General features: G+C 46.1%; 54 protein-coding genes (1 of these 54 running past the window's edge). 22 read left to right on the forward strand and 32 right to left on the reverse strand.

What is annotated here, in order from left to right:
* The 5 genes from KCO92_RS02555 to KCO92_RS02575 form a co-directional block, all read left to right on the forward strand.
* Nucleotides 1-387, forward strand: a 387-nt coding sequence (locus KCO92_RS02555) for a hypothetical protein (RefSeq protein ID WP_210647446.1), incomplete at its 5' end; no start/stop codon positions are given.
* Nucleotides 380-610: a tail protein X gene (locus KCO92_RS02560; RefSeq protein ID WP_210647447.1), complete on the forward strand. Its 231-nt coding sequence runs from the start codon at nt 380-382 to the stop codon at nt 608-610. The genes KCO92_RS02555 and KCO92_RS02560, both read left to right, overlap by 8 nt.
* Nucleotides 610-1,539: a phage late control D family protein gene (locus KCO92_RS02565; RefSeq protein ID WP_210647448.1), complete on the forward strand. Its 930-nt coding sequence runs from the start codon at nt 610-612 to the stop codon at nt 1,537-1,539. Before KCO92_RS02560 ends, KCO92_RS02565 begins: the two co-directional genes overlap by 1 nt.
* Nucleotides 1,540-1,725: 186 nt before the next feature.
* A complete protein-coding gene (locus tag KCO92_RS02570; RefSeq protein WP_104695372.1) occupies nt 1,726-2,109 on the forward strand; it encodes a hypothetical protein in 384 nt (127 codons plus the stop codon).
* Between the two features lie 112 nt (nt 2,110-2,221).
* Entirely contained in the window at nt 2,222-2,983 is a 762-nt protein-coding gene (locus tag KCO92_RS02575; RefSeq protein ID WP_104695371.1) for a VirB8 family type IV secretion system protein, read from the forward strand.
* 48 nt (nt 2,984-3,031) lie between these two features.
* On the opposite strand, the gene flgG is transcribed toward KCO92_RS02575, so the two are convergent.
* The 12 genes from flgG to KCO92_RS02635 form a co-directional block, all read right to left on the reverse strand.
* On the reverse strand, nt 3,032-3,820 hold the full coding sequence (flgG, locus tag KCO92_RS02580) for a flagellar basal-body rod protein FlgG (RefSeq protein ID WP_104695370.1): 789 nt from the start codon (nt 3,818-3,820) through the stop codon (nt 3,032-3,034).
* 167 nt (nt 3,821-3,987) lie between these two features.
* Nucleotides 3,988-5,397, reverse strand: coding sequence for an outer membrane family protein (locus tag KCO92_RS02585; protein ID WP_104695385.1), 1,410 nt, complete (start codon nt 5,395-5,397; stop codon nt 3,988-3,990).
* 381 nt (nt 5,398-5,778) lie between these two features.
* Nucleotides 5,779-6,840, reverse strand: a complete 1,062-nt coding sequence (locus tag KCO92_RS02590; protein ID WP_104695369.1) for an NAD(P)-dependent alcohol dehydrogenase — start codon at nt 6,838-6,840, stop codon at nt 5,779-5,781.
* A 12-nt stretch (nt 6,841-6,852) separates the two neighbouring features.
* Nucleotides 6,853-7,542: an outer membrane protein gene (locus KCO92_RS02595; RefSeq protein WP_104695368.1), complete on the reverse strand. Its 690-nt coding sequence runs from the start codon at nt 7,540-7,542 to the stop codon at nt 6,853-6,855.
* A 59-nt stretch (nt 7,543-7,601) separates the two neighbouring features.
* Nucleotides 7,602-8,954: a (Fe-S)-binding protein gene (locus KCO92_RS02600; protein WP_104695367.1), complete on the reverse strand. Its 1,353-nt coding sequence runs from the start codon at nt 8,952-8,954 to the stop codon at nt 7,602-7,604.
* Entirely contained in the window at nt 8,923-10,290 is a 1,368-nt protein-coding gene (gene hemN, locus KCO92_RS02605) for an oxygen-independent coproporphyrinogen III oxidase (protein ID WP_104695366.1), read from the reverse strand. Before hemN ends, KCO92_RS02600 begins: the two co-directional genes overlap by 32 nt.
* Nucleotides 10,291-10,292: 2 nt before the next feature.
* Complete coding sequence (locus KCO92_RS02610) at nt 10,293-10,799, reverse strand: DUF2603 domain-containing protein (RefSeq protein WP_233709682.1); 507 nt, start codon at nt 10,797-10,799, stop codon at nt 10,293-10,295.
* Nucleotides 10,800-10,836: 37 nt separating this feature from the next.
* Nucleotides 10,837-11,892 (reverse strand): chorismate synthase, encoded by a 1,056-nt coding sequence (aroC, locus tag KCO92_RS02615; RefSeq protein ID WP_104695364.1) that lies wholly within the window; start codon nt 11,890-11,892, stop codon nt 10,837-10,839.
* Complete coding sequence (gene rnc, locus KCO92_RS02620; protein ID WP_104695363.1) at nt 11,889-12,566, reverse strand: ribonuclease III; 678 nt, start codon at nt 12,564-12,566, stop codon at nt 11,889-11,891. The genes aroC and rnc overlap by 4 nt, the downstream gene beginning before the upstream one ends.
* Nucleotides 12,560-12,991 (reverse strand): ribonuclease HI, encoded by a 432-nt coding sequence (rnhA, locus tag KCO92_RS02625; protein ID WP_104695362.1) that lies wholly within the window; start codon nt 12,989-12,991, stop codon nt 12,560-12,562. Before rnhA ends, rnc begins: the two co-directional genes overlap by 7 nt.
* 8 nt (nt 12,992-12,999) lie before the next feature.
* Nucleotides 13,000-14,052: a tetratricopeptide repeat protein gene (locus KCO92_RS02630; RefSeq protein ID WP_104695361.1), complete on the reverse strand. Its 1,053-nt coding sequence runs from the start codon at nt 14,050-14,052 to the stop codon at nt 13,000-13,002.
* A 5-nt stretch (nt 14,053-14,057) separates the two neighbouring features.
* The gene (locus KCO92_RS02635) at nt 14,058-15,104 is read right to left on the reverse strand and encodes a SurA N-terminal domain-containing protein (protein WP_233710448.1); all 1,047 of its coding nucleotides are present in this window, start codon (nt 15,102-15,104) and stop codon (nt 14,058-14,060) included.
* 215 nt (nt 15,105-15,319) lie between these two features.
* Between KCO92_RS02635 and KCO92_RS02640 the strand changes: the two genes are divergently transcribed.
* The 3 genes from KCO92_RS02640 to KCO92_RS02650 all read left to right on the forward strand — a co-directional run bounded on the left by KCO92_RS02640 (nt 15,320) and on the right by KCO92_RS02650 (nt 20,148).
* The gene (locus KCO92_RS02640) at nt 15,320-17,983 is read left to right on the forward strand and encodes an ATP-dependent Clp protease ATP-binding subunit (protein WP_104695360.1); all 2,664 of its coding nucleotides are present in this window, start codon (nt 15,320-15,322) and stop codon (nt 17,981-17,983) included.
* Nucleotides 17,984-18,146: 163 nt separating this feature from the next.
* On the forward strand, nt 18,147-19,898 hold the full coding sequence (locus KCO92_RS02645) for a methyl-accepting chemotaxis protein (RefSeq protein ID WP_104695359.1): 1,752 nt from the start codon (nt 18,147-18,149) through the stop codon (nt 19,896-19,898).
* A gap of 13 nt (nt 19,899-19,911) precedes the next feature.
* Nucleotides 19,912-20,148 carry a hypothetical protein gene (locus KCO92_RS02650; RefSeq protein WP_158653026.1) on the forward strand — a complete coding sequence of 79 codons (237 nt, stop codon included), beginning with the start codon at nt 19,912-19,914 and terminating at the stop codon, nt 20,146-20,148.
* A 40-nt stretch (nt 20,149-20,188) separates the two neighbouring features.
* On the opposite strand, the gene metK is transcribed toward KCO92_RS02650, so the two are convergent.
* The 5 genes from metK to KCO92_RS02675 all read right to left on the reverse strand — a co-directional run bounded on the left by metK (nt 20,189) and on the right by KCO92_RS02675 (nt 25,796).
* Nucleotides 20,189-21,352, reverse strand: a complete 1,164-nt coding sequence (gene metK, locus KCO92_RS02655; protein ID WP_104695357.1) for a methionine adenosyltransferase — start codon at nt 21,350-21,352, stop codon at nt 20,189-20,191.
* Nucleotides 21,352-22,413, reverse strand: coding sequence for a translation elongation factor Ts (gene tsf, locus KCO92_RS02660; protein ID WP_104695356.1), 1,062 nt, complete (start codon nt 22,411-22,413; stop codon nt 21,352-21,354). The genes metK and tsf overlap by 1 nt, the downstream gene beginning before the upstream one ends.
* A complete protein-coding gene (gene rpsB, locus KCO92_RS02665; protein WP_199766087.1) occupies nt 22,400-23,185 on the reverse strand; it encodes a 30S ribosomal protein S2 in 786 nt (261 codons plus the stop codon). Before rpsB ends, tsf begins: the two co-directional genes overlap by 14 nt.
* A gap of 132 nt (nt 23,186-23,317) precedes the next feature.
* On the reverse strand, nt 23,318-24,901 hold the full coding sequence (locus KCO92_RS02670) for a CitMHS family transporter (RefSeq protein WP_233710447.1): 1,584 nt from the start codon (nt 24,899-24,901) through the stop codon (nt 23,318-23,320).
* Nucleotides 24,902-24,962: 61 nt separating this feature from the next.
* Nucleotides 24,963-25,796, reverse strand: coding sequence for a HugZ family heme oxygenase (locus KCO92_RS02675; protein WP_104695355.1), 834 nt, complete (start codon nt 25,794-25,796; stop codon nt 24,963-24,965).
* 125 nt (nt 25,797-25,921) lie between these two features.
* On the opposite strand from KCO92_RS02675, the gene KCO92_RS02680 reads away from it, so the two are divergent.
* Together KCO92_RS02680 and gmd are read left to right on the forward strand one after the other, a co-directional pair.
* The gene (locus KCO92_RS02680; protein WP_104695354.1) at nt 25,922-27,298 is read left to right on the forward strand and encodes a sugar phosphate nucleotidyltransferase; all 1,377 of its coding nucleotides are present in this window, start codon (nt 25,922-25,924) and stop codon (nt 27,296-27,298) included.
* 9 nt (nt 27,299-27,307) lie between these two features.
* Nucleotides 27,308-28,402, forward strand: a complete 1,095-nt coding sequence (gene gmd, locus KCO92_RS02685) for a GDP-mannose 4,6-dehydratase (RefSeq protein ID WP_104695353.1) — start codon at nt 27,308-27,310, stop codon at nt 28,400-28,402.
* Here the strand turns inward: gmd and KCO92_RS02690 are convergent.
* Nucleotides 28,399-29,718: an MATE family efflux transporter gene (locus tag KCO92_RS02690; RefSeq protein WP_104695352.1), complete on the reverse strand. Its 1,320-nt coding sequence runs from the start codon at nt 29,716-29,718 to the stop codon at nt 28,399-28,401. The genes gmd and KCO92_RS02690 overlap by 4 nt on opposite strands.
* 82 nt (nt 29,719-29,800) lie before the next feature.
* On the opposite strand from KCO92_RS02690, the gene KCO92_RS02695 reads away from it, so the two are divergent.
* Genes KCO92_RS02695 through KCO92_RS02715 form a run of 5 tightly spaced genes read left to right on the forward strand, consistent with a single transcriptional unit; the run spans nt 29,801 to nt 34,291 of the window.
* Nucleotides 29,801-30,841, forward strand: coding sequence for a ribonucleotide-diphosphate reductase subunit beta (locus tag KCO92_RS02695; RefSeq protein WP_104695351.1), 1,041 nt, complete (start codon nt 29,801-29,803; stop codon nt 30,839-30,841).
* On the forward strand, nt 30,841-31,470 hold the full coding sequence (locus KCO92_RS02700) for a protein-L-isoaspartate(D-aspartate) O-methyltransferase (RefSeq protein ID WP_104695350.1): 630 nt from the start codon (nt 30,841-30,843) through the stop codon (nt 31,468-31,470). The genes KCO92_RS02695 and KCO92_RS02700 overlap by 1 nt, the downstream gene beginning before the upstream one ends.
* 14 nt (nt 31,471-31,484) lie before the next feature.
* Nucleotides 31,485-32,525 carry an LptF/LptG family permease gene (locus KCO92_RS02705; protein WP_104695381.1) on the forward strand — a complete coding sequence of 347 codons (1,041 nt, stop codon included), beginning with the start codon at nt 31,485-31,487 and terminating at the stop codon, nt 32,523-32,525.
* Nucleotides 32,526-32,539: 14 nt separating this feature from the next.
* A complete protein-coding gene (gene truA, locus KCO92_RS02710) occupies nt 32,540-33,253 on the forward strand; it encodes a tRNA pseudouridine(38-40) synthase TruA (RefSeq protein ID WP_233710446.1) in 714 nt (237 codons plus the stop codon).
* 51 nt (nt 33,254-33,304) lie between these two features.
* Nucleotides 33,305-34,291: a lipid A deacylase LpxR family protein gene (locus KCO92_RS02715; protein ID WP_199766163.1), complete on the forward strand. Its 987-nt coding sequence runs from the start codon at nt 33,305-33,307 to the stop codon at nt 34,289-34,291.
* A 21-nt stretch (nt 34,292-34,312) separates the two neighbouring features.
* Here the strand turns inward: KCO92_RS02715 and KCO92_RS02720 are convergent, their stop codons facing one another.
* The 3 genes from KCO92_RS02720 to secA all read right to left on the reverse strand — a co-directional run bounded on the left by KCO92_RS02720 (nt 34,313) and on the right by secA (nt 38,505).
* Complete coding sequence (locus tag KCO92_RS02720) at nt 34,313-34,558, reverse strand: RNA-binding regulator (protein WP_104695348.1); 246 nt, start codon at nt 34,556-34,558, stop codon at nt 34,313-34,315.
* A 78-nt stretch (nt 34,559-34,636) separates the two neighbouring features.
* The gene (locus KCO92_RS02725; protein ID WP_104695347.1) at nt 34,637-35,875 is read right to left on the reverse strand and encodes an ABC transporter permease; all 1,239 of its coding nucleotides are present in this window, start codon (nt 35,873-35,875) and stop codon (nt 34,637-34,639) included.
* Complete coding sequence (gene secA / locus KCO92_RS02730; protein ID WP_104695346.1) at nt 35,872-38,505, reverse strand: preprotein translocase subunit SecA; 2,634 nt, start codon at nt 38,503-38,505, stop codon at nt 35,872-35,874. Before secA ends, KCO92_RS02725 begins: the two co-directional genes overlap by 4 nt.
* A gap of 77 nt (nt 38,506-38,582) precedes the next feature.
* Here secA and lolA point away from each other — a divergent pair, with 77 nt between their 5' ends.
* Entirely contained in the window at nt 38,583-39,095 is a 513-nt protein-coding gene (lolA, locus tag KCO92_RS02735; RefSeq protein ID WP_104695345.1) for a LolA-like outer membrane lipoprotein chaperone, read from the forward strand.
* Here lolA and KCO92_RS02740 read toward each other — a convergent pair.
* The 5 genes from KCO92_RS02740 to metG are packed head-to-tail and all read right to left on the reverse strand — an operon-like array spanning nt 39,092 to nt 44,228.
* On the reverse strand, nt 39,092-40,219 hold the full coding sequence (locus tag KCO92_RS02740) for a glycosyltransferase (protein WP_104695344.1): 1,128 nt from the start codon (nt 40,217-40,219) through the stop codon (nt 39,092-39,094). The two genes, lolA and KCO92_RS02740, sit on opposite strands and share 4 nt — an antisense overlap.
* Entirely contained in the window at nt 40,219-40,638 is a 420-nt protein-coding gene (locus KCO92_RS02745) for a hotdog domain-containing protein (protein ID WP_104695343.1), read from the reverse strand. Before KCO92_RS02745 ends, KCO92_RS02740 begins: the two co-directional genes overlap by 1 nt.
* Before the next feature lie 2 nt (nt 40,639-40,640).
* Nucleotides 40,641-41,411 (reverse strand): tRNA 5-methoxyuridine(34)/uridine 5-oxyacetic acid(34) synthase CmoB, encoded by a 771-nt coding sequence (cmoB, locus tag KCO92_RS02750; RefSeq protein WP_411710046.1) that lies wholly within the window; start codon nt 41,409-41,411, stop codon nt 40,641-40,643.
* A gap of 25 nt (nt 41,412-41,436) precedes the next feature.
* Entirely contained in the window at nt 41,437-42,381 is a 945-nt protein-coding gene (locus tag KCO92_RS02755; RefSeq protein ID WP_104695341.1) for a hypothetical protein, read from the reverse strand.
* Entirely contained in the window at nt 42,381-44,228 is a 1,848-nt protein-coding gene (gene metG, locus KCO92_RS02760) for a methionine--tRNA ligase (protein WP_104695340.1), read from the reverse strand. The genes KCO92_RS02755 and metG overlap by 1 nt, the downstream gene beginning before the upstream one ends.
* A gap of 48 nt (nt 44,229-44,276) precedes the next feature.
* Here metG and KCO92_RS02765 point away from each other — a divergent pair, with 48 nt between their 5' ends.
* On the forward strand, nt 44,277-45,452 hold the full coding sequence (locus KCO92_RS02765) for a class I SAM-dependent methyltransferase (RefSeq protein WP_104695339.1): 1,176 nt from the start codon (nt 44,277-44,279) through the stop codon (nt 45,450-45,452).
* Nucleotides 45,453-45,489: 37 nt separating this feature from the next.
* On the opposite strand, the gene cysS is transcribed toward KCO92_RS02765, so the two are convergent.
* Nucleotides 45,490-46,923: a cysteine--tRNA ligase gene (gene cysS, locus KCO92_RS02770; protein ID WP_104695338.1), complete on the reverse strand. Its 1,434-nt coding sequence runs from the start codon at nt 46,921-46,923 to the stop codon at nt 45,490-45,492.
* Nucleotides 46,924-46,931: 8 nt separating this feature from the next.
* Entirely contained in the window at nt 46,932-48,374 is a 1,443-nt protein-coding gene (gene murJ, locus KCO92_RS02775; protein WP_104695337.1) for a murein biosynthesis integral membrane protein MurJ, read from the reverse strand.
* A gap of 106 nt (nt 48,375-48,480) precedes the next feature.
* On the opposite strand from murJ, the gene KCO92_RS02780 reads away from it, so the two are divergent.
* The 4 genes from KCO92_RS02780 to KCO92_RS07575 are packed head-to-tail and all read left to right on the forward strand — an operon-like array spanning nt 48,481 to nt 52,410.
* Nucleotides 48,481-50,325: a DUF342 domain-containing protein gene (locus tag KCO92_RS02780; RefSeq protein WP_104695336.1), complete on the forward strand. Its 1,845-nt coding sequence runs from the start codon at nt 48,481-48,483 to the stop codon at nt 50,323-50,325.
* The gene (ruvA, locus tag KCO92_RS02785; protein WP_104695335.1) at nt 50,322-50,873 is read left to right on the forward strand and encodes a Holliday junction branch migration protein RuvA; all 552 of its coding nucleotides are present in this window, start codon (nt 50,322-50,324) and stop codon (nt 50,871-50,873) included. The genes KCO92_RS02780 and ruvA overlap by 4 nt, the downstream gene beginning before the upstream one ends.
* Nucleotides 50,874-50,875: 2 nt before the next feature.
* Nucleotides 50,876-52,225, forward strand: a complete 1,350-nt coding sequence (locus tag KCO92_RS02790) for a class II 3-deoxy-7-phosphoheptulonate synthase (RefSeq protein WP_199766086.1) — start codon at nt 50,876-50,878, stop codon at nt 52,223-52,225.
* Nucleotides 52,226-52,275: 50 nt separating this feature from the next.
* Entirely contained in the window at nt 52,276-52,410 is a 135-nt protein-coding gene (locus tag KCO92_RS07575; RefSeq protein ID WP_267892223.1) for an HP0135 family lipoprotein, read from the forward strand.
* A 4-nt stretch (nt 52,411-52,414) separates the two neighbouring features.
* On the opposite strand, the gene KCO92_RS02795 is transcribed toward KCO92_RS07575, so the two are convergent.
* From KCO92_RS02795 to KCO92_RS02810, 4 genes are read right to left on the reverse strand one after another with little or no spacing between them, the layout of a single operon-like run.
* Nucleotides 52,415-52,714, reverse strand: a complete 300-nt coding sequence (locus tag KCO92_RS02795; protein WP_104695333.1) for an EexN family lipoprotein — start codon at nt 52,712-52,714, stop codon at nt 52,415-52,417.
* An 11-nt stretch (nt 52,715-52,725) separates the two neighbouring features.
* On the reverse strand, nt 52,726-53,472 hold the full coding sequence (locus tag KCO92_RS02800; protein WP_104695332.1) for a hypothetical protein: 747 nt from the start codon (nt 53,470-53,472) through the stop codon (nt 52,726-52,728).
* The gene (locus KCO92_RS02805; protein WP_104695331.1) at nt 53,469-54,137 is read right to left on the reverse strand and encodes an ABC transporter ATP-binding protein; all 669 of its coding nucleotides are present in this window, start codon (nt 54,135-54,137) and stop codon (nt 53,469-53,471) included. Before KCO92_RS02805 ends, KCO92_RS02800 begins: the two co-directional genes overlap by 4 nt.
* On the reverse strand, nt 54,134-55,363 hold the full coding sequence (locus KCO92_RS02810) for a hypothetical protein (RefSeq protein ID WP_247598908.1): 1,230 nt from the start codon (nt 55,361-55,363) through the stop codon (nt 54,134-54,136). Before KCO92_RS02810 ends, KCO92_RS02805 begins: the two co-directional genes overlap by 4 nt.
* Before the next feature lie 495 nt (nt 55,364-55,858).
* Here KCO92_RS02810 and KCO92_RS02815 point away from each other — a divergent pair, with 495 nt between their 5' ends.
* Nucleotides 55,859-57,671, forward strand: partial view of a methyl-accepting chemotaxis protein gene (locus KCO92_RS02815; RefSeq protein WP_104695330.1) — the 5' portion only. It continues 83 nt past the right edge of the window; 1,813 of the gene's 1,896 nt are visible here — the first part of the coding sequence; the start codon lies at nt 55,859-55,861; its stop codon lies beyond the right edge, outside the window.

Consider the following 57,671-nt stretch of genomic DNA (forward strand, 5'->3'; position numbering starts at 1 on the left):
AGCACAGATGTCTTGGAGGCCACCATTAGAAATGCCACCTATGGGTTGAGCTTGAACAACTTCAAGCGCTTGGAGAGAAGGGGCGGGGTGTTGGTCAAGCTATCGCGCAATCGGCACATCTTCATCCAAGGGGGCTTTTTAGCTGCCAAACAAGGCTCTTCCAAACAGCGCAATAAGGGCTTTTTATACACCCGCCAACCTCAAAACTTTACAGGTCTGAATATCAAAGCAGGCACTCTGCGCTCCTATGTCCACCAACGCGCACCCAAGAGCGCACAGGTCTATCGTTACTCCACACAACCCTATAGCCAAATTGCTAGAAGTCTCAACCATGTCCTCTTGCCTGAAACACATGCCATCTTTGTCCAGGAGCTAGCCCGTGAATGAGAGAGTGGTCCTAGCCATACAAGGGGAGAGATGGGACACTCTGTATTTCAAGCACTATGGGGGTATTGTGCAAAATGGTTACACCAGTGGGTATAATGCCTTTTTGCTAGCTAACATCGATTTGCTAGACATTGATGTCTTTGAGGGGGGAGAAAAGATAGTCTTGCCCGTATTTGAGCTAGAGGATGTGGGTGATGATATCATACCTCCGTGGGATTTTTGATGAGTTATCTAGTGCCTAAGTGGCGGCTTAATCGCACAGATTTGCTGGTGGAGAGTTTGAGTTATACCGATTATGAAAAAGACCAATCCGATACGCTCAATCTCAAACTCGCGCCCAGTTCTAAACTGCCTAAGTTTGGGGATAGGTTAGAGCTCTTCATGGGCTGGGACAAACTCTACTTCTTTGGAGCCTTCTATGTGAGTGCGCTCAAAGAAAACTACAGACATGGCTTTAGTGTGGATGCCACCAGCATTAACCATAACAAAGAACTCAAAGAGAAGAAGAATCGCACCTTTAAAAACAAGAGTGTGGCTGATATTTTAAAATCCATTGCCAGAGAGCATGGGCTCAAACACAAGATACATTTTGAGCATGCCAGCTCTGTGTGGAATGCTTTAGAGCAGGTGGATGAGAGTGATGCTGCGCTGTGCGATCGTCTATCCAAGATGTATGGGTGTAGTTATGCCACCAAGAATGATACATTACTTTTCTTAGACAGAGATATTAAGAACTTTGAGCGACCCCGCTATAAGATGAATGCTGATGAGTGTATCAGCCTAGAGATTGAATACCTTGTAACCAAGCACTTCAAAAGTGCGGAGGTGGTGTTTATGGACAAGAATGGCCAAGAGCACACCCTTCTCATCGGTTCAGGCCAACAGCCCAAAAAGCGCATGAGCGTGCATGCGAGCACAGAACAAGAGGCGCGCATCATGGGCAAAACCCGCCTCAAAGAAGTGAACACGGCCAAGACAAAGGGAAGCCTTAGAGCTTTGGGGCGCGTGCTCTTTGCAGGCGGATTGTTGGAACTCACTAAGGGCAAGAGCAAGGAGGTGCATCTAATCACCCAGGTGCAGCACAGCCTAGATAAGAATGGCTGGGCAATGAGTTTGAGCTTTGAGAGTGCGATAAAAGGGCTAAAGTGTTGAGAATTGCGAGTTTGTCATTGCTTTGGCTATCCTGCGTGGTAGTCTTGCATTTTGTTTCTTTGTCTACATGGGTTTTTGTTGGTGTGAGTCTCATTTTAGGCGCACTGCTGTGCGTACTGCCCCCTGCTCGTGCCTTGTTTGTGCCATTTGTGCTGGTTTGGGTGCTATGCATTGTCAAGGCAATATATGGCTGACATGGGCAAAATCATTAAAATTGATAGCTTCACCTTCAAGGTGGACCACAACATTCCTAGTTTGGACTTTGAATACTCTTTGGGTATTAACAAAGTAGAGACCCTTTCTAAGAATTTCTATCTCAAACTGGGGGGCAATGAAAGGCGCATCAGTTTCAATGCTACCCTCTACTTAGAACAAATCCAAGACTTTGATGGGCTCTTAGAAAAGATTGAAGCGCGCAAACCCTTGCGCTTTTCCACCTTAGAGAGCACACGCACCCAGAAAATCCTCATTGACAAATTCAGTGCCAGCCTCAAAGACTGGGTCTTAGTCGCCCAAAACAAAGTCAGCTACTACACCAAAACCTTTAACATCGGGGGGGTGATTTTGTAGGTCTTTTCCCCACTTTGTTAAGCTCCTATGGGGATAGAATGGGGACAAAATAGGTGAAAAACCAGTAAATAGGGGAGTTTAGTTTAAGTCAGGATTAATTATAATAGGCACTATGGATAAGTTCTCTAAAGACCCCTTGCAAGCGCAGCTCTTTCAAGAACTCTTGGCGCGCATGGAGCACCAACAAGCCCTATTCGAACAGGAAATGCAACACAAGATCGAGAACTTGGCGATCCAAAAATTAGACCTCAATAGCGTTTTTAGATTGGAGCGCAAACGCACCGCCATCGCTTACAAACTTGTGGCTTTGCTCAGCGTGATCAGCGTGGGCTTAACCATCGCGCTCATCGCGCTCTTGCCTCTCAAAGAAACACAGCCCTATTTTGTGGATTTTGCCAACCAAGATAAGCACTATGCCATTATCCAGCGCGCTGATGCAAGCATTTCCAGCAATGAAGCACTGGTGCGCTCACTCATAGGCACTTACATCCTCAATCGCGAGTCGATCAACCACATTGACGATCAACAACGCTATGAGGCAGTGCGCCTACAAAGTAGCCACAAGGTGTGGGAGATCTTTGAGAGTCTAGTCGCTTCTAAAAACAGCATTTACACCGACACCAACATGGCGCGCGACATTAAAATTATTGACATCGCCCTCCTCAAGCACGCCCAAGCGACCAATGTCGGGAGTGCACACATCAGCGCAAAACTCTTTCACAACGGACAGCTTGTCTACGAAAAGCGCTACCATGTGACTCTAAGCTACGCCTTTTTGCCACCTCCCAAATTTGATTACGCTCCCATGCCCCAAAACCCCACAGGTTTTCAGGTTACCCAATACAGCGTCGCAGAAACGAGTAACCTTAAGTAACCCGCACGCAAAACCCCAACCTCTTTGAGGTTTTGGGGCCCTAATACCCTAGCGTTTTAAGCTATTGACTGTCTGGAGCATGTTATCGGCCGTTTGAATCGTCTTAGAATTGGCTTCATAAGCCCTTTGAGCGGTGATAAGATCAGTCATCTCTTCGACTAGACGCACATTACTCAGTTCCAAAAAGCCCTGCCGTAATTGCCCATAACCATCGCCATTAGGATTACCCACGATAGCTGGACCACTCGCAGAGGTAACAGCCAAGAGGTTATCGCCCAAAGCGTGCAAACCAGCGGGGTTGATAAAATTAGCTAAGGTGATTTGTCCAATGACATTAGAAGTGCTTGCATTGCCCTGCGTAACACTCACCGTGCCATCTACCCCGATACTAATTTGGGTGGTGTCTTGGGGAAATGTAATCTGGGGAATAAGTAAATACCCTTCCGTAGTAACCATATTGCCCTGATCGTCGATCTTAAAATTGCCTGCACGGGTGTAGGCAGTCGAACCATCGGGAAGCTGGATTTGAAAAAAGCCCTTGCCCGTAATGGCGATGTCTAAATTGTTTTCAGTTTCTTTAGGGCTGCCTTGGGAGAACATTTTGGTTACACTGGAAGTGCGCACCCCTAAGCCCACTTCGATTCCATTGGGCGATTTAGTGGTGTCTGAGGTAGAAGTACCTGCGTACTGGAGGGCTTGGTAAAAGAGATCGTTGAAATCGGCTCTTTGTTTCTTAAAGCCAACGGTGTTGACATTAGCAATGTTGTTAGAGGTGGTATCGATGTGGGTTTGTTGCCCCAGCATTCCAGTTGTCGCACTATAAAGGGATCGCAACATAGTCAGCCTTTTTTGTTGAGTTGGTCTATTCTAGCCTAATTTCCCCCTTACAGCCTTAAAGATGATGCGTGTTTTGACATGCTCCCCATACCTAAGGCTAGGACTTTAGAGCGCAGTTATAAGAATGCAGTAAAAAAACCCATCTCCGTAGAATTTTGTAGAAACAGCTAAAAGGAAGCAATGAGTTGGGTGTAGAGAGCGCTACGGTCTTGATAGCCACCCCCGCAGTATGTAATTTGGGGGTTACAATAGGCATTCAAGCCTGCTTGATATCCCTTGTTAGTATGAATTCCATAATAGGTTAAATCCATTAGGCCTTTTAAATTAGGGGTGAATTGGTAGCTCAAAGAAAGAGCCACACGGCCTTCATAAGAGACAGGTGCACTGCTCCATTGCCATGTCATGCGCCATGCCAACTTCTTTTTAAAATGCGTACCTCCATAGACAAGGGCTCCTGTTATGGCATTAGCTTTTAGGGCGGTGCCTGCATAACCTGCCCAAAGACTATTGCCATAAAACTCCACACCCGCTGGATTACCTGTGTTGCCTATCCACGCATTACTATTGCGGAAGTTTTTATAAAAAGTCCCCAAGATGTAGAACTGGTTGATATCAAAGCGTTGGCGGATTGTCAGGCTCTGTCCATTGGCTGTAGCAGGATTGTCATAGCGGTAAATGACACCTCCATGCTCGTTGTATACCATCCAAGGATAGTAGAAGGGTAAAAAGAGGGTGATTTGGGTATTAGAACGCCAGCCTTTGCCATTAAAATTGGGATCGCTATCCCAACCCATTCGCAGACCCGGGGCGTTGAACATCTTGGGAGAAAAATAAAAAAATCCCTCGATGACCAAGTGGTGTTGTTCATAGGTGAGTTGCATAGCATGGGTGCCATAAGCGATTTTATGTCCACTGGGTGTGTAGCCTCCTTGCGCATTCTTGTGGTAACCACCACTGTAAACGACCCTGGAAGCATACCAATCTCTTAAAAGAGCCCCTGTCGCATACGCACGACCCCAAGAACTAAACCACCAAAGGCGCACATGTTGTATTTGGCCATATACCTCAAATCCTTGGGTTTGTCCGCTTTTATAATAAGCTCGAGAAAGATAACGCCCAATCTTGATTCCAAACTGATCCTGATAATTGTACTCCAAATGCGCGTCGCTAAAAACATAAAAATGGCTAAAATTCCTAAGCTTACGATTTTTAACCCATACATCATCGCTTTGCACAACATCGGCTGCTCCACCTAAATACCCATTGTAATAGGCGAAGTTTTGGTAGACTACAGACCCTCCATAGAATTTTCTTGTGCCATCGTAGAGTATGCCTCCAACCATGCCTCCAATTCTACCCTTTAGACTGTGTTTACCCAGGTTTTTGGACAATAAATTAAACTTAAGGGCTAAATAACCCGCAATAGTCGCGTATTGCTGCATCGGATAAATGCCCTTATTCTTCTCTATGGCATGTTGGTTAAAGCCAAGGGTAGCAGCCTGATTAGCAAAGCCGCTTAACTTATAATCAGCGGCTTTTACACAGGGAGTGCATAGGATCAGAGCAATGCCTGAAATTACTCTTAAAAGAGTGCGTTCAGGTATCAACACTGCCCTACTAATCTTACCTATCAATCTTGCAAATCCTTTGAGCTGAAGGCTAGGGAACGGCTCCCCTCAGAAATCTGGTCCCATCAAAACCCACTCTGCAAGGGGTTTTACGGTCTCTATTCCAAGAGTTGATGCCCTAACTCTTTGGGCTTTATAGCACAAGTTTGCCACATGCGATCAACCACCCCCATAGCTTTAGACTTATGGGCTTTAGAGCGTGAGTGGCAAAATTCCACCTAAGACCTCTCCTGTATGCTGGTTTCACTTAGTCTTATCAAAATGCCTAAGTAGAATCAACCTATCTAGCGCATTTTGGGGCGAAAATAACCCTATCAAAATTCGAGAAACTTATTGGACTTCAAAGGACTTTTTTATATCAATGACATAGCGAAAAGAAGCGTTGGAGTGTGTCAGATTGTAGTAAACCTGATCAATATCCCTAGCGGTTACTAGCTCGATTTCAGGGTAAATATTGTGCAAAATGGAAAAATCTAACATTTCTTGGGTTTCTTTGATTCCCCCAATCAAGGAACCATAGACCTTTTTATTGCCATGTCTAATTAACTGGGCAACATTCACGCTGGGTAACACATCTCTGGGCGGGTTACCCACAATGGCTAACTCGCCTCCGTAGGCGAGCACCTCCAAATAGTCAGCGATGTTGTAGGGGGTGGGAATGGTGGAGAGGATTAAATCCAAACCTGCCCCTCTTGCTTCTTTGACAGAACTATAATAGTGTCTAGCTCCCATTGTCAAAGCCTGATCTCTCTTGGCTTCACTGCGCCCGATTACGCTCACTTCAGCACCCATCGCCAAGGCGTATTTTAAGGCCATGTGCCCTAGCCCGCCAAAACCGGCCACTCCTACCTTAGAGCCTGCCTGGATATTTGAGAATTTTAAAGGAGAGTAGGTGGTGATGCCCGCACAAAGCAGAGGGGCAATCTTTTCTAGGGGCGCGTCATTGGGGATACGAATCATGTAATCTTCATCTACCACGATGCAATCAGAATAGCCCCCCATGTGGGGTTCGTTGTTGTGAAAGTAATCGGGGCAATCGTAGGTAAAGACCACTTTTGGACAGAATTGTTCGCGCTCAAGTGCGCACGGCTCGCATGCACGACAGGAGTTGACAAAACAACCCACGCCCACTTGGTCGCCTACCTTGAATTTGCGCGCATGCGCGCCGACTTCTTTAACTACACCCGCAATCTCATGCCCGGGAATCATCGGATAAGTGCCCTCATGCCATTCGCTATAGGCTGAATGCACATCGCTATGGCAAATCCCACAATAGTGGATGTCTATCAACACATCCTTTTCGCCTAAAGCATGGCGGGTGAAATGGTGTTCTTGAAATTTCCCCTCTTTAGAATGGATGGCAAAACCCCTAGCAGGAATGCGGGCCGACATAACAATCCCCTGCTAAAAATTAAAACGATAGCCCACATACAGGCTATATTGTCTGCGGTAAGTAAAAGTCAAAGGACCATTGTGGAAATAATAATCGTTGATGGTGGGAATTTTAACCCCAAAGTCAAACTCTTGGTGTTTGGCAATGGTGGTTCGCAAACCGGCATTGAATAGAAACTGGAAAATAGCAGGATCAATATCTCCCTTACTCTTCAAGAACCCTCCCGTAGTGTTACCCCAAGAGTTGCCCGCGATGGCCACCCCAAAGAAAAATCCAAAGGTAGCGGTGTCCCTGTTGATCACATCATACAAAGTATCAATACCCCCCCCATAGGTGAACATATCAGTGAGATTAGCAACAGTGCCCTGTCCGGGCACAAGCTCATTAGCCCCAAAAACCGCATGCCCATAGTCCATAAAGCCATAATAGCGCAACCCAAACCACTTTTTATGCCCCAAGAAATGTTTATAGCCTACACTAATTCCAAGCCCCTGCATGACAGCCGCATAAGTGTAGTGGCCGCTGGGGAATTTAGGGTAATTAAGTGGGTCACCAAGAGGGGGGTTCTTGATCATCTGTCCCACCTGCCCCACTTGATAGCTCGCTCCCACATACCACGCATTCCTCTCTGCACACAGGGGAAGGGAAAGCGCACCAAAAACAGCCACGCCCTTGATGAAGTTAGAAAATAGTTTATCCATGCGTCCTCTCTGTCCTAAATGTTGCTGTATTGTCCTATTCTAGCATATTTTTTTTAAATCTAGGTCTTGGGCGCTTGCAAAACCCGAGCGATGAGCTCTAGGGGGTGTAAGAACTGCGTGGGCGCGTCTATTTGGTGTAAAGCGTTGTTAAGCTGGACACGGCAAGCCGAACATTCCGCACTCACCACTTGGGCGTGGGTGTTGGCAATATCTTTAGCTTTGGGCAAACCTGCCTGCACGCTTAAAGCGTAGTGATCGCTCTGCATACTCACCCCCCCAAAACCACAGCAACGATCGCTCTCTTGCATTTCACTTAAGTGAAAATTTGCCCCTAAAAGCGCGCGCGGCTCTTTATAAACCCCCAAGACTTTTTTAGCATGGCAGGGGTCATGGTAGGTCAAGCTAAGGGGGTTTTTAGGATAGGTTTTGAGCACCTCTAAAAGCGCGCTATTATGGGTTAAAAAGCTAGAGGCAAATTGCAATTTGCCTGCCACCTTGCGCCATTTTTCTAACCACTCTTGGCGCGTTTTAGGATCGGGGATGCTCTCAAAGACATGTTGATAATCTTTTTTGAGCATGCTAATGCAGGTCGCCTCAGGAACTAAGATCGCCTCTGTGTGTGTGGCTACATCTATAAGTAAGTCCACATTTTTTTGGGCTAGATAAAGGGCGGTGTCTATATCCCCAGTGAAGAAGGCGGGCGCGCCACAACAAAATTGCTTGGGGATATGCGCGCTGATATTGAGCTTGTCTAAAATGGTGAGTAAACTCTTGCCTACGCTGGGGTAATTGTAATTACCCAAACAACCAATGAAAATCCCCACACTCTTAGCGGGCATGTTCTCTAAGGGGGCTTTGGGGGAAATTATGCCCTGATGAGTGCACAAAAAGCTTTGGCGCGCGAAGGGAAAAAACGCGCGTTTGGCTAAGATTTTGGGCGCGAGAGATTGAAAACGCCAATGGATTTTGTCTTTCACTTGTTTAAAAGCACAGGGCGCACTCACGGCACAGAGGGAAAAGACAAAATCCATGAGTTTGGGGTGTTTAAGCAGAAAAAAATAAAGCCTTTTATGCCACGCAATCCCATGTTTGTGCGCACTTAAAACGCGCACTTTTTCAATCATGCTATCTATGGGCAGATGAAAGGGGCAGACCTGCACGCAGGTAGTGCAGAGAAAACAACTCTCAAAAATGTGTTTTAGGGGAGTATTGAGCTCTAAACTCTCCTGCTTGACTAAAGCGATGAGGTCTAAAAACCCGCGCGGGGAAGTGGTTTCATCTTTGTGGATACGATAAATAGTGCAACTGGGGACGCATTTGCCGCATTTGACGCAGGCCTGCGTGGTGCGCTCAATATCTGCATCTAACCATACCTCTAATTTAGAGGGTTTTACTGAATTTTTGATCCCCATGGTGTTTGTCCAAATACGCATCAAATACCATCGCGATGTTGCGCACCAACATCGCTCCCGTGGGGCTTGTCTTTAAGCCCTGTGCATCCACATGCACCAACCCCTCTTGCTCGTAGGGTTTTAGTGCCTCCAGGGCTTGCTTGAAATGGGTTTTGAAGTCAATATTAAAGGCGTGCTCAATGGTGCTAAAATCCAGTTCTAAATTGTTCATCAGGTGCATGATCACCTCTTTGCGCAAGCGATCCTCTGCACTTAAAACGATACCCCGCTCTACAGGTAAATGCCCGTCATCGAGCGCGTTCTCATACGCCTTTAAATCCTTAAAATTTTGGGTGTAATAGTCTAGCCCCTCCCCAATGCTAGTAACCCCTACCCCAATGGTTTGGGAGAATTTTTTAGTGGTGTAGCCCTGAAAATTGCGTCTGAGTTGTTTGTTTTGCAAGGCTAGATAGAGCTCATTATCCCTTTTAGCAAAGTGATCCATGCCAATCATTTCGTAGTCGCGCTGGGTGAGAAAGGTGATCAAAAACTGCAAAATTTCTAGTTTCTGGCTGGGAGTGGGTAGGGTGGTAGGGTCTATTTTCATGGTGTGCTTGATCCAAGGTACATGGGCGTAATTAAACACAGCTAGGCGATCGGGTTCTAGGCGCAGAGCCTGCTCTAAGGTGCTTTGGAAACTGCCTACACTCTGAAAGGGTAAACCATAGATGAGATCGAAATTCAGTGAATTGATCCCAAACTCACGGGCTAGCTCCACCTTTTCACGCACAAGATCAAAGCTTTGCAAGCGATTGACTGCTTTTTGCACCACAGGCTCAAAATCTTGCACCCCAAAACTCAGACGGTTAAAGCCGTGCTTTTTAAGGACGCGCATTTGATCGCGATTAAAGTGGCGTGGATCGACTTCACAAGCCAATTCGGCATCGGGCGCAAAATTAGAGAAAGTCGCTCGAATGCTCTCAATAATGCGTTCCAGTTGCTCTGCGCTAAAAAAAGTGGGTGTGCCCCCGCCAAAATGCAATTGCACCACTTCTCTTTGTGTGTCCAAATATTGTTTTAATAACTCCAGCTCCTTTTGCAAATAGAGAATGTAGCGTTCTTTCTTACGCTCACTGCTGCTATAAATGACATTGCAGGCGCAAAAATAGCAAGGGCTCTTGCAAAAGGGGAGATGGAAATATAAGGAAAGAGGGGTTTGCTTTGGAGTGCGTGCGAGAGCTTGGAGCAAATCGCTCTCTTGGAAGTTGGCGTGAAATTCCACCGCTGTAGGATAGCTGGTGTATCTAGGACCGGGTTTAGAATGGTGGGCGAATTGCTGGAAGTCTAGAGGTTTCACGGCTAAAAAGGGATATTCTCCAAGTTTTCAAGTTTCAAATAATCCTCTTTCTTGGCTTCCAAAAACTCAGCCAAGTTAAAGAACAGATTAGGATACTGCTTTTTAAGGTCGCGCACAAAATCCAGCGAGGAAATCTTAGGCAAATTTCCATCACTCCCACGCATACCCTCTAATTTTTTCAAGGCAACCGCCATGGCATCCTTGAAATCTACAGGTGTAAGCGTGGCCATGTCGCGTTCCAACTCCACTACCATCTTTTCTTCATACGCCTGCTGGATCACCTGCACAATGTATTGCAGTAAGATTTCAGGCACGACTACAAAGCGTTGATCTTGTTCGTCCTGCACCAGCCAAGCCTCCTTGGTATTGAGCGTGCCCTCCTGAGATTCCAGGAGCATTTGGTTGGGGGCAATACGCTTAGCGCACACCTTGTTCTTCCCTGACTCTAAACTCTGGTAAATTTCTTGCATGTCGCTAGGACTCAATCTAGCTTGAGAAGCATCGTTCATATTTGCCACCTTTCCGTGCCATTTTAGCACAAAATCCCTAATAGCCATAACTTGCCTTAATTTGATCTAGGCGTGCATGGGTGTTGCTTAAAGCAAAATCCCCCAAGATCAGGGCTAATAAACTCGCACACACCACACTCCCTCGAATTGCAATGCAAGGATCATGCCTGCCCTTGAGTGTGATTTGGGTGCTTTGCTTTTGGGTGTTAATACTTTCTTGGGGCAGGGCAATGCTAGAAGTGGGCTTGAAATGCACCCACACCACTAAATCCGCTCCATTTCCAAAACCCCCCAACACTCCCCCGCAATGATTGCTCTTGAACCCATGAAAACCTAGTGCGTCATTATACATACTACCTTGCATGCTAGCAGCTTGGGGATCGCCCATAAATACCCCCTTAACCCCATTAAGCCCCATCATTGCATAGGCAATGCGCGCGTCTAAGCGATCGCTAAATTCGCCCAAGCCTAGTAGAGCGCGTCCGTGTGCGTGCACCAACACCACACCTCCCAAACTATCGCCTGCTTTCTTTGCTTGCAAGATCACCTCTTGTTGGGCTTCTTGGGCATGTTTGTCTAGGCTAAAAATGGGGCTGGTTTGGGCATGCTCAAAGTCTAATTTTTGGGCTTGCACTCCTCCTACACTAAACACTCCGCTAGCTATTTCTATACCCATCTCTTTCAAAAGCAATTTAGCAATCGCTCCTGCACCCACTTTGATTACGCTTTCTCGGGCCGAGCTACGCCCTCCGCCTCGATGATCTCTAATCCCATATTTAGCAAAAGTGGTAAAGTCGGCGTGTCCGGGACGAAAGGTTTCTTTTAAGGAGTCGTAATCTTTGGAGCGCACATTTTTATTACGCACCACCAGCCCGATGGGTGCGCCCGTGCTTGTCCCCTCGAAGACCCCGCTCACAATTTCGATCTTATCCTCTTCTTGGCGCGGAGTGGTGAAAGCATTCACGCTTTTGCGCTTATTGACTTCTGCCTGAATAAAATCTAAATCCATTTTTAACCCCGCAGGTACGCCCTCCAACACTCCCCCAACCATAATTCCATGCGACTCCCCAAAGGTGCGTAAGATTAAACTCATGCACTACCCTCTAAACGCAAGCGTTGGTAGGCCATCTGGGCGCAGAGTTGCTGGGCTTCTTTTTTGCTCTTAGCGCTACAAGTGCCATAGAGTTTATCTAAAATAAAAATTTGCATTTCAAATTGTTTGGCGTGATCGGGCCCGCTCTCACTTTTGAGAGTATAGGTAGGCACGACTTTAAAACGCGCTTGGGTGAGTTCTTGCAGCGCACTTTTATAATCCATGAAAGTGCTTTGCAAGGAGAGATCGGGGTAAATGCGGTCTAAAAAATGACTCATCAAGGTTTTAATGGGTTCTAACCCACTCTCTAAATAGATAGCTCCCATCAATGCTTCAAAAGCGTTGGCTAAGATGGAGGGTTTGGTGTGCCCGTGGTTATTGGCTTCTGCTGGAGAGATGAGGATATAATCTTGCAGTTGCAAGAGAGAGGCGAGCTTGAAAAACGCCTTTTCGTTCACCAATGCAGCGCGCATTTTGGAGAGATCGCCCTCTTGGAGATCGCTAAAACGCGCAAAGAGAATCTCTGCCACCACCAAATCCAACACTGCATCGCCCAGAAACTCTAGCCTTTCGTTGTTAGGACGGGCTTTAGTGCTCTTGTGGGTAAGGGCTTGTTGCAGTAAAGCGGGGTTTTGGAAACGATAACCCAATAATTCTTGTAATCTCTCTAGCATGAAACTCCTTTTTGGTGTAATGCTTCTTGTTTGGCCAATGCGTCGCAGCGCTCATTATAGGCGTGCCCGGCATGCCCTCTAATCCAATGGGGGGTAATGCGGTGCGGGGCAGATAGTGTTAAAAACTCTTTCCAGAGATCGACATTTTTGACTTTAGCAAAATTCCTGGCTTGCCAGGTTTTTAACCATTTAGAAATGCCATGACAGACATAGGTTGAGTCGCTATAAAGGGACACATAACAGGACTCCTTAAGGACTTTAAGAGCCTCGTTGAGTGCTTGCAATTCCATGCGGTTATTGGTGGTGTGGGGTGCGCCTCCGGTGATGATCTTTTCATAATCTTGATAGCGCAGGATCGCACAATAACCTCCCGCCCCCGGGTTACCCAAAGACGATCCATCACAAAAAATTTCAATGTGTTTCATCATGCCTCCTAGTTGAGATTGAGTTGTTGGCTATAGTCTATGGCTTGCGTGCTCAAGTTAAGCACCACTTCCTTTACCCCAAGTGCCCCGCACACTACGCAGCGATGACTCTCAAAGGGAGAGAGATTTTTGCAGGCATGACATTGATAACTAAAATTTAGATTAATGGGGTATTTGTCTTTAAAAGTGTGGAACACCTCCAATTGTAAGTGTGCGCATGTGCCCTCCACAAAACCCTTGGCCACAAAAATCTCACGCACCTGTGGGTGCAGTTGAGTGAGCAGGGGCTGGACTTCCTCTAATTCCAAATCCCAAAGCAAATCCACACATTCCATGCCCTTTTCTAGGCGAGGAATCTCTTGTAAAAAAAGAGCTCTATGGTAGGTTTTACAATGCCGCAATGCGAGTTTGTAGAGAGTTTTATGTTTATGTCCCAAGGTTAAAATCCGCACACTCCGATCTTCAAGGGCCAAATCCTCCTGCATCAAAATTTGCATCTGCAGGTAGTGGTAAGTATCTAGTAGACCTTCTGCTTCCAACTCATCCAAACATTCTAGCACCTCTAAGGCTTTTTGAGGGGCGCAGAGGATTTCATACACCCGCACCATTTCTTTAAGTGCATCCGTGTTGCGCGGCTCGAGCCGTAAAACCTCTAACAAAATGTCATGCGCCTTTTGCACATAACCCAGAGCAATATAGGTTTGGGCTAGATTTTTTAAAAGAACGACGCGATCCTTGGGATATTTGGAGAGCAAAGAAAGGTAAATGGTGATCGCCTGCTCGCCATTGCCATGGCTACTATAGTGCTTGGCTAGAAAAAGCCATGTCTTGATCCCCAACACTTCTGATATGCTTTCTTTTTCTTTGGCCAAGAGTTGTTGCACCTCAAAGGCTAGATCGACGGGTGCATAGGAGAGAGAAAGGGCATCGAGGGCTTTGAGGTTTTTTTTGTGTTTGAAAAGGGAGCGGAAATGATCAATTAAGATCACAGCTCCGATCACGGCGATCAAGATCGCTACGCTGAAGAGCGAATCCTTGTAGACATAAGCTAGTTGCTCCACGCGATTTACTGGCGCAAAAACTTAATTTTGGCCTTGACGCGCAATTTTTCATAGTATTCGGCTAAGATTTTGTCCTGTTGTTCCTCAATGAGTTTATTAGCGATGAAGTTACGCGCCTGATTAAAAGAGACATCTTCTTTGCCTAATTTCTCTTGAATATAGAAAGAAACGAAATTCCCTCCGCCCGCGTTCAAAATCGGGGTAAAAGTACGCTCTTGGGTGCTCAAGAACATCTGAGCGATTTGGGGGTTGAGGGTTTTGACATTGATTTTTTCCTCAACTTTGGTAACACCTGGAACCTCTACATCCTTATTTTCCAGTGCCTTAGTGAGGGCTTGGGTGTCTTGAGCCGTGTAGCGGAGCGTAACAATCTCGCTGGGCACGCTGAATTCACTCTTGTGCGAATTATAGTATTCACGCATTTTAGTCTCATTATTTGTGTTGACATTGAAGAGCAGAATATTGCGTAAAAGTTCGCGCGTCTCTAGCTGCTTTTTGAGCTGGGCCTTGTAAGTAACAGGATCAATTCCCTCGCTAGCCAAAGTGCGCATAAAATCTTCTACATCCATACCATTGTGCTTGGCAATGCCCTCGATCTCAGCATCGATCTTATCGTCCTCAATGTCGATCTTGAGTCGCTTGATCTCTTGAGCTTGAATGCGTTGCAAAATAAGCTGGTTAATCGCTTGTTGTCGGCTGATATGGTGCTCTTTTTGCTGGGTTTCAATTTGATAGAGGGTGATAGGAGCATTGTTGACCGTGATGGCAATGCCCCCCACAATGCCATCTTTACGATCTTCTACAAAATCTTCATCTTGAGGTGTATTTTGTTCAGAATTCTCTTGAGTGGTTTTGGAGGGTGTCTCCTTGGGAGATTCTTGGGGTGTTTTGAGGGATTGGCGGATTTGCCGATCTAAGCTCCTAGTACCTTTGGTGCTTGAACCCTCCCCAGTAACTGACTCCACCTTGGAGTCTGCTGCTCGCATACCCGCGCATGCCAAACCTACAACTACCATGCATGCCAAGAAACGAGGGAAATGTAATTGTTGCAACGCTTCCTTCTTCTTATAATGAACTTTGGTGTGAGTGTAATATAACAGCACTAAGAACAAGATTAAGAGTGATATGAAAGGACAGGTGGAGTTTGGGCTCAAGAGTCATCTCCCACGCGCTAAGACTCCTAGCTTTGGTTATGAGGAGTATGTCAAAAAGATATGGCTAGAGGTGTGTGTTATAATGTGATTCTTTTTTTCAAATAAGGACATATATGCACACATCGAATATCTTTGAAAAACTCACCCACCAGCTTAAGGAAAGCCTCGATCAGGCCTTGAGTTTAGCCCTGCACGCCAAAAACCAAGAGATCGAACCCATCCACCTTTTTTGGGCGTTGCTCAGCAATAGCCAATCTCTGCTAAGCCATGCTTTGATCAAAATGGGCGTAGAGAAAACCCCCTTAGAATTGGAGGCTAGAAGTGTGGTAGATAACCTGCCTAAGAGCTCGAGCGTGAGCGCGCAGGGGATTAGCCTGAGTAAAAACCTCTTAGATGCCCTGCATAGTGCTTTGGGCTGGAGTGTGAAAAATGCGGATCAATTCGTGGCAGTGGATAGTTTTATCATTGCCAATGCCGCGCTTTTTAGCCAGTATTTTAAACAATTCTTAGATACCCCAGAGCTTGTCAAGACCTTAGAGAGTATGCGCAAAGGGGTGAAAATCAACCAGCCTAGCGATGATGCCACTTTAGAAGCCTTAGAAAAATACGGAATCAACCTCACCACCAAAGCCCTAGAAAACACGCTAGACCCGGTCATCGGGCGCGATGAAGAGATTTTGCGCATGATGCAAATTTTAATCCGCAAGACCAAGAATAACCCCATTTTGCTAGGCGAGCCCGGAGTAGGCAAGACCGCCATTGTAGAGGGGCTAGCCCAGCGCATCGCTAAAAAAGAAGTGCCCTTGTCTTTGCAACACAAGCAAGTTGTCATGCTGGATTTGAGCATGCTTATTGCCGGGGCGAAGTATCGGGGAGAATTTGAGGAACGCCTAACTAAGGTGGTAGAGGAGGTCAAAAAAGCGGGCAATGTGATTTTATTCATCGATGAAATCCATACCATCGTGGGCGCGGGGGCAAGTGAGGGGAGCATGGACGCGGCTAATATTTTAAAGCCTGCCTTAGCGCGCGGGGAGTTGCACACCATCGGGGCAACCACGCTTAAGGAGTACCGCAAGTACTTTGAAAAAGACAGCGCGCTCACGCGCCGCTTCCAGCCCATCGCGCTAGAAGAGCCTAGCGTGAATGAAACCTTGCAAATTCTAAGAGGACTCAAAGAGAATTTAGAGGCACACCACAATGTGAGCATTACCGATAGCGCGTTAGTCGCCAGTGCCAAACTCTCGCACCGCTATATCACTAACCGCTTTTTACCTGATAAAGCCATTGATTTAATTGATGAGGCAGCTGCCGAGTTGAAAATGCAGATCGAATCCGAACCCTATCCCCTCTCCCACACCAAAAGATTAGTGCAACAACTAGAAGTAGAAAAACAGGCTTTGCTCATGGAGGAGAATCCTAGCAACAAGCAACGCCTAGAGGAAGTGCAAAAGGAACTCAGCAACGCCCTAGAGGAAAAACAACGCTTAGAGGCGCAATTTGAAAATGAAAGACGGGTATTTAAGGACATCGCGCAGGCTAAGAACAATATTGAGAACTTGAGGCGCGAATCCGAGCTAGCCAAACGCCAATCGGAGTTTGAAAAAGCGGCTAAAATTGATCATGGCGAGATTCCTAAGTTAGAACAGGCAGTGCGTGATTTAGAGGCGCAATGGGCGCGCATGCAAGAGCAAGGGAGCTTGTTGCAACACGCAGTTACTAAAGATAGTATCGCGCGCATTGTGAGCAAATGGACGCATATTCCAGTCCAAAAGATGTTACAAGAGGAAAAGGACAAGATTTTACACATCGAGCAGGAGCTGGCTAAGAGTGTGATCGGGCAATCCCAGGCCATTAGCGCGATTGCTAAGGCTATTAAGCGCAATAAGGCAGGCTTGAGTGATCCCAATAAACCCATTGGGAGTTTTTTATTCCTAGGGCCTACGGGTGTGGGTAAAACCCAGAGTGCCAAGACCTTAGCGCAATTTCTCTTTGATAGCCAAAAGAATTTGATCAGGTTGGACATGAGCGAGTACATGGAAAAACACGCAGTGAGTCGCTTGGTGGGCGCGCCCCCGGGGTATGTGGGCTATGAGGAGGGCGGACAGCTCACTGAAGCGGTTAGGCGTAGCCCTTATAGCGTGCTCCTCTTTGATGAGATTGAAAAAGCGCACCCGGAGGTGTTTAACATGCTTTTGCAGGTGCTCGATGAGGGGCGACTCACAGATAATAAGGGCGTTGTGGTGGATTTTAAAAACACCATTATTATTTTGACCAGCAATATTGCTAGCGATAAAATCCTAGAGTATGAAAATATCCATGCCAAGCACAAGGCCGAACAAGAGGTGTTGAAAGCCTATGACATCCAGAGCGATCAGATCATGGAGCTGAGTGAAGAGCACGATAAACAAGCTATGGTGCAAGAAACCCTGAAAGCCTACTTCAAACCCGAGTTTTTAAACCGCTTAGATGACATTGTGATCTTCAACCCTTTGCACTTGGAATCGATCATGCAGATTGTAGATTTGATGTTTGCAGATATTCAAGAGAAGTTGAATGATCGCGGGGTGCAAATAGAGTTGAGCCCGCAGGCTAGAGAATACATCGCCAAAAGTGGCTTTGATCCCATCTATGGCGCGCGTCCTCTCAAACGCACTTTATACGATGAGGTAGAAGATCGCCTAGCCACGCTTCTGTTAGAAACAGATAGTGTCCATTTAGCTGATCAACATCTTCTCTTTGATGTAGAAGATGGTAAAATTATCATCAAGGAAGCTTAATGCGAAGTCTATCGCCTGCGCTATACCCTAACACTAACACTCCCGGATTTCTATGGGAAGTATGTCAAACGGAGTGCAGACATTCGACTCCACCTTCCAATCAATGGAGGTCGTATTATGTATTACCCACAGCGTGTAAGCAAAGTCACTGAAGGAGTGTTGCGTGAGTTCTTTTTCTTTAGGTAGGCAAATCATTGTTTTGTGGACATTTTCCGTCATTGCTATGGGGGTGACTTTGCTCCTGTTTGCGCAAAGTAATCGAGAATCTGTTCAACGCGTACACGAACTGGTGAACATCGATCTAAAGCACTTGCTTGGAGAACAACTTAAACTCGCTACAGATGCGCTGGCGCACAGCATTTCTAACGCCATTAAAGATGTTCCCACGGAGGCAGGAAAAAGACAAGTTATTGCGCATATCCTCGATGGCTTTCGCTTTGAAGAGGATAAATCGGGTTACTTCTTTGCCTATGAGGAATATGTCCCATTTTACAATCCCAATGCGAAGGATAAACTAGGCACAAGTCTTAGAGATATCCAAGATAGAAATGGCGTATTCTACATCCAAGAACTCTACAAGGCCGCGATGGCAGGTGGGAATTTTGTTTACTATGTCTTCCCCAAACCCCTTTTAGAGGGAGGTACCCAAGACACGGACAAGGTGTCCTATGCACAAAAAATTGAAGGTACATCTAATTTGTGGATTGGCACAGGTGTCTACATGGATAATGTGACTCGGCGCTCGCAAGCAATCATTGATGAAATTGCGGGGAGCATGCGTTATCACTTTTACCTCTATGCTGCCATTGTCGTAGCGTTCTTACTACTAGTGGTTATGCCCTTATACTATCTGTTTTATCGTAAAATCACCAGGAATATTAAAACACTTAGTGGGGCTCTCAGGGATTTCTTCGCATTTGTCAACTATCGGGCCAAAAAAGAACCTAAAGAAATTGTGTTGCACTCTAAGGATGAGCTAGGTGAGATGGCGCGTGCACTTACACACAATGTCAAGGAAGCAGTGGGGCACTTCCAAGCCGATCAGCATTTTTCCAAAGACGCGTTGGATGTATTGGGTAATGTGCATACGGGGAATTTCACGCAGATTATCCACGCCCACGCAGCTAATCCCGAGCTCGAACGCTTAGGTAATGACCTCAATACCTTTTTCCAATTCTTGAATGATATGTTCCGCCATATCTGCACCACCATCCAAACCTACTCTAAAAATGATTTCCAAGCCGGCATTGATACAAGCAGTCTACAGGGCGGTTTTTTGCAATTGGCCAATGATATCAACACATTGCAACGCAGTATTGTGGATTCACTTAAACATTCCCTAGAATTCGCCCACGCACTCTATCAAGAGACCAATACACTCAATGAAACCACGCATCGACTACAAGACGCTTCCAAACAGCAAGTGAGTTCGTTAGAGCAGACCGTGAGTGCGTTGGGACAGATTAGCGGGTCCATGCAAAGTGTGAATGCCAAGAGTCAGGAGGTGATCGAACGATCGGAGGGGATTAAAAACATGGTACTCATCATCAATGAAATCGCCGATCAGATCACGCTTCTCGCTTTAAATGCTGCCATTGAAGCCGCACGGGCAGGCGAACACGGACGGGGATTTGCCGTGGTGGCCGATGAAGTGCGCAAACTCGCCGAGCGCACGCAAAAATCTTTGGGAGAAATTGAACTCAACACCCATTCCCTAACTCAATCCATCAACGAGGCTGCCAGTGCCATAGAAGAACAGACAGCAAGTATTACACAAATCAACAACGCGATGGAAACACTTGAGCAGACCATGATTCATAATGCCGAAATTGCTACCACATCTCTAAGCATTAGCAAGAATGTTCAGCACATTGCGCAAAATATCCTCAATGAGGCCAATAGCAAAAAGTTTTAAGGAAGGTTTAGTGATGCAAAAGGACACTCCAGAGTCCAAATTAGCAGAAGAGCGCGCTAGCGAGGATCGCCAAACACTCCCGCCCAATGTGATTCGCATAGAATGCGCAGATGGGTGCGAGGATTACATAGAAATTGTTTTTGATAAACCTGTTGAGGAAATTAGAAAAGAAATAGAGGAGGAAGAACGACGCAAACAACGAAGTTTGTGGGGTCGAATCAAGCGTTTTTTTCAAAGAGGTGAACGATAAAAACTCGCAATTGAGAATCCCCCTCCTTAGGCATATATACCTATGCCCTCAAAGACTTAGACTTCAGATGTCCTACAATTTCTTCAGCCTTATCCGTCTTTTCCCAGCTAAAGCCCTCGCGTCCAAAATGTCCATAAGTAGCAGTTTGGCGATAAATAGGGCGCAACAAGTCCAGGCTCTGCATAATCCCCTTAGGCGTGAGTTTAAAGAGGGCGCGCACGCAAGCCTCGAGCTGTTCGGGACTATAAGTACTCGTGCCATGTGCGTTGACATAGACGGATACGGGCTCTACAACGCCAATCGCATAGGCAAGTTGCACAGTCGCCCGATGACATACCTTGCTTGCTACCAAATTTTTAGCAATATAGCGCGCCATGTAAGCTGCGCTGCGATCCACCTTAGAAGGGTCTTTACCACTAAAAGCCCCCCCTCCATGCGGGCAACTCCCTCCATAAGTATCCACAATAATCTTGCGCCCCGTTAAACCCGCATCACCCTGTGGCCCGCCGATCACAAATTTACCAGTAGGGTTGATGTGGTAGGTGATATTATCGTTGAGAAACTCTTTTGGAAGCACTTTGTAGACAATTTCCTCAATCACCGCTTCTCTGAGGTGCTTTTGATCGACTTCAGGGCTGTGCTGGGTCGATACCACAATGGTGTCCACTCCCACGGGCTTATGCCCTTCATAGCGGATTGTAACCTGCGCCTTGCCATCAGGGCGCAAAAAGGGCAAGATGGCGCTCTTTCTGGCATGGGCGAGCGCGCGCGTGATAGAATGGGCTAAATCGATGGCTAGGGGCATATAGGAGGGGGTTTCATCGCAGGCGTAGCCAAACATCAAACCCTGATCTCCAGCACCCACCTCGCCATCGGCACGATCCACGCCCTGATTAATGTCCGGGCTCTGCTCGCCAATCCCATTGAGCACGGCAGCACTGCGGTAATCAAAGCCATAGAGCGCGTCGGTATAACCAATGTCACGCACTACCCCGCGCGCAATCTCTTGCATGGGAGCATAAACGCGAGTTTTGAGCTCGCCCGTGATCACGCAAAACCCATTGGCCAATAAGGTTTCACATGCCACACGCGCATGGGGGTCGCGCTCGATGATATAGTCTAAAATCGCATCACTGATCTGATCGGCCATTTTATCCGGATGCCCTTCGGTTACAGATTCCGAAGTAAAAAGATAGCGATCCATTAGCTAATCTGTGCAGCCACCTCGGCTGCAAAGTCCTCTTGTTTTTTCTCAATGCCTTCGCCCACCTCAAAACGCACATAAGCACTGATATTTAAGCAATCCTGTAACTGCGCGCTCTTTTCCTCCAGTACCTGCGCGATGGTCTTTTTATCGTCCATCACAAAAAACTGCCCCAGCAAGGTCAAACGTTGATCCAAGAGAGTGTTGTCGGCAATGAAGCGTTCCATTTTACCCGGGATGATTTTATCAAAGATTTTTTCGGGTTTGCCCTGGTCTTTGAGTTCTTGCTTGAACGCCTCTTCTTGAGCTTGCAATAGAGCAGGAGTGAGCTGGGCACGACTGACATAGGTTGGGATGTGTTTTAGAGGTTTGCCAAGTCGCTTAAGCTCTTCATTTTCCTTTTCTAGCTCTGCCACCAAGGCTAATTGTTCCTGAGCGATAAACTCGGGGCTAAAGGAGTGGTAATCTAACACTACAGGTTTCATAGCCGCAGCATGCATAGCAATTTGGCGGGCTAATTCCCTTAGGCTTTCTGTGTGCTTAGGGTCTTGATGGGCGATCTTGACAATCGCGCCCACGCGGTGGTTGGCATGCAAATACGCATGGACGACTTCCTTAGCTTCCGTATTCACATGAGCCAAACGCCTCACGACAATATTCTCGCCAATTTTAGCGATTGCGCCGTGTAGATAACTCTCATAGCTCTGCCCCTCTACAGAGGCCTTGTAGAGCGATTCCACACTCTCTACTCCTTGACTTTTCGCCACCTCTAAACTCTTGCTTACTAAGGCTTTAAAGTGATCGTTCTTAGCCACAAAATCCGTTTCGCTATTGATTTCTAGCATGATTGCCTGATGCGTGTCCACGCTCAAGGCCACAACCCCCTCGCGTGCCACGCGATCGGCTTTTTTAACTGCCTTGCTTAAACCCTTTTGGCGTAGATGTTCGATAGCCTTGTCTAAATCTCCAGCGCATTCCACTAAAGCCTTTTTGCAATCCATCATGGGCGCGTCTGTAATCTCGCGCAATTGCTTCACCTGTGCCGCGCTAATTTGACTCATGTTCTTCTCCTTCTTGGTATACTTCTTCTAACACCTCTTCGCGTTCTTGTGCGCTGACATGTTCGACTTCTTCGCTCCCCTCATGAGGTCTGCCCACTAATTCGCGTCCCTCTGTGATCGCCTCTGCCATTTCTTTACAGAAAAGGCGAATAGAGCGAATCGCATCGTCATTACCGGGGATGGGGTAGTCGACTAAATCGGGGTCGCAATTGGTGTCTAGGGGAGCGACAATGGGGATACCTAAGCGGCGCGCTTCCGCCACAGCGATTTTTTCCTTGACCACATCTACCACAAACATCATATCGGGCATTTGTTTCATGTGGCGCACCCCACCTAGATACTTCTCTAATTTTTCCTTCTTGCGCAAGATCATGAGCTTCTCTTTCTTGGTGAGCAGATCGATCTGCCCGCTGCTCTCCATCTCTTCCATGATCTCTAGCTTGCGCACGGATTTTCTAATAGTGCTGAAGTTGGTGAGCATGCCTCCCAACCAGCGGTAATTGACATAGGGCACATTGACTTGCATCGCGTATTCTTTGAGCGCATCGCTGGCCTGCTTTTTCGTGCCCACGAACATAATGGTTTTACCCTCTGCGCTGGCATCGCGCACCACATTATAGGTATAGCGGAAGTAACGCAGGGTTTTTTGCAGGTCGATGATGTGGATGTTCTTGCGCACTCCAAAGATAAAGCGGGCAGTTTTGGGATTCCAACGCCTTGTCTGGTGCCCAAAATGTACCCCACATTCCAATAAATCTTTCATTGTGATCATACTTAACTCCTTAAAGTTTTGCCGCCACACCCCTATGGATCACTCTAAGGCGGGGCGTGTGTGAATTTGTCATCAGACAAGCAGGCATTCTAACGCATGGCTTATAAAGCCAAGTTTAACTTAAAGAGGTGGCTAAAGCAGTCCGAGTAATTTGGCCACTCCTATGAGTAGTAAGGACAACCCCCAAAGCCAAAAGAAACTATAAGCAATGTGCCTGCCCATAGAGAGTTTGGCAAGCCCTAGTCCTAACCAAAGTGCGGGGGAAAGAGGAGAGACAAAAGTACCCAAAGTCGCGCCCACAAGCATGACATAACCCACACTTTGGGTCTCTACGCCTATGGGAGCTACTAGGCTGGCGACAATGGGATAGAGAGTGAAGTAATAACTATTGGTGTCCAAGATTAGTTTGAAGGGCACGCCCAAAGCCCCGACTATCCAATGCAAATAAGGCAAGATTGAAGCGGGTAAATAGTCGGTTAAATGCTTGGCGATGGCTTGCAACATGCCCGACCCGCTCAAAATCCCAATATACATGCCTGCGCTCAATAAGATCAAGACCATAGAAATCGCCTCTGGAGCATATTGCTTGATCTTATCCATGCGCGCTTTGGGGTTGGGATAATTGATGAGCAGGGCCACACAAAGCGCGATCAAAAAGCAGAGTTCTGGGGGTAAAATTTTGCACACAACGGCTAACAACGCCAACAACGCTACACATAAATTAGCTAAGAAATGTCTTGGCGTGCCCAAGTCCAAATTAGGGGCATCTTCTAAGGCTTGGGGAGGCGTATTTTTCAAACGCCTTTGTTCTCTCCAGCCCAAGATCACCGCTAAAAAAAGCACACAGACCAGTCCGATAGCTTGCAAGGGTAATAAAGAGAAATACAGCGCGCTAGTTTCCACTCCTAATACACTGGCCACGCGCCCCAAAGGTCCACCCCATGGCAAGAGATTAGCCAAGCCCGCACTCATCGCTACCAGCAATACCAAAAGGTAGGGATTGAGATTGAGGCGTTTGTAAATGGGCAAGAGTGGGGGGATCACCACTAAAAAGGTGCTCGCTCCCGAGCCATCCAAGTGCGCAAGTGTAGCAATCACACAAGTGCCCACACAAATGGCGATCGCATTCCCTTTAGAGAGTGCAATAACGCCCCTGATTAGAGGGTTAAACAGCCCGACATCATTGAGAATCCCAAAAAAGAGAATAGCAAAGAGAAACATGAGGGCGATGTTAAAGACCTTATTGACCCCCTGCCTGAAATACGCAACCAAAACTTGGGTGTGATCTTGTAAACTATGGATAATGGAGTGAGTTTGCAACATGCTTTGCAAAGCAGATTCAAAGGAGGCTTGGATTTGCAGAGTTTTTAGGCCGGCTTGGTAGGCTTGGGTGATTTGTGTGGCATTAACCACTGGGTTTTTAACTTTTGGCTTGAGCTTGAGAGCTTGGTAAGCTGCTTGTGCAAAACGCTCAGAGGCATCGCCAGGCAGGGGTGTAGGGGCAACTTGACTTAAGAAATTTTGAATATAAGAATCTTGTAAAAGGTAGGCGTAGTTACTGGGAACAACCTTGTTCCCAGTAAGTCCACTCACTCCCCAAAAACCAAGCAAACCCACCAAGGGCAGGAGAGTCAAGGCGACCATGGGAGACAAGCGCTCGCGTAGCAGCGTGTAGATCAAAGCAACAATAATCGCGCAGGCAAAGAAAATTAACATCTACAAGTCTCTTTAAAATGCCCCCCAAAGGGAGGGGCGAAAAGTGGAACAAAAACCTGGATTAGGGGTGCGCATGGGCGTGGGGATGACTCGCGTGGGGATGGGCGTGGGGGTTTTTGTCCATGTTATGGGGATTGCCCTGTGCGCCCACATAACTAATCTTGCCATGCGCGTCAATGTCATAAGCCTGACCAAAGCCTTTCACAAAACGCCCACGCATAAATTCCAGCTTAATCAAGTGGAAGTCTTGCATGTGGCGGATTGCTTCAAGTCCCCTACCCTTGCCATGTTTGGCTAGAAAATTATCGTAAACCCTATCAAACTCTGCGCCCCTCTCTACAAAATGCACACGAGTCTTATAGCGTAGGCGTTTGCGCAAAATGGGGGATTTTGCGCTGGCTTCGTCCTCTAAAAACATCACTTCTACATTTTCAGGGTGCGCTTTAAGACTGCTAAAATGCTCGGCCACTTCGCTCACATAAATGTAAAACTGGGTGCAATCGCCCTCTTGAGAAGAGAGCAGTGCACTATAAGAGCACACCACTTCATTTTGGGGGTTAAGGCTGGCTACACAGACACTGCTAAACCCATCCCTAAAAGCTTCTAAATCCGCGCGGACATTCTCTAAATCCGTGGTTTGGGGTATGGATTTACATAGCTCAATAATGGCATGTTTGATGTCCTCCATTTTAGCCACCTTGGCAGGGTAGTCGATTTTTTGCACCTGTTCTTCTGCCTTGTCTTTGAGCTTGTAGGCAATTTCAATAAACTCTGTGGTGGCGTTTTTCAAACGCACATCTAGCGCATCTTTGATCTGACCAAATTTGGCAAGCAAGCCTTTCATTTCCTGCACATGGTTTTGATTCATGTGATCGAGGATAAACTTCAAATCCATGGTAAAACTCCTAGTTAGAATTTAAGGCTTTATATCGTAGCATAGGAACATTAATTTAGGATTTACAAACCGCGTGCTAACGCGATCGGTGTAAAGCTACAGCCTATCTATCTAGGAGTCACGCTATGGTGTGTGTTGTGTTAAGTGGAGGGAGTGGAAAGAGGTTGTGGCCTCTGAGTCGCGGCATCTTTCCTAAACAATTTCTCAAATTCTATCAGGGGCGAAGTCTTTTTGGCTTGGCTTTACAACGCCTAATTCACCAAGAGGCGCGTTTTTTAGTGGTGTGTAACCAGGCGCATTACTTTCATACCTTGGAGGAAGTGAGTCAGGCACATTTGGAGTCGCGCACCCAGTTTCTGCTAGAAAGCGCACCTAAAAACACCATGAACGCTTTGATTCTAGCCAGCCTAACTTGTGCTCCTGAGGAAATTCTCTGTATTAGTCCCACAGACCACCTCATGGATCAAGAGGCTTTACAAAACGCTTTGAACCAAGCCCACCCTCTAGCCCAGCAAGGTAAGATGGTGTTGCTGGGAGTTGCCACTTCACCCAATAGCCAGTATGGTTTGATCGCATGCACACTTGCAGGGCAAATCGTAGACTTTGTAGAAAAACCCAGCGCAGAACAGATCGCCCAACTCTGCGCACAAAAGGATAGAAAATTTTTCATCAATAGCGGAATCTTTGTCTTTCAGGCTAAAGCGTTTTTACAAGAATGCGCCCTCCATGTCCCTGATATGCTCCAAGCCTGCCAAAAAATCTACGCTTCTGCCAAACACCTCCCCAATTTGATCAAATGCGACCACATGGAATCATTGGTGGAGGGCAGTGTGGATGTCTGTTTATGGCAACGTTCTAAAAATCTGGCACTGATCTCCTTTGAAGGTGCATGGCGTGATGTGGGACATTTTTTAAGTCTCAAGCAAAGTTTAGATGCGGATTCTAAGGGCAATGTCTGCCATCAGGGAATGCTAGAGATTCACGAAGCCACGAACAATTATGTTTTTGGCCTTCAGAATAAATTAGTGTGCTTGTTGGGAGTAGAGGAGTGTGTGGTGGTGGATAGCAAAGATGCTTTACTCATCGCCCAGCAAAGTCATTTAGACGCGCTTAAAAGTGTTGTGAGCAAGCTCGAGCAGAGTCATCCTGATGTGGTCAAAACGCATGTCCTAGAATACCGCCCGTGGGGAAGCTTTGAGGTGCTCTTAGAACACCCCACTTTCAAGGTCAAACTCTTAGAGATCACCCCACATAAACGCCTGAGTTTGCAACGCCACCAACACCGCAGCGAGCACTGGGTCGTGGTGGAGGGAGTGGCAAGCGTGGTGCTTGAAGAGCAAAACTTAGAAGTGCATGCCAATGAGAGTGTATTTATCAAACAGGGGCAATTGCACAGATTAGGCAATAGTACCGATCAACCCTTAAGAATTTTAGAAGTGCAATGTGGGCTGTGTGATGAAAATGACATTGAACGCCTGGAAGATGATTACAAACGCCCTTAAAGGAAAAAGATGAAAAAAGTTGCCTTAATCACTGGAATCACCGGTCAAGATGGAAGTTATCTAGCGCGCTACCTTTTAGATTTAGACTATGAGGTGCATGGGGTGAAACGCCGCAGTTCTTCCTTTAACACCAGTAGGATTGATGGAATTTACCAAGATGTGCACAGCCAACACGCCCGCTTTTTTCTGCACTATGGTGATCTGACCGATTCGAGCAATATGATCAGCCTGATTGCCAAGGTGCGCCCCACAGAAATTTATAATCTAGCCGCTCAAAGCCATGTGCAGGTTTCCTTCGAGATGCCCGAATACACGACTAATGTAGATGCTCTAGGGACTTTGCGCATTTTAGAGGCCATGCGCCTGCTCAATTTGCATGACACACGCTTTTATCAAGCCAGCACTTCGGAGCTTTACGGAGAAGTGTTACAGACCCCCCAAAATGAAAACACGCCCTTTAATCCACGAAGCCCCTACGCGGTGGCTAAACTCTATGGTTACTACATCACCAAAAACTACCGCGAGGCGTATAATATGTTCGCGCTGAATGGTATTTTATTTAACCATGAAAGCCCGGTACGTGGGGAAACCTTTGTTACACGCAAGATCACGATGGCGATCGCGCGCATGCTCCATGGTTTGCAGGAGTGTTTGTATTTAGGTAACCTGGATGCCCAGCGCGACTATGGACATGCTAAGGATTATGTGGTGGCGATGCACTTAATGTTACAACATGATACTCCTACAGATTATGTAGTCGCTAGCGGACAGACCATGAGTATTCGTGAATTTTGTGTCCGTTGTTTTGCCCAAGTGGGGGTGGAAATCGCCTTTGAGGGGCAGGGATTGGAGGAAAAGGGTGTGGTGGTAGGGTTTAAGCCCAACACTCTCTTCAAAGAAACCATGCCATTGAAATTGCAGCAGGTAGTGATCCAAGTAGACCCGCGCTATTTCAGACCCACAGAAGTGGATTTACTCTTGGGCGATCCGAGTAAAATTGAGCGTGAATTGGGCTGGAAGCGCCATTTTAGTGTGGACGATCTGATTACAGACATGTTGGTTAGCGATCTTGCCCTAGCCAAAAAGGAAGCGTCATTGCGCTAAGACACAAAGCGCCCAGGTTTTTTCCACCACCCTCGCCTATATGCCCAGTAGAAAATCCCCGCGCGCACATAGGTTTCCACGCAGATAATTACAAAGAGCCATCTGACATCCATAGCACTTTTGAGCAGAATGTACATCGGAATGATGCGTAAACTCCAAAGGCTGATGGTGTTGATGTAGAGCGAAACTTTCGCCATCCCTGCACCCCGAAATGCCCCATCGAGCACGAACAAGAAAATCAAGGGCACTTGGGATACCCCTACCGCAGCTAAATACCACGATGCTACCTCGATCACGATAGCATTCTGCGTGAATACAGAGGCAAAGGGTTTGGCAAAAATCACCATGAGAACACCCAAAATCCCCAAGAGGGAGCCCGCCACTTTGAGAGTAGCGCGGATATAGTCCTGGGCGATGTGGACTTGATTAGCCCCCAGATTCTGCCCTACTAACACCATGCATGCAATGGTAAAGCCTAATCCGGGCATGAAGCTAAAAGTTTCCACCCGCAAGCCCACCTGCATGCCTGCTAAAATCGCATCACCATAGCTGGCAACAAATTTGGAAACTAGAGTCATCGAAAACAGACTCAAGAGTCGCTCAAAGCCAGAGGGCCAGCCCACATGCCATGTGCGCTTGAAAAATTTCCAATCAAAAATCCAGTGGAACTTTAAGGGAGTGTTTTTGAATGCAATGACTCCAAATAAAATGGCCAATTCTAAGAAGGATACGATCACATTAGCCCAAGCGGCTCCCGCGATGTCCAAGCGCACAAACCCCCAATCTCCAAAGATGAGGGCTTGGTTGAGGAACAAACAGATAGCACTCATAAACGCTTTAATGAGTAGAGGGGTTAAGGTATCAGAGAGGCTGGCTAGTGCAGCCACCATTACATTTTTGAGAAAAATAGCGGGCATAGCAAAAATAAAGATTTCTAGGTAGGTATGGGCTAGAGCGTTGGCCTGTGTGCTCACACCCATCCAAGGCACAAAAAACCCAATTCCTATAAAGCCCAGCACGCAAGCGAACACACAGAGCACACCCGCACCCATTAAAATGCTAGAATACCCTACCGAAACGCTTTCTAAATCCTTTGCGCCTACAAGACGACTAAGCATGGCATTGGTGCCAATAAAAAAGATTGAATTGAGAGAGTAAAAAAGGAGCAGGTACTGCAAACCCACCCCCATGGCTACAATGTGCGTGTCTGAGAGTTTGCCCATGAAGACAATGGAAATAGCCAGCACAAAGATTTCTAAAAAATTATTGCTAGCAGAGGGCAGAGCCAGTTTGAGAATTTTTTTGAATTTTTCCATAAGGGTTATGCTAGCACATATTCACCCAATAATAAGTTTGCATGGGGTATAGTAGCTCTTCACCTCAATTTAAAGCATGCAGATGGAAGAAGTAGAAACCTCGCTTGGACGCAAAAAAATTTACAATCCTCACTCCGCAGAACCCGCCCAAGAGCGGCGTATTTTTGGAGGTAACCCTACTGGGATGTTCGATCTCAACCAGATCAAATACCAGTGGGCACACAAATTATGGAAGACGATGTTGCACAATACGTGGTTTCCTGAGGAAGTGGGTATGCAGGGAGATAAAACCCATTATCTCAAACTTAGCACGCAGGAAAAGATCGGCTACGATCGCGCTCTAGCCCAGCTTATCTTCATGGATAGCTTGCAGACCAATAACTTGATTGACAATATCAACCCCTTTATCACCAGTCCTGAGATCAATCTCTGTTTGGTGCGCCAAGCCTATGAAGAAGCCTTGCATAGCCATAGTTATGCGGTGATGGTGGAGAGCATCAGTGCTAATAGCGATGAGATTTATGAGATGTGGCGCACTGATGAGGCGTTGAAAAATAAAAACGATTGTGTAGCGCAAGTTTACATGGACTTAGCCCACACGCAGACAGAGCGTAATTTGCTCAAGGCGTTGTTTGCTAATCAAATTTTGGAGGGCATTTACTTTTACAGCGGGTTTAGCTTTTTTTACGCGCTGGCTAGAAGTGGCAAAATGCTCGGGTCCGCTCAAATGATTCGCTTCATCCAGCGCGATGAGGTGACTCACCTAGCTCTCTTTCAAAACATGATCAATGCACTCAAAAAAGAGCGTAAGGACCTTTTTACGCCCGATCTCATCGAAGAGGTTAGGGAGATGTTCCACCAAGCTGTGGAATTGGAGAGTGCATGGGGGGCTGTCATCACCCAGAATGAAATTCTGGATTTAAATCCTGTCAATTTGCGTGCTTATATCCAATACTTGGCAGATACGCGTTTGCATGCAGTAGGTTTGCCCAAGCTCTACCACACCAAGCACCCGATCAGATGGGTTGATCAGTTTTCTAACTTTAACGATCAACGCTCTAATTTCTTTGAAGCACGGGTGAGTAATTACGCTAAGGGCGCTTTGAGTTTTGAAGGGTTTTAATGCACCGCATCCAAAATGCCCATATGTGTGATAGCATTGCCAAACGCTTCCCCTTAGAAGAGAAGATCAGAGAGGCGATGTGTGCCATCAAGCGTGAGGAATTTGTGCCCTCCAAGCAACTTGCCTATACTCTTGATGCCCTGCCCATGGGTGCCGATCAATTCATCAGCTCACCCCTAACCGTGGCTAAAATGACCCAGTTTCTCAAACCCTATCAAGTGGATAGTGTGCTTGAGATTGGCTGTGGGAGCGGATATCAAGCTATGGTGCTTTCCAAACTCTTTCGCCGTGTATTCACCATTGAGCGCATTGAAAAACTCTTGTTAGAAGCCAAAGAACGCTTTAGAAGATTGGGAGTAACCAATATCCACACCAAACTGGGTGATGGGCAGCAGGGGTGGGCTGATTACGCCCCCTACGATCGTATTCTCTTTTCCGCATGTGCAACCAGTATTCCTAGCGCATTGGTCGATCAGCTGGAGGAGGGTGGAATCTTGGTAGCGCCCATGGGAACACAGGATCAAAAAATCACGCGCTTTATCAAACAAAAAGGGCGCTTAGAAGTGGAGAGTGTGTTGGATAGCTGTTTGTTTGTGCCCATTGTAGATGGGGTTGAACGGGGGGTTTAGGGGGTTTTATGCGCATTGCCAAAGGCTATATGCTCAATGCCGTGGCTCAGGTGTTCTTCTCTTTCTTCTTGGTACTCTTTTTCATTGCCTCCATTGTGATGCTTATTAGTATCGCCACGGTAACTTTGGTTGTCAAGCTCAGTGCGCTAGATCTCTTGCAACTCTACCTCTATCTTTTACCCGGAGCGATTTTTTTTATCATTCCCATCACCTTTTTTGGGGCATGTGTAATCGGGCTAGCCCGTCTTTCCTATGACCACGAATTGCTTGTATTCTTTTCCCTAGGGCTCGCGCCCAAACAGCTTGTGAAAGCTTTTTTGCCTCTGTGTTTAGTGGTGAGTGTCATTTTGCTGGTATTTTCCCTAATTTTAGTTCCTGCCTCCAAAAGTGCATATTATTCCTTCTTGCGTGATAAGAAGGAGCGAGTTGATGTGAATATCCAGGCGGGAGAATTTGGGCAAAAACTGGGGGATTGGTTGGTTTATGTGGGCAAAAATCAAGATGGCGTATTTAGTGATCTAGTGCTCTTTTCGCACAGGAGTTTAGTTGCGGAGAGTTTTATTATTGCTAAAGAGGGGAGAATCCGCAACCAACAGGGGCTTTTTGAATTGGTATTAGACCATGGCAATGCCTATTTTGCCACTAAGGATCAGGTACGCAAAGTGCACTTTAAAGAACTTATTTTAAAAAACAGGCCTGTATTCTCTGTTCGTTCAAATTCGGCTTACTTGCATGGACATGATTATGTAGACTACTGGAAAAAAGCCTTTGGGACAAATCCAGATAAGAACCAGCAACGCCGTTTTACTCAGGCTGTGCTTGTGGCTCTCTTTCCCTTAGTGAGTTTATTTCTTATCCCCTTATTTGGGATCGCCAATCCGCGCTATGCCAAGAATCTCTCTTATGTTTATGTATTAGTAGCTGTTGGGCTGTATTTTTTAGGCATGCACATTGTGAGTCAAGACGCGCCCCTAGTAGGCACCATCGCCCTGCCACTTCTCTGGACTTTGGGCTCTTACATGCTCTATCGGCGCGTGGTGGTGCGTTTCTATTGATACAGCGCTTTAGGATGCGCATTGCCTATGATGGGAGCGCCTTTCATGGCTACGCCAAACAACCTCATCTGTCCAGTGTGCAAGAAACTTTGGAATGCGCTCTGCAGAGTTTGGGAATCAAGGATACTTTATTGTGTGCAGGTAGAACAGATAAAGGAGTGCATGCCCTAGCCCAAGTGGTCTCTTTTTGCACCCCTCTGAGTTTACAAACTTTGCAAAGATACCTCCCCTCTAAACTTGCTCCGCACATTGTATGCAGAGGGTTAGAACCCGTACCACTAAATTTCCATCCCCGCTTTGATGCACGCATGCGCACCTATGGTTATGTGCTCAGTAAAACACTCCATAATCCATTTTTAAGCCGTTACATCACTCATTGCAATCATGGGAATTTAACGCAAATGCAAGAGGCGCTAGATTGCTTTATGGGCACACATGACTTCAAATTCTTCAGTAAAAAAGGAAGTGAGCCTGCTAATACGCAACGCCATATCTGTCATGCTCAATGCATGCAACGCATCTTCTTAGGAGTGCCCTGCGTATTCATCAAAATATGTGCACCCAGTTTTTTGCGCGCCCAAGTGCGCTTGATAGTGGGAGCGGCCTTGGCATACTCCCTGGGGTATTTACGCTTAGAACAACTCCAAACCCAGATTGATGCACAGCAACGCCATCACCACACCCCCGCCCCACCTCAAGGACTCTACCTGATGCGTGTTGCCTACTAGAAGGACTCTCTAATGTTATTTAAAATATGCCTAAACCCTGTTTTGCTAGTCATGTTGCCCTTATCGGCGCGCTCCTTGCTAGAGGTTTCCACCACTTTGGTACCCTACAAAAAACAATCCATCACTCTCCTGTCTGAGAACGATGCCTATGTCAATCCCATCGATCGCTACTATACAGCTGGCAATCGCATCGGCTATATCAGTAAGGAGTATAATTTTTGGGGAGCAGCCTACCACCAATCGTGGATGGCGTGGAGTCGCTATATCAGCCTGTTCTACAAGTCATCCAAAATGACGCGATTCGCATTCTCAGTAACCCAGAGCATTTACACGCCCTCACTCAAAAACTACTCTCAAAGAAATGTTGTGCTTCACGATCATCTCTATGCAGGTTGGTTTAGAGGCAGTTTAGGGATATTCCAGCGCAGCGCACGCAACTTGGAGAGTATTTTTATCTCCTTAGGGATGGTAGGCCCTGATTCTCTGGCACAAAAAATTCAAGATTGGATTCATGGCCAACGGGGGGACACAAAGTTTTTGGGTTGGTCTCACCAAATTCGCAATGAATGGATTTTTGAGTTTTCTTACCAGTGGTTGCGCAAAGTTCCCTTACTACAAACGCGCTTCTTCTCTATAGACATGATCCCAGGAGCTAGGCTTACCCTAGGCAACGCTCTTAGCTATGTCAGACTGGGCAGTACGCTACGCATGGGCTACAACCTCGACACGGACTTTGGTCCCAATAAGATTAACAGCAATCTCAGCGGAGGATTTCCCTACAATAACAGATTATCTTTCTACGCATTCGCGGGGGTGAGTGGGAGCTACCAACCTCTTAATATTTTCGTGCAAGGTAACAGCTCACAAACACGCGGTGTTACGCGCCTCTCCCCTATCATCTACGCCCTAGAAGGAGGAATCGCCCTACTCTACAAGGGCTTCAGACTAGCCTTTATCGCTACCAACCTCAGTAAGACTTTTCTCGAACAACCCCAAAGCCACAACATCGGCACGGCGGAAGTGAGCTTCGCCTTTTAATTCACATACCAAGTTTAAATGTCATTTTCTAGGATTAGCTTCCGTGACACGGATGGTTCTACCCATAAAGTCCGTGTTGTCCAAACTACTAATTGCTTTGAGCGCGCCTTCATCCTCCATCTCTACAAAGCCAAACCCTTTAGGCCTTTTGGTTTCCCGATCCGCAATGAGTTTCACAGAATTTACCACTCCAAATTGACTAAAGAGTTCTCCAACCTCTTGCTCTGTGGCGCTATAAACTAAGTTCCCGACATAAATGTTCTTCAAGTGCTCTCTCCGCAAAATTTCTATCTAGCTGACGCTAAAAGACCCAGGGATTGTACCCTAATGTAGCTTAAATTATCCTCACTCGTTACGCAGCACCGCAAGCGCGTCTACACTAGCTGCTTTAAGAGCAGGATAGTATGAAGAAAGCGCGACAATGAGGATCGCACCCACCAGAGTGCCAAGAAAATCTGCCATCGACAAATCTAAAGGCAATTTATCCATGCCATAGACATCAGCAGGAAGTGAGATAATAGGAAAATGTGTCAAAAATGCCATCGCCCCCCAAGCTAAAAGCACTCCTAGAATGATCCCACTCCCTCCAATCACACTGCCCAAGACAAAAAAACTTTGCTTAATTTCCTGTGTGCTAGCCCCAAGACTGAGTAACAGCGCAATCTCTTTACGACGATGCATCACTACCATGAGCAAGGAGCTGATAATATTTAAAGAGGCCATTAAAATAATCAACATCAAGACAATGAATAGGGCGCGTTTCTCTAAGGCCATTGCCGAGAAAAAGTTACCATTCTGTTGCCACCACCCCTCAACACCGATGCCATGATTGGGGATTTCTCTAAGCGCATCTTGAATTTTAGGCATTTCTTCCATTGCATCTTGTGCATACACATGAATACCATCATACACCCCAGAGGGCAGATTTCTGATCGCACTCAAGGCCTCTAAATTCGTGTAGAGGTAGCTATTGTCATAAGCCCTTAATCCTGATTCAAACATGCCATCTATATCAAAGCGTTTCATCGTGGGAGAGAGTACAAAACCCGTAGGTTCTAATTTTGTAAAAAACAGGTCTAATTTTTTGGCATTTCCCAACATCAAGGATTCTTTAAGAGTTTTGCCCACAATTAAATGGAAAGGTGTACTTTTAAAGTGCTGCAAAGTATCTGCATCAAACGCTTTTTTCAAAACACTATTGATTTGCAATTCTTTATCAATGTCCACCCCAAAGAGCAAGCCCCCATTTACCGTGCCATTAAAACGCGCCACGACCTGCATCTGCAAATAGGGGCTAAAGATCAGGTGGGGAAATTTGCGCTCTAAGGCTTCTAGGGTGCTCTGTTCAATCCCCGAATAACTCGTAGAATAAAGAGTTAAGGGATAATTCATTACAAAGAGCTTATTTTCAAATTCCTTGTTCATCCCATTCATGATCGCCATGGCTACAATGAGCACCATCACCCCCACTCCCACCCCCAAAAATGCCAAGAGGGCCGTGATACTGATGAAGGGCTGATTCCTATCAAAGCGCAGGTAGCGACGCACTAAAAAGCGCACTAAAGAAGAAGTGGGTTGAATCATCGGGGCTTAGAAAAAATCCCTTTTTTAGGACCGCTCCTGCCATGGCAATGTTTATATTTCTTGCCACTCCCGCAATGACAAGGCTCATTTCTGGAAATACTCTTAGAAGAGTCTTTAGTTTTAAATGTCCTCGAAGGGGTTAAAGCCATAGCTTGAGGCAGGTTTTCTGCATCCATCTCCCAGTTACTTAAAGCCAATTCAATGTCCGAGTTATTGAAGTTCAACTCCTCTTGGGCCCCCTCTACATCACTGAAGAATTTTTGGGCATCCTCATGGGTGCTTGCACTCAGTTCGAGCTTGTGAAAAGTCTTAATGGCCTCTAATTTGATCGAGTCGATGAGTTCCAAAAAGAGATTATAGCTCTCTTTTTTATACTCGACTAGGGGGTCTTTCTGGTTATAACCCCTAAGCCCAATGCCTGTTTTGAGATTATCCATGGTGTAGAGGTGTTCGCGCCACGCATTGTCCAAGATTTGCAAGTAAATGATGCGCTCAATTTTATTGCGATCCTCGACCTGCTCCATCTTGGCTTGGTATTGTGTCTCCAAGGCATCGATAATGAACGCTTCCAGTCCCGCCATACTCTCCTCTTTGAGGTCTTTAAAGTCAATATGGGCGTTAAATTCCTCTTGCAAGACATGGGCAATGCTCTCCAAATCCTGTGTATCAAAATCTTGTGACTCAAAAGCCTGTTGGTTCTCTAAAATCTTCATCACCGCATATTGCCGATTTTCCTCAATACGCGCGCTGATATCGTAATCATCATCCAGCAATTCATTGCGAAATTTGTAAACGGTCTTGCGTTGCTCATTAGCCACATCATCGTATTCTAAAAGGTGTTTACGGCTTTCAAAATGCAGGGCCTCCACTTTTTTTTGGGCGTTCTCCACAGAACGAGTCACAAGTTTGGATTCGATGTATTCTCCATCTTTTAACCCTAGTTTTTCCATCACTCCTTTAATGCGATCGCTTCCAAAAATACGCAATAAGCTATCCTCAAGGCTCAAATAAAATTGACTCACCCCCGGGTCACCTTGCCGTCCAGAACGCCCTCGAAGCTGGTTGTCAATGCGCCTGCTCTCATGTCGCTCTGTGCCAATGATATAGAGTCCACCCAATTCCTTGATCTCATCGCTCAATTTAATGTCCACACCCCGCCCTGCCATATTAGTGGCAATGGTAACTGCGCCTTTGAGCCCTGCATCTTTGATGATCTCGGCTTCCTTGGTGTGCTGTTTAGCATTTAGCACGGTGTGAGGGATGCGTTCCTGTTGCAAGAGCGCATGCAAGACCTCGCTTTTTTGGATACTCGCTGTGCCCACAAGCACAGGTTGCCCTTTTGCATGCAACTCCTTGATCTTGGCGATCACGGCCTCAAATTTCTCTTTTTCACTTTTGTAGATGAGATCATTAAGGTCTTTGCGATGGACAGGAATGTTGGTGGGAATGGAGATGACCTCTAAATTATAAATTTCTAAAAACTCTGTGGCCTCCGTCTGCGCCGTACCCGTCATGCCTGCTATTTTGTCATAGAGTCTAAAATAGTTTTGAAAAGTGATGTCAGCAAGCGTTTGACTCTCCTCTTTAATGCGCACATGTTCTTTGGCTTCCAGGGCTTGGTGCAACCCTTCGCTAAAACGCCGTCCTTCACTCAAACGCCCTGTAAATTCGTCCACAATCACTACTTCCTCATTAGCCACCACATAATCCTTATCCCGCACGAATAAATAATGCGCCTTGAGAGCTTGATCTAGGTGGTGTGAGAGAATGGCGTTGTCCAGACTATAAAGATTGTCTACCCCAAAGAGTTCTTCGGCCTTTTTAATGCCTTCTTCGGTGATGAGAATCACGCGATTCTTTTCATCAATCGTAAAATCCGTGTTGAGTTCTAGGTTTTGGGCGACCATGTTGGCGCGCTCGTAATTTTCCATGCGTTTATTCACGGGCCCTGAGATAATCAAGGGCGTGCGCGCCTCATCAATCAAAATCGAATCCACCTCATCAATGATGGCAAAGGCATGTTCTTTTTGCACCTTTTGCTCTAAGGAGTATTTCATGTTATCGCGCAGGTAATCAAAGCCAAATTCATTATTTGTCCCATAGACAATGTCATTAGCATAGATTTCCAGGCGTTCTTCATCAAAACTTCCCCCTACCACAACCCCCACACTATAGCCCAAGAAGTTGTAGAGAGGTTCCATCTCCTTAGCATCACGCTGGGCTAAGTAGTCATTGACTGTCACTACATGCACACTCTGTCCACTCATCGCATGCAAACTGACTGCCAAAGTCGCCACTAAGGTCTTGCCTTCACCTGTCTTCATCTCGGCAATCTTGCCTTCATGCAAGACCATGCCCCCGATGAGTTGTACATCAAAATGGCGCATGCCCAAAACCCGCTTAGAAGCCTCGCGCGTGATTGCAAAACTCTGGCATAGGACTTCATCTAAACTCTTCTCTTGGGCGCGTACCTGGACTTTCAAACTCTCAAAGCAGTTTCGTAATTCTACATCGCTAAGAACACTGCACTCCTTTTCCAGCGCATTAATGCGTGCTACGCGTTGCTGATACACTCTAATGGCGCGTTGATTCTTGGTGCCGATAATCTTACTGACGAGGGTTTTAATCATTGTGAGTATCCATGTCGTTTTAACATAAGCCTGGATTTTAACAAAATTTTATACAATCGTGCCTAAAAGAGAGTGCTATGCGTTGGATAGTGGTTTTGAGCCTAAGCTTTGTGGGTCTCTGGGGCGTTAATCTCAATTTCCAAAGTTTTAGCGCACATTTTGAGCAGGTTGTCCTAGGTGAGGGGCCTAGCCCAGTGTATACGGGTGAGATTTTCGCCAAGATGCCTGATTACGCCAAGTGGGTTTATTACAAGCCCCTGGCTAAGGAAATCTATATGCGCGATAAAAAAGTGGTGATTTACGAGCCCCAACTACTACAAGCCACTCTTACATCACTAGATACTTCCCTAGATTTTTTTAGCATTCTCAAAAAAGCTAAACTCCAAAAAGACGGCCGCTATAAAACCAAGATCAAGGGCACCACCTACTACCTCACGCTACAAAATAATTTACCCTATCTACTTGAATTCACAGACAAGCTTCACAATAAGGTTAAAGTTACCTTTAGCTCCGTGAAAACCAATATCCCCTTAGAAGACTCCATCTTCGTGTTCACACTGCCTAAAGGCGTTGATCTCATCAGACACTAGTAAATGTGTTTAAAGTCTTCAATGACATCTTGATACATTTCTAAAGTCTGTTGAATCGATTGATCCAAGGTGTAGTTTTGTGCACTCTGCACATAGGCTTTTTCTGCTTGGGCGCGCTCTTGAGGGTGCTCTAACCAGTAGTCGATTTTGCGCGCCAAATCTAGCGGATCATTAGCCTTAAATAACGATCGGTGATCAAGGGCAAATTGATTGGTTGCGCTGATCCTGCTATCAGAAATAATGGGCACTATCCCACAACCCATGGCCTCTAAACACGCGATCGCCTCGCCTTCCACATCTGCGCTATGCACATACAAATCACATTGATAGAGCAAATCCAACAATGCATTCGACTCTATAAACCCAAAGTCCACAGCATGCGCTAGTTTGCTTGCTTGTTTCTCTAAAGCCAACAAACAAGGCCCCTGTCCTTTGAGGTGGAGTTGGATATGGGCGCGATACTTGCTCAAATGCACTGCCTCAATGAGCACGCGCTGGTTTTTCTCGGGCGAGTAGCGGCCTACCATGACAATGTGGTAGAGATCATCTTGCTTAGTGTTGTGGGTGCGCGGGGTGTAGAGAGGATCAAAGCCATTGGAGATCACATATTTTTTACCTCCATAACCATGCCGATTTAACTCAGATTTGATGAGGGGGGAGGGGCAGTGGATATGGAAGAGATGCTGGTAGTAATTCCGCTTAAACCACCAAAAGATCGCGCGGTTAAGCCAGCCAAATTTTTCTAACCCAATATTGTAGGTGATGTGCTCAGGTTGTAGATGAAACGCCCCAATATAGGGGATTTTCATGATGCGCGCTATTTTGAGCGCCACTTTCTCTAACTTGAAAGGTAGAAAGAGATGCACGATATCCGCGCCTTCAAAGGCGCGTTGTAACACCTCTGGATGGGGTTTTCCAAAGAGGATATGCTGTTTATGGGCCATCTTGCTCACCAAGGGTATGTGGCGTTCTGGCACGGCATAAAAACCCTCCCCCTGCACAAAAGGAGCAACCACGCGCACCTCATGCCCGTGCGCACACAAAGCTTTGTAAAAGCGGTAGGCAGTCATTGAAGTGCCATTACTTTTATTTTCAAAACTATCCACCACTAATACAATAACCACTACTCGTCCTTAAAGTTAAACTTGAAAGGGCGTTTGTCAAAGACCAAAATTTCAAAATCTCCTTCAAAAACCTTGATCTCCATAAACTCTCCCTCCACGCGCACAGATACTTTTTTAGAACTGGTATGACTAATGGAAGCGTTGAAGTAGATTTCCTGTTTGACTTCAATGGGAGCGAGAAAATTGAGTCTGATAGAGCTAATCAAGCTATTTTTTTTGTTAAGGGCGCATAGGGCGGCAAAGCTGGCTGCGCTCACAACAAAGCCCGCATGTACGAGGTCTTCTTCGCAGAGCATGAATTCTTTGGGGACTAAGCACACCGTCGCTTTTCCCGATCCAAAGGAAATCAAATCCGCGCATAGAGTCTGCTCTAATTTAGAGCAGACCAGCAAGCCTTCCTCAAGAGGGGTATCGGCCATCATCATCCTTTTGTCAAGATAAAATAACCCCGCATAGGGGCATGGTAGCCCTCCACACTCTTAGACCCACTCGGGTCCAAAAAATGCTCCAAACTTAATCCCTCGATCCAAATAGTTTTGCGTTGTTCCTGTGTGGTGGTGGTGCGCTGGGTTAGGAGAGTGCAGCTACTAAAACCCGCTTTAAAAGCCCAGTTTTGTAAGGCGCGTGGACTGGGGATAAAATAGACATTATTCATTTTAGCGTAGGTGCGTGGACACAAAGCGACTTCTAGGGGGCTATCGTAAATCAAGGAATCTAGAATCAATACCCCCTGTTTTTTCAGCCCCATGTGCAAGGCCTTGAGCGCGCTATGGGGGTCTTTGCGGTGATACAACACGCCTAGACAAAAAATTACATCAAAACGCTTGGGGTAAGTGCGCAGGTCCTCCACTCCCAAACTTTCATAGAGAATAGGAAGTTTTAACAAGGCGTTGAGGTAAGTAAATTGTGCCTTGTAAAGTGTGCTCGGGTCAAATCCGCTCAAACTCGCACAATTTTCTTTGGCCATGCAAAAGAGGTGGTAGCCATTATTGCAACCCACATCAGCCACATGTTTGCCCTGTAAATCTAAGCAATCCTTGAGAATATCCCATTTGAAATCACTCCGCCATTCGCTTTCAATCTTAAAAGCCCGATCATGTTGCTCCAAAATAAAGGGTCCCTTACGCCATGGACGCAGTGCCCATGCCTCTTGGTAGAGCGTGTCTAAATTCAGGTTGTCCTCTATGTAAATGCGTAATCCTTGATCTAAGCAGTAACTAGCCAAATAAACTTCCTTGTGGGGAGGCACTTCTCAGTAATGTTTCTATCTGCACATCTCCCAAGACAAATCCTAGGCTAAAACGGGCGTGTAGCAAGGTTTGCAAATGGAGAGAATCGTGGTAAAGTTGGTGGGCTATGTTGAGAGGAGTGGGGCTGAAGACTGCCACAGAGTGCCAAGGGGCGATGTTGCGGGTGTGTGTGAGGATGGCGGGCATTTCCTCAGAGTTAATGTGGTCCACCAACACTTTGAAGCCATGGGGACAGAGCTCCAACGCGTCATTAGTGTAAGAGGCACGCATGAAGGGCAGGACGCCAAGATGTTCTAATTGAGGAGACAAATTGAGGGCATGGCAAGCGCATAGGGTGCGCCCCAGTTGTGGAGCGTAAAAACTGGGTAATTTAAGGTCAAAACGCGCGCCCTGGTAGAGAATACTTGTAGAGAAAAGTTGTTGGAGTAAGATTTGACAGGGCATGGCCTCTTCTAGCTCCAATTCTTTGGAAAAAAAGTCCTTAAACACTCTGGAAGTCGTCACAATATAGGACACTCCCCTAAGGCTCAAGTTGAGGAGCTCCACACTCTCTCCCTCAAAAAACACTATACTCGGATCGCTCAAGATTCGACTTAGAATTGCAAATTCCACGCGGGACATACAGAGTAAACACACATCTAGCAAATGGTAACGCAACAATCTCTCTAGGGCTTTTGTTACTTGGGGTACAAAAATCCATGCAATTTCTAAATCGCCAAGGGGCATCTCCTGATCGTAGAGCACGCCATAAGCCCCGCACTCTAGGGCTTGGGTAATGTCTGGAGCGTGTAGGGCAATGAAAAGCCCCCCCTTGGCATCTTTGGGGTTCGTGCTAACATGGCTAAAGGCATGTATGCAAGGCGCATTCTTAAGCACTCCCCTAGTGATCTCCACCACCTCAGCCACATGCACTAGCTAATAACACTTCCATTTTTCATAGAAGTGAGGGGTGCGATGAGGCTTAGATTTTCTCCATCTTCTGCGCTCAACACCATACCCTCACTCAATACGCCCAACATTTTACGCGGCTCTAAATTTACCAGCGCGCATATCTGTTGCCCTTCTAGGGTTTTGGGATCATAATGTTTGGCAATCCCTGAGAGAATGACTCGCACTCGATCGCCAAAATCCACGCGCAATAACAAGAGTTTGTCACTCTCTTGGAGTTTTTCCACACCCACGACCTGTCCTACTCGAATCTCGAGCTTTTGGAAATCTTTTAAGGAAACCATCTGGGATACAGAGGTCTTTGGGGTAGCGGACTTGGGAGGCTCTAAGCGGGGGAAGAGGGGCGGGGCTTTTTGAATCACAAAAGAGTCTAAAAAGGGGTTCTCTTGCAGATGTGCAAATGCGCCCGCCTCTAATTTTAAGCCCAAAATATCGGCTAACTTGCATGCACTCTGTGGGATTACTGGGTAGAGGTAGTAAGCGGCTTTGGCTAGGAGAGTGGCAATCAAGCCCAATAAAGCCATGATTTGCTCTAAGTTAGTCATTTTCCAAGGCTCCTCGCGAGCAATGAGCGCATTAGCCCCCTCGAAGACCTTCCATAAATCCTCTAGGTATTTATGGGGCTGCATTGCCTGCATGCTGGTGTCCAAGGATTCAAATAGCGCATTGAGAATGGCATAATCTTGAGCGTAGTGGTGCAATACCTGCGTACTCTCAATGCGCCCCTCAAAGTAACGCCACGCCATCCCACTCAAGCGTTGCACCAAATTTCCTAGCGTGTTGCTCAAATCCGCATTCGATCGGCGCAATAGCGCTTCAATGCTAAAATCTCCATCTTGACCTAAGGGCACTTCGCGCAGGAGAAAATAACGCAAAGTGTCCTTGCCATATTGCTCTGCTATATCTTGGGCACTGATCACATTCCCGATGCTCTTGCTCATTTTCACCCCCTCGATGGTCCACCATCCGTGCACACATAGATGCTTGAAAAGGGGCAGTTTCAAGCTCATCAAAAAGGCGGGCCAATAGATCGCATGGAAGCGCAGAATATCCTTCCCCACAACATGGATGGCATGGTTAAAATGCCCCATTTTCTCTCCATTAGGATAACCCAGCGCACTCACATAATTGAGCAAAGCATCCAGCCACACATAGATGACATGCCTAGGGTCTTGGCATGTTGGAGGGAGTTTGATTCCCCACTCAAAACTGGTGCGTGTGATGGAAAGATCATGTAAACCCTGTTCAATGAAGCGCAGCACTTCGGGCGCGCGGGAGGTGGGTAAAATAGCTTGGGGGTTTTGAGCGTAAAAATCTAAAAGGGATTGTTGGTATTTACTCAGCTTGAAAAAATAGCTCTCTTCCTCCAAAACACTGGTTTCGCGTTGGCAATCTGGGCAACGCGCGTGGCTGGCCACAAAACTCTCGCAACTCACACAATAAGAGCCCCTATAAGTCCCCTTATAAATGTCACCCTGTTCTAACATGGTCTCAAAAGCGCGTTGCACCACAGCTACATGTGCGCTATCCGTGGTGCGGATAAAGTGGTTATAAGGAATATTAAAAAAATCCCATTGTTCTCTAAAGTGCGCGCTAATTTTAGAAGCGTATTCAAAGGGGCTTAGGTCATGCTTTTGTGCGCTTAGAGCGATTTTTTGCCCATGCTCATCGGTGCCTGTTAAAAAAAACACCTCGTGCCCCTGCAAAGTGTGGTATTTTGTCAGCATATCGGCGATAAAAGTAGTGTAGGCATGCCCCAAATGCGGAACATCATTGACATAATAAATGGGGGTAGAGACCAATTTTTGCATGCAATCCCTTTTAAGTCTAAAAACATATAATAGCACAAAAGGATGTCTATGTTAGCCAAGATGTTTTTGAAATCTATGCTCAAGCGCTTTAAAAACGGAGATTACCGCGTGATTTTTTGGGATAAAGAGGTTTATCTCAATGGCACAAAAACCCCTAAATTCACGATTAAGTTCAACCGCCCTCTCAGGATGAGCGATATCAAAAAAGACATGTCCTTGACCATCGCAGAAGCCTACATGGACCGCGTCATCGATATTGAAGGGTCTATGGATGAAGTGGCGCGCGTGCTCTATCTGCATACCAATTACGAACATCTGCACAAACACGACAACGCAATGCCCGTCCAACAGCCCCACAAAGAGAGTTCTAACATTCAAAGTCACTACGATTTAGGCAATGATTTCTATAAACTTTGGCTAGATGAGACACTGAGCTACTCTTGCGCCTATTTTAAAACCCCAGAAGACACTTTGCACCAAGCCCAACTACAAAAACTCGACCATACACTCAAAAAACTTGATCTCAAACAGGGTGAAAAACTTTTAGACATTGGCTGTGGGTGGGGTTATCTCTCTATCCGTGCGGCCCAAGAGTACCATGTCGAGGTAGTGGGCATCACCATTTCAGAGGAACAATTTAAAAAGGCCATCCAGCGGGTAAAAAGCATGGGTTTAGAGGATCGGGTTACCATCAAGCTGTTAAATTACCAAGACCTAGATGGCATGCATGAACGCTTTGATAAGGTAGTGAGTGTGGGAATGTTTGAACATGTTGGCAAGGCAAATCTACCTTTTTATTTTAAAAAAGTGAAAGAGGTCTTAAAGGTAGGGGGGACATTTTTATTACACTCCATTCTGTGTTGCTTTGAGGGTACGACCAATGCGTGGATTGATAAATATATCTTTCCAGGGGGATACCTACCCTCCTTAAGGGAGGTGATCTCCATCACGGCAGAGAGTGATTTTCACCTGGTCCTGGCCGAAAGTTTACGCCTGCATTATGCTAAAACTCTGGACATTTGGTATCAAAATTTCCTCACACATGAGGAGGAAATAACAAACATGTATGACGCGCGTTTTGTACGCATGTGGGGACTATATTTAAATAGCTGTGCCTCTGCTTTCCGTGTGGGAAGTGTAGACCTCTACCAGCTCTTGTTGACTCATAGTGTGGACAACACCATTCCCTTGACCCATGAACATATCTACCAAACAACGCCCTAATGGCAGGAGGTTCTCAAGGAGTTTGCTTGTGGGTGTATCAGTAGCACAACTTTTCCCAAGTTGTAGAGGTGGGTGTATCCATTAGAGAGATGCCCTGCTTGGCTAGATCCTCTCTGATGCGATCGGCGAGCACAAAATCTTTGAGCTTCTTAGCCTGCAAGCGCAAATCGATTTGGGTTTGGATATGAGTTTTGAGCGCATCATCTACACCCAGCTGGAAGTAGAGTGTGGGGTCTTTACCTCCTAGACCCAAGAGCATTTCTACAAAGGCGAGGTCAGCTAGAATGTTCTGCGCCCTTTGTTTTTTCGCATTTTTATTGAGGGTGTCTAGCTGTTCGTTTGAGTAGTGCAAATGTTCCTCTAACACACTGAGGGCTTTAGAAATATTGAGATCATCTTGCATACACGCGAGCAATGCATGCGTGAAGTCATGTTGGGGTGTTCCAATAGAATTGAGCGCCTTGAGTTCTAAGGCGCGTTTTTTGAGGCGATAAATCTTATCCAAGCGTTTTTTGCTTGCCAATAAATCCTCTTCGTTAAAGTGCAATGCAGCGCGGTAGTGCACGCCTAAGAGATAGTTGCGTAAAATCTCTCCATCATAGACTCGCAAGGCATCCTTAATGTAAAAGCTATTACCCAAGCTCTTGCTCATTTTCTCCCCTGAAATATTCACAAAACCATTATGCATCCAATACTTAGCTAATTCCCGATCAAATGCGCAACGGGTTTGAGAGGCTTCGTTTTCATGGTGAGGAAAGAACAAATCCGATCCGCCCCCATGGATATCAATCTGGTAACTTTGATCTCTGTAAGCGACATTGGCAAAAATCATGCTCGAGCATTCAATATGCCATCCGGGTCTGCCCTTGCCAAAAGGACTCTCATAGCCCACATCATTAGAACCCTTGTAGCTCTTCCAAAGGGCAAAGTCTTTTTCATGGCGCTTTTGAGGGTTATCCTCTAAACGACTCACGCTCTCTTGATCTAAAGAATGCGCGCTCAAAGTGCCATAGGCACGATCCGTGCTGGTGTCTAGGTAGATATCTCCATGGTCGGTTTTATAAGCATGTCCCTTGTCTAAGAGAGCTTGAATCATCGCTACCATGGCATCTAAATGTTCGCTAGCCTTGGGTTCTAAATGCGCGCGTTGCACACCTAGGGCTTGCATATCCGCCAAATAGCTTGCCATGAAACGCACGCTTAAAGCCTGTATTTCCACTTGTTCTGCCTGTGCTTTGGCAATGATCTTATCATCAATATCAGTGAAATTTTTCACCATTTGCACAGCATAACCACTCAGCTCCAAAGTGCGCCAGAGTAGATCAAAGGCGATTGCGCTACGGGCATGGCCTAAGTGCGAGTAGTCATACACCGTGGGACCACAAATATAAATTTTGACTCGATTCTCTTGAATGGGTTGTAAAAGCACTTTTTGTTTTTGTCGGCTGTCGTAAATGTAGAGGGGTTGCATCTATGCCCTTAAGTGAAGTAGTAGAATGTTTGAAATGCTTGTAAACACCACAGAAACAGCACTAACAAAAGGGCTTCAAACGCTAGAAACCCCAGTAGTCCTATTCCTTGTTTGAGAGAAATCATGCCCAAAAAGCGCTTAAAACCAAAAGCCTTGATATTCAAGATACAGAGCATCCATCCGGTTAAACTGCTCGCTAATGCTAGCCCAGCTGCTTGCAAATAGTGCATGCACACCAAAGAGCTTAACAATCCAAAAATCAAAGAATAGAGAGTGATTTTAGCTGCGCGGAGCTGTTGCCCTTGTGCATAAAGCCAAAGCGCGAAAATCTTAGAGAGGCCAAAGGGCAGAAGTCCCACCAAATACATTCTAAAGACAGCTGCACTCTGTATAGTGTCTTGGGCACTAAATCGCCCGTGTTCAAACAAGAGGGCAACGATGAATTCACTCAAGACAATGCCCCCCAAACTGGAACCCAAAAGCGTAAGTGTGAGAAATACAAACGCACTTTGCATGTGTTGCATAGCCTGGGTGTGTTGGCGGTTTTTAAGAGATTTGGCAATGGTAGGAAAGAGCGCAGTTGAAATGGCGATGGCAAAGAGGGCTAGAGGTAATTGGAAAATGCGATTAGCATAATAGAGGTAGGAAATACTGCCCGCGCTCAAGAACGAAGCCAGCAAGGTATCCAAAAAGGCTGAGAGTTGGCTAGCTGAATTGCCTAGCACACTGGGGAAGAATTGCTTGAAAAAGCCCTTGAGCTCAGTTTTGAGATTATTGTTAACGGGAGCTTTAGAGCGCTTGAATCCGTGTTTGAAGCCTAGATAAAAAAGTTTTAAAAAACCTAGGGTGTAGAGAGGGTAAAAATGCACACACACCTGCGCCACCCCACCCCAGAGCACTCCGTAACTCAAATAATAAACTACTTCTAAGGAGTGGTGATCCTGACCGCATAGCAAACCCGTAATCATCCCTATATTGAGCAAAATTGTGTGGTAAGCGCTCACAAAGAAGCTATTTTTATATTGCAAAAGTGTTCCAAAAAAAGTACTCAGAAAAACCAAGAGCAAGTACCAAAAATTCAAGGCCACGATGTCTTGGGCAAGCATAATGGTGTGTGCATCAAAGCCATAGGCGAACATCTTGGTAAACAAGGGGGCATTGTAATACACCGCCAAACTCACGATAACTAGAAACGCACTGAAGATGCCCAAGACGCTCAAGCTAAAGCCAGCCTTATGACGGCTGTGGATAAAAGCGGGCAGAAAGCTCTGGCTAAACGCTCCCTCTGCAAAGATGCGGCGGAAGAGGTTGGGGAATTTGAACGCCACAAAAAAAATGTCACTATATAGCCCACTTCCTAAAATGGACGCGCTCAACAAATCGCGTACAAATCCTGCGACTCGCGAACAGAGAATCCCCGAGCTATTGGTCAGAAAAAATCTTTTGAGCACACAAACCCCTTGTCAGGCCGTTAATTCTAGTCTAAAAAAGATTAATTGGTGTTGTGTTTTTAGCCGATGTGTATTAAGATGCGAATATTTACACAAGGAGTGTGCTTTGGCGAATGGTTTTTATTCTAAGACTGTGCTTGATTGTGGGGATATTCAACTAGAACTTGAAAAAGTAGCGCAGACTCATGGCATTGACATAGAAGATTTGTGGTTTGACCTGCTCAAGGTACACACCTTGATGCGCACGAATCCCAAAGATGTTTTCAAGATTGTAGAGGAGAGCGAAATAAGTCAGATTGACGACGATACATTTTTTGGCGATAAGCAGGTAGAAGTCATTCAACGCTATGACATCTGCATTAAGAAAAAATTATTTACCTACTTCTTTGAACTGGAATTGTCTCCCGAACGGGATGAGCTGTATATCGTCTTTGAAAATCCTTTTGTCATGATAGAAGATGAGGGGTTGTTCAAGGAAATTTGCGCTTCCATTGAAGCCACAATGGCGCATCAGAAAATTTTGTTGCGGCAAATGCAAACCCAACACGCTGCCTTGCACAAGGAGATTGAGCATTGTGTCAAACAGGATCAGCAACCAGAGAGGATCTTGCTCAAGCGTGCCCTTTATCGCCCCAATAAACCCGGTTGCGTGCATTTCCTCTTAAAAAAGGTATGGGAAGAGAAGAACGACCAAAAGGCTCCAGCGAACTCCATTTTTGGAGCGGGCGTGGGTGATGCCGTGCTCGAGTATATCAAGCCCATTGCTGGAGCGAGTGGACCTGATCTCTTGGGACAATTTGTCAAGGTGAAAGAGGAGAATCCCCCTCCGTCCGTTTTTGAATGTAGCACAGATGCCTTTGAAACCAAAGAAAATGAACAAAAGGTAGTGTATTTCTCTAAAATCGCGCAGTATGTCGCTATTGTGGGCAATATTCTCAAGAGTTTTACCAAGGATAGTTATATGGAGATGAAGAGCACTAACACGCCTATGTTTTTGGGGGGAGTGGAAAATGGCATGGTGCTTTACATCAGCGCAAAGAATGAAATTGACAATGCTATTGAAAGTAACTTGCGCATTGAGGCCAAAGAAATTCATGTAAAAGGCAATGTGGGCAAGAATGTCAATTTGGTTGCTAAAAAGGTGATTGTAGAAGGTCAGTTGCATAATGATAGCTCTGTAGAAGCAGATGAAATTTTTGTCAATAATAATAAGGGAACTTGCCGAGGCAATAAGGTGATTTGCAAATACGCTGATAGAGGCACGATTATCGCCCAAACTTGTGAAATTGATGCGGGCAGTGGAGCACAAGTCTTTGCTAAAGAGATCAATGTGAAACAGCTCAAATCTAACAACACACTTCACTTTTCCAGCAAGTGCATGGTGGATTATGTCGATGGAAGCGAAAATAAATTCTATTTTTATGCCTTTGCTGATCCTGATTCCAAACGCATCTTGGAAGAGACCAAAGCGGGAATGGCTCAATATAAAGAGAAAGCGCAAAGCGTCATGGCTCAGTACCAACAACTCAATTTACTTGTGCGGCAAAATCAAGGCACCATTGATAAAATTAAAAGCGCAGATGTTACCACACGAAAAGCGTTAATGGAGGACGAGTCGATCCAGCGCATTTATCATGATTTTATGGATTGTCTGCGCCGCATCAAAATTTTGCGTCTTTATGTACTCAAGATTCAGGAAGTCAATCGCAAATTTCTAGATCGCCTTGTATCCTTGGAATCCCGCATGCGAGATGCACGGCTTTCTGCTAAAAGCGCGTGGAGTGCGTTTAATACCATCGCGTGCAATCGCCTATACACCGGTCGCAATAACCAAACCTTGCAGACAGAAAAGGGCGAAATGGTCGACTTTAGACTTGATGGAATCCAACTGGTTCGCGCAAAACACCAAATGGATGATTTCAAACAAATAGATTTAGAGGGCGGGGCGTGATAGTAGGGCTGGTGGGATGTGTGGAACGTATCGAGCCCACTTTTATAACGCTCTATGTCAATGGGGTAGTTTATGGAGTGCATGTGAGCTTGCGCACCAGCGCGTGCTTGCAAGTCAATCAGGAAGTGCGCTTAGATACGATCTTGGTGCTCAGGAAAGATGCTCAAAATCTCTTTGGTTTCCTAGAGTCTGAGGAGTGCACCCTCTTTGCGCGTCTACTTAAGATCAATGGAGTGGGGAGCAGAATTGCCCTGGCTATTCTCTCTGTTTACAGCGTGCAAGACTTTACTTTTCTTTTAGAAACGCGCGATTTAAAGGGATTGCAAAAAGTGCCTGGAGTGGGGAGTAAACTTGCAGGTAAGATTATGTTAGACTTGGAGGGCTACTGGGAGCACAGCGTGGTTTCCAATCCCCATACGGCAGAGGCGATTTTGGCCTTGGAGAGTTTGGGCTTTAAAAGCACTCAAGCGCGTCAAGTGTGTGTGTCCCTGCCCAAGGGGCTTGACACGCAAGAGATTATCAAGCAAGCATTACAGCAATTGAGGTGAATATGCAACGGGCATGGCATCTGCGCAGTTGGCGCGATTTTCCTATTTTACAGCAGCCTAGTTACCCTGATCTGCTCGCCCTAGAGAGGGTTGAAAAGACCTTGAAGAGCTATCCCCCTTTGGTCTTTGCCAAAGAAATGCGCAGTTTACAAGAGGCGCTCAAACAGGCTAGTCGCGGTAAGGCGTTTTTATTGCAGGGGGGGGATTGTGCGGAGAGTTTTGAGAATTTTAGCGCAGATGGGATCAGAGACCTTTTTAAGGTCATCCTGCAAATGAGTGTTGTGCTAGCCTTTGGGGGGCGTTGTCCCGTGATTAAGGTAGGACGCATCGCAGGGCAATTCGCCAAACCTAGAAGTCAGGAGAGCGAATGTGTAGATGGGGTGGAGGTGCCTATTTATCGTGGGGACATGGTCAATGGTGTTGATGTGAACGCCCGCCAAGCTGATCCACAGAGATTATTGCAGGGTTATCATCAGAGTGCGGCAACTCTCAATTTATTGCGCGCCTTTGCCAAGGGGGGGTTAGCAGACCTGGCCGAAATACATCGCTGGAATTTGGATTTTGTCAAGAGTAACGATTTGGGTCAACAATACGAGAACCTGGCAATGCAGATCACCCAAGCTTTAGATTTCATGCAGGCATGTGGGGTGGCTGACCTGCCCACCCTCAAAGAAACCGATTTTTACACCAGCCATGAGGCGTTGCTGCTTCACTATGAAGAGGCTCTAACGCGCCAAGATAGTTTAACTTCTCAGTGGTATGGCTGCTCTGCCCATATGCTTTGGATTGGGGATCGCACTAAGGGTCTAGATCAAGCTCATGTAGAGTTTTTAAGAGGTGTGGGCAATCCCATAGGAGTCAAGATTGGTCCTAGCGCTACATTAGAGCAACTCCTAGGACTCTGCGAGATTCTCAACCCACATAATGAGGCGGGTCGTTTGAGTTTCATTGTGCGCATGGGATCAGCCTTACAGGAAAAATTCCCGCCTCTCTTGAGCGGGGTGTTGGAGGCACAAAAAGAAATTGTGTGGGTTTGCGATCCCATGCATGGCAATACGATCAAGACTAGGAGTGGTGTAAAGACGCGTTCATTCACCCAAATTGTGCAGGAAGTGAAGGATTTTTTTGCGATTCATCGCGCGCAGGGAAGTTGTGTGGGGGGTGTGCATTTGGAAATGACAGGCTGTGATGTGACAGAATGCATTGGGGGGTCTCAGGCCATTACAGAGGAAACTCTTCAACACAATTACCATACTCAATGCGATCCTAGACTCAATGCCACACAGGCCCTTGAACTCGCTTTCTTACTCGCAGACATGCTCAAGCACAACGCACGTATGACGGTCGGTTAAGATTTTTAGCTACAATACCACCTTTACACTAGATTTGTGAAAGGACCTGCATGCGTTGGTTATTACTGGTGGGTGCATTGGTGATTATTCTCAATGGGTGTGCGGAAAGTAAAGCACAAATCCTAGAGGACGAGCAAGATTACAAGCCTTCAGAGAAGACCATCTGGCAACCCGAACAAAAATGAGGTATCAAGGTGCGATGCCCGGCTGATCAGCTTGACGGGCATTGTCGCAATCCTGCTTAAAGCTCTGGCTCATGTAGTTAATCTTTAGTGTGGACTGAAAAGCTTCTTGGCATCGTTTGAGCATTCTAGCACGGGCTTTAGGGTGGGTGCGGTAGTGTTCTATGGAGTGGGGCAGGCTCCAGTGAAACTCCATAGGGGGCAGGCGTTCACCTGGACTCCCCTCACACTCGTCGCTACAATAACCGCTCTGAGCGTGAAGAACGCCTGCTAAGAATAAAGCTAAAAATATCCCTTGCATTTTCATTGTAAATCCCTTTATTCTAAATTCAAATGTCTAAGGAGTAACCAGCGGATTGTCAAATAAAGCCCGATAATTTTACAGCTCTCTAAAAGCCAAAATACAACGATGGCATGTTTTTCTAAAAAAGGCAGTTTGAGATAGAATTCTATATATCCGTAATCTAATGTGTGCTGGTAAAATTGATAGAGCCAACGGGAGGGCAAATCCAGGAACACACTAATCAGCACGAAAAGCGCTAAACCTATGAGCTTACGCAGGCGTTTTAATTTGAAGGCGTGCAACAGACTCAAGACCAGGAGGAATTTGAGATAGAGCAGAGCAAAGAAAAAGAGAAGAGTGAGAGCGTGCTTGCCAAATTGTGTGCAATTCTTATAGAGAGAACTTAAAAGAGCATGGAAAAACTCATGGCTGTGGTTAAGCGCATAAGAGAGTGCAAGAGCAAGCAATAAGAAGAACAGACTAAGCACGATCCAAAAGAGGTTAATCATAAGTTTGGGCAGTAGGATTTGATCCACACTCAGAGGTAAACTCCATGTCAAGTAGGCCTGTTTTCCAAAGAGTGTTTCTGATAAAGAGCGTAGAAGTGCTACAATCAAACACACGACCAAAATTCCACTGCCAAAGAAAAACAGCATCTCGCCCAAAAAATCTAAAGCCAGCCAATCTTTGCTGACCAATAGGGTACAAATTAACAAAAAGACTTGAGTTCCCACAATGGGCGTGTAACTATCTAAGAAATCATACTTAAAAATATGCTTCATGCAATATACCCCCTATAAAGCTGCTCTAAGTCCATTTGTCTGACATCATGGCAAGCCATAATGCGCCCTGCTTTCAAAAAGATGGCTTGATCGATATAGCCCTGCACATCGTGAATTAAATGTGTGGAAAGCAACACACTGGCATGGGCACATTCCTCCGCAATGAGTTGTAAAATCTCTGCGCGCGCGAGCGGGTCGACTCCACTCAAGGGTTCATCAAAAAGAAATAGCCGCGCCTTACGCGCCAAAATAAGCAAGAGTTGAAATTTTTCCTGTGTCCCCTTAGATAATCGTTTAAAAGACTGCTTCAAGGGAATTTCAAAGCGCTCTAAGAGCTCTAAGGCGCGTTGAGCTTGGAAATCTGCGAAAAAATCTGCATAAAAGCGCACCATCTCTTGTGCACTAGCATGGGGGGGCATGCAACTATGTTCGGGAAGATAAGCTACACATTGTTTAGTAGCCACCCCCACATGTTGGTTGGCGATGTGAACCTCACCCTCATAGCGCACACACATGCCTGCAAGAATTTTGAGTAAGGTGCTCTTGCCCGCACCATTAGGCCCTAAAAGTCCAATCATCTTAAAGGTAGGGAGTTCCAAATTGAGATGATCGAGCGCCCGATGCCTACCATAGGACTTGCTCAAATTATGGAGGCGAATCATCAATAAGAAAACTTGGTAAAGAGCACAAGGGAAGAATTCCCGATATTGCTCATCACTTTGGGAGAATAGGAGTAGACATAGCCAATTCCTGCGTCTAAGATCATCTGTTGGTACTGCCATACCTTGTAGTTAGTCATGATGGAGTACTCCTGGTAGATTCCATAGGCTACCATTAAGTCGACACGAACCTTCTTGGTTTTCATGCCTCCAAAGAGATAGCCCGTATAGGTACCATTAGCAAAGTAGATTGCAGGCACACCCACAGAGTTGATTCCCCGTCCATAAAACTTGCTCTTGTCGTCAAAAGACCAAAAAAAGCCCTTGCGCCCCGACGCAGGCACAGCATAAAACCCTAAGCCAAAATTGAAAATTTTGTATATAAAAGTCTGATCTGCCCAAAACAATCCCCCCTGAGACTCCTGCTTGATTCCGCCTGTGGCTCCGTATTGATAGATTCCATGCACAATTGTGTAAGATTTGAAATGCTGGGGCAAGTCATGCTGGTATTGTGCTTTAAAGCCCAATTGAAAGAGTGTTCCAGTTGCAGGGAGGGGGAGTTTGGTATCTGCGAGCAAAAAGGGAGAGATTTGTAAGCCCTTATTGGCATAGCCCATGCCAAAGGCAATTACTTCTCCGCCCACATATTTCTTTTTAGACACTGGATCGTAAGAAGCTAACGCGTTGATGCTGGTGGCAATACGGGGTCCCTGCAAATCATTGCCCTGATAACCATTGTAGAGCATGGAATCCATGAAAATCCCCCAAAAGCGAAAATCATTGCGATGGATGAACAAACTCCCACCCTGGATATTTCCCTGAATCCAATCAAAATCCACAAAGTTGGTGTCAAAGCGCCCCATAGAAAATTTGAGTCGTTGGGTGTCAAACTTGACATAGGCATCTGAAATATCCCCCATGCTCAAGTAGGGGCGCATATTGCTCTCCACACTCCCCAAGACATTTCCCACGCTTACAATGGGTTGAAAGCGTTTGTTATGGCTGTAGACATTCCATGCCCCAATTGCCCCAATTCCAAAGGCCCAACCATTGTTAAAGGAGAAATTAGTCCCTACGCGTGCGTCAAATCCCACATAGCCATGTGTGCGGTGTTCAAGACCCTGGTTGTAAATCATACCCAGATACCCAAAAGGGTCCATCACAATCTCTGCCCCCCTCAAAGGTAGACCCCACATTAATACAGCGGCAAAACAACGCTTCAGATTCGACAAGACCCATCCAACTCTATATGAAACGCCCATCCTTAAGAACCCCAAAGGATACCAACACGAAGGGCTTTGTGTTTGATAATGCCTACAGCGACATCTCTACCGATTGTAGCACAATTAAAGCCACTAAGTGCTTACACCTCCGCTTCAAAGGGCGGAGTTTTCGTGCATTTAGATAAATTGACCCTACAAATACTCAAAAACATGCTAAAATGGCAATCGTGTTTAGTAGGTGGAGCTCCTGCTTAAATTAGCTTGACAGGCATGCGAAGTGTTTTGTGCTTTTGAGGGCAGAAATACGAGTAGGCATGAATGAAACAAAAATGTAGCAGAAATCCTAGCTCTACAAAGTTTTGTGAATATAGAGCAGAATCTCTCATGATTGGGATTTAGTCTGTAAGCGGTACCATCAGGCGTGTTTACTCGTCTTTGCTGGCTGGGCATTTCACTTAAGAATTTGGTTCTGCCTTCTTGTTCTATCTGACACAGGATATTAAGATGAGTTTCAAAGAAAAAATCGCGTTAATGTTGGTGGTGGTGCTGGCCGCGAGTTTCATGGCATTTGGCACATTTGTAGAACGTTTCACAAATAAAATCATCAAACAAAATTCTGAGGAACACTTGCTCGAAATTGTCAAAGCCAATGTAAATTGGATTGTAGCTTGGAATCAGAATACTCACAAGCTTTTCAAGGCAGCTGTGGAAAAAGTACGCGATGATTGGGAGGGAAACACGGATACGCTCTTAAAAAATCTCAGGTATATAGGTAAAAATTTAGACGCTCTGCATGTCTACATTGGTTTGAGTGATGGTTCTTTTATCTCCACTTTGGGGCCTCCTCCTTCTGGTTATGATCCCAGAGTACGAGGATGGTATAAGGAGGCACATACCCAAAATCAGATTGTGATTTCTGAGATTTACAAGGATGCTTATACAGGTAAACCCGTGATTACTTATAGTGAACCCTTGGTCGTGCAGGGACAATTTCTAGGGGTCATGGCTGCTGACCTCCCCTTAGACTTTTTTGAAGAACATGTCAAGCGGATGATCACTGAAGAGGGAGGAGGGTTGGATCTCATCGATCGCAATGGTTTGGTCTTGGGTTCTAATAAGCTTAAACCAGGGACGAACATTGCCGATGCGGGCTCATTTCTCAAGGGTGTTGCCCATAAATTGCTCAACACACAGCAGGGAGTGTTGCATGGCCATAAGGAAATTGACCATTCTCTACTTGTCTACACAAGCGTAGCTAATAGTCATTGGAAAGTGATTGCACGCATTCCTACTGAAATCGCATTCAGGAATATTAAAAAATTACGGGCACTCATGTTGGTAGTATCATTAATGGCTCTCTTTATTACCCTGAGCATCATGTTGTCCTGGATTTACTATTTAATGCGCCCCTTGGATCGTCTCAAGCGTTTGAGCTTGGATCTCACCACAGGAAGTAGAGATTTGACCAAACGACTTCCTTGCACCAACAGGAGCAAGCGCAATGAGATTGTGACCATCACACGCAATATCAATACCTTTATTGAACAGATACAGACGGTGATGTATCACATCAAAGAGATAAGCAGTCAACGCGCTAAGGTGTCCAGCACGCTTATAGAAAGCACTACGAGCGTACTTGCCCGTGCTAACCGTGCGACTGCTGTTGTGGAAGAGGCTGTTAAGCGTAGCCAGCACAATATTGATACTATTCTGGAATATGTTAAAGGCGTGGAGAGCAATAATCAAAAGCTCAATCAGACTGGTACTTATCTGGACACCGCACACGATCAAATGAGAGAATTAAGCGTCCGCTTAGAACACAATGCCAGTCAGAGCATAGAATTTGCACATAAATTAGAGGAGACCGCCAAGAGTACAGAGAGTATTAAGGAGGTCTTGACCATCATCAATGACATCGCTGCCCAAACTAATTTGCTTGCTCTAAATGCCGCAATCGAAGCTGCTAGAGCTGGTGAACACGGGCGGGGTTTCGCTGTAGTGGCCGATGAGGTGCGTAAACTCGCTGAGAAAACGCAAAGCAGTTTGACCAGCATTGATGCCACCATCAGTGAAATGGTACAGGGTGTGGAGGATATCAACGAGCATTTAGGGCAAAATGCTAAGGAACTCAACCAAACTTCCCAGCTTGCGATCAGTGCGCAAGAGGTCATGCAACAAAGCGTCAAGGAGATTTCTAAGGCGATTCAATATGCCAGCGAGGATACCCAGCGTTTGCAGGGAGTTGTGCAGGATAGCCGTAATATTAACGAAGAGGTAAAGACACTCAGTACTCTAGCGCATTTAGAACAGGAGGACA

Origin of the sequence: Helicobacter salomonis (genome assembly GCF_017979425.1) — a bacterium.
GTDB lineage: Bacteria > Campylobacterota > Campylobacteria > Campylobacterales > Helicobacteraceae > Helicobacter > Helicobacter salomonis.

What these genes read in the sequence shown, in the direction of transcription:
- KCO92_RS02795 (WP_104695333.1), bottom strand. Translation starts at nt 52,714, where the DNA reads ATGAAAATGCAAGGGATATTTTTAGCTTTATTCTTAGCAGGCGTTCTT.
- KCO92_RS02745 (WP_104695343.1), bottom strand. Translation starts at nt 40,638, where the DNA reads ATGGCCGATACCCCTCTTGAGGAAGGCTTGCTGGTCTGCTCTAAATTA.
- KCO92_RS02575 (WP_104695371.1), top strand. Translation starts at nt 2,222, where the DNA reads ATGGATAAGTTCTCTAAAGACCCCTTGCAAGCGCAGCTCTTTCAAGAA.
- KCO92_RS02680 (WP_104695354.1), top strand. Translation starts at nt 25,922, where the DNA reads ATGGTGTGTGTTGTGTTAAGTGGAGGGAGTGGAAAGAGGTTGTGGCCT.
- KCO92_RS02800 (WP_104695332.1), bottom strand. Translation starts at nt 53,472, where the DNA reads ATGAAGCATATTTTTAAGTATGATTTCTTAGATAGTTACACGCCCATT.
- KCO92_RS02640 (WP_104695360.1), top strand. Translation starts at nt 15,320, where the DNA reads ATGCACACATCGAATATCTTTGAAAAACTCACCCACCAGCTTAAGGAA.
- KCO92_RS02670 (WP_233710447.1), bottom strand. Translation starts at nt 24,901, where the DNA reads ATGTTAATTTTCTTTGCCTGCGCGATTATTGTTGCTTTGATCTACACG.
- KCO92_RS02590 (WP_104695369.1), bottom strand. Translation starts at nt 6,840, where the DNA reads ATGTCGGCCCGCATTCCTGCTAGGGGTTTTGCCATCCATTCTAAAGAG.
- KCO92_RS02565 (WP_210647448.1), top strand. Translation starts at nt 610, where the DNA reads ATGAGTTATCTAGTGCCTAAGTGGCGGCTTAATCGCACAGATTTGCTG.
- tsf (WP_104695356.1), bottom strand. Translation starts at nt 22,413, where the DNA reads ATGAGTCAAATTAGCGCGGCACAGGTGAAGCAATTGCGCGAGATTACA.
- KCO92_RS02600 (WP_104695367.1), bottom strand. Translation starts at nt 8,954, where the DNA reads ATGGGGATCAAAAATTCAGTAAAACCCTCTAAATTAGAGGTATGGTTA.
- flgG (WP_104695370.1), bottom strand. Translation starts at nt 3,820, where the DNA reads ATGTTGCGATCCCTTTATAGTGCGACAACTGGAATGCTGGGGCAACAA.
- lolA (WP_104695345.1), top strand. Translation starts at nt 38,583, where the DNA reads ATGCGTTGGATAGTGGTTTTGAGCCTAAGCTTTGTGGGTCTCTGGGGC.
- metG (WP_104695340.1), bottom strand. Translation starts at nt 44,228, where the DNA reads ATGCAAAAATTGGTCTCTACCCCCATTTATTATGTCAATGATGTTCCG.
- KCO92_RS02610 (WP_233709682.1), bottom strand. Translation starts at nt 10,799, where the DNA reads ATGAACGATGCTTCTCAAGCTAGATTGAGTCCTAGCGACATGCAAGAA.
- KCO92_RS02725 (WP_104695347.1), bottom strand. Translation starts at nt 35,875, where the DNA reads ATGATTCAACCCACTTCTTCTTTAGTGCGCTTTTTAGTGCGTCGCTAC.
- aroC (WP_104695364.1), bottom strand. Translation starts at nt 11,892, where the DNA reads ATGAGTTTAATCTTACGCACCTTTGGGGAGTCGCATGGAATTATGGTT.
- KCO92_RS02765 (WP_104695339.1), top strand. Translation starts at nt 44,277, where the DNA reads ATGTTAGCCAAGATGTTTTTGAAATCTATGCTCAAGCGCTTTAAAAAC.
- gmd (WP_104695353.1), top strand. Translation starts at nt 27,308, where the DNA reads ATGAAAAAAGTTGCCTTAATCACTGGAATCACCGGTCAAGATGGAAGT.
- rnc (WP_104695363.1), bottom strand. Translation starts at nt 12,566, where the DNA reads ATGCTAGAGAGATTACAAGAATTATTGGGTTATCGTTTCCAAAACCCC.
- cysS (WP_104695338.1), bottom strand. Translation starts at nt 46,923, where the DNA reads ATGCAACCCCTCTACATTTACGACAGCCGACAAAAACAAAAAGTGCTT.
- KCO92_RS02650 (WP_158653026.1), top strand. Translation starts at nt 19,912, where the DNA reads ATGCAAAAGGACACTCCAGAGTCCAAATTAGCAGAAGAGCGCGCTAGC.
- KCO92_RS02595 (WP_104695368.1), bottom strand. Translation starts at nt 7,542, where the DNA reads ATGGATAAACTATTTTCTAACTTCATCAAGGGCGTGGCTGTTTTTGGT.
- KCO92_RS02695 (WP_104695351.1), top strand. Translation starts at nt 29,801, where the DNA reads ATGGAAGAAGTAGAAACCTCGCTTGGACGCAAAAAAATTTACAATCCT.
- KCO92_RS07575 (WP_267892223.1), top strand. Translation starts at nt 52,276, where the DNA reads ATGCGTTGGTTATTACTGGTGGGTGCATTGGTGATTATTCTCAATGGG.
- KCO92_RS02570 (WP_104695372.1), top strand. Translation starts at nt 1,726, where the DNA reads ATGGCTGACATGGGCAAAATCATTAAAATTGATAGCTTCACCTTCAAG.
- secA (WP_104695346.1), bottom strand. Translation starts at nt 38,505, where the DNA reads ATGATTAAAACCCTCGTCAGTAAGATTATCGGCACCAAGAATCAACGC.
- rnhA (WP_104695362.1), bottom strand. Translation starts at nt 12,991, where the DNA reads ATGAAACACATTGAAATTTTTTGTGATGGATCGTCTTTGGGTAACCCG.
- KCO92_RS02675 (WP_104695355.1), bottom strand. Translation starts at nt 25,796, where the DNA reads ATGGATTTGAAGTTTATCCTCGATCACATGAATCAAAACCATGTGCAG.
- truA (WP_233710446.1), top strand. Translation starts at nt 32,540, where the DNA reads ATGCGCATTGCCTATGATGGGAGCGCCTTTCATGGCTACGCCAAACAA.
- metK (WP_104695357.1), bottom strand. Translation starts at nt 21,352, where the DNA reads ATGGATCGCTATCTTTTTACTTCGGAATCTGTAACCGAAGGGCATCCG.
- KCO92_RS02790 (WP_199766086.1), top strand. Translation starts at nt 50,876, where the DNA reads ATGCAACGGGCATGGCATCTGCGCAGTTGGCGCGATTTTCCTATTTTA.
- KCO92_RS02700 (WP_104695350.1), top strand. Translation starts at nt 30,841, where the DNA reads ATGCACCGCATCCAAAATGCCCATATGTGTGATAGCATTGCCAAACGC.
- KCO92_RS02690 (WP_104695352.1), bottom strand. Translation starts at nt 29,718, where the DNA reads ATGGAAAAATTCAAAAAAATTCTCAAACTGGCTCTGCCCTCTGCTAGC.
- rpsB (WP_199766087.1), bottom strand. Translation starts at nt 23,185, where the DNA reads ATGATCACAATGAAAGATTTATTGGAATGTGGGGTACATTTTGGGCAC.
- KCO92_RS02715 (WP_199766163.1), top strand. Translation starts at nt 33,305, where the DNA reads ATGTTGCCCTTATCGGCGCGCTCCTTGCTAGAGGTTTCCACCACTTTG.